The 56049-nt window shown below is 54.0% G+C and carries 57 protein-coding genes (1 of these 57 only partly in view); 36 read left to right on the top strand and 21 right to left on the bottom strand.

Translation table 11 applies throughout. The features are described 5' to 3' along the window. On the bottom strand, nt 1-78 hold the beginning of the coding sequence (rsmI, locus tag AACY98_RS06510; protein ID WP_339803066.1) for a 16S rRNA (cytidine(1402)-2'-O)-methyltransferase. The gene continues 843 nt to the left of window position 1, outside the view; 78 of the gene's 921 nt are visible here — the first part of the coding sequence; its start codon is at nt 76-78; its stop codon lies beyond the left edge, outside the window. Between the two features lie 174 nt (nt 79-252). Between rsmI and AACY98_RS06505 the strand changes: the two genes are divergently transcribed. The 3 genes from AACY98_RS06505 (at nt 253) to AACY98_RS06495 (ending at nt 2017) form a co-directional block, all read left to right on the top strand. Beyond that, nucleotides 253-639: a YraN family protein gene (locus tag AACY98_RS06505; RefSeq protein ID WP_339803063.1), complete on the top strand. Its 387-nt coding sequence runs from the start codon at nt 253-255 to the stop codon at nt 637-639. Between the two features lie 38 nt (nt 640-677). Further along, nucleotides 678-1271 (top strand): phosphoheptose isomerase, encoded by a 594-nt coding sequence (locus AACY98_RS06500; protein WP_126981108.1) that lies wholly within the window; start codon nt 678-680, stop codon nt 1269-1271. 68 nt (nt 1272-1339) lie between these two features. Beyond that, complete coding sequence (locus AACY98_RS06495) at nt 1340-2017, top strand: BON domain-containing protein (protein ID WP_339803060.1); 678 nt, start codon at nt 1340-1342, stop codon at nt 2015-2017. Nucleotides 2018-2099: 82 nt separating this feature from the next. Here the strand turns inward: AACY98_RS06495 and AACY98_RS06490 are convergent, their stop codons facing one another. The 3 genes from AACY98_RS06490 to AACY98_RS06480 form a co-directional block, all read right to left on the bottom strand. Further along, the gene (locus tag AACY98_RS06490; protein WP_339803058.1) at nt 2100-3008 is read right to left on the bottom strand and encodes an NAD(P)-dependent oxidoreductase; all 909 of its coding nucleotides are present in this window, start codon (nt 3006-3008) and stop codon (nt 2100-2102) included. A 78-nt stretch (nt 3009-3086) separates the two neighbouring features. Continuing rightward, nucleotides 3087-4223 (bottom strand): PilT/PilU family type 4a pilus ATPase, encoded by a 1137-nt coding sequence (locus tag AACY98_RS06485; RefSeq protein WP_126981105.1) that lies wholly within the window; start codon nt 4221-4223, stop codon nt 3087-3089. Nucleotides 4224-4247: 24 nt separating this feature from the next. Next, nucleotides 4248-5291 (bottom strand): type IV pilus twitching motility protein PilT, encoded by a 1044-nt coding sequence (locus AACY98_RS06480; protein WP_126981104.1) that lies wholly within the window; start codon nt 5289-5291, stop codon nt 4248-4250. 64 nt (nt 5292-5355) lie between these two features. Between AACY98_RS06480 and AACY98_RS06475 the strand changes: the two genes are divergently transcribed. Then, nucleotides 5356-6066: a YggS family pyridoxal phosphate-dependent enzyme gene (locus AACY98_RS06475; protein WP_339803053.1), complete on the top strand. Its 711-nt coding sequence runs from the start codon at nt 5356-5358 to the stop codon at nt 6064-6066. 131 nt (nt 6067-6197) lie between these two features. Next, entirely contained in the window at nt 6198-8078 is a 1881-nt protein-coding gene (gene dnaG / locus AACY98_RS06470; RefSeq protein WP_339803050.1) for a DNA primase, read from the top strand. Nucleotides 8079-8250: 172 nt separating this feature from the next. Here dnaG and AACY98_RS06465 read toward each other — a convergent pair whose 3' ends face one another. From AACY98_RS06465 to AACY98_RS06445, 5 genes are all read right to left on the bottom strand, one after another. Further along, nucleotides 8251-8679, bottom strand: coding sequence for an acyl-CoA thioesterase (locus tag AACY98_RS06465; RefSeq protein ID WP_339803047.1), 429 nt, complete (start codon nt 8677-8679; stop codon nt 8251-8253). Nucleotides 8680-8798: 119 nt separating this feature from the next. Continuing rightward, nucleotides 8799-9887: a two-component system sensor histidine kinase PmrB gene (gene pmrB, locus AACY98_RS06460; RefSeq protein WP_339803044.1), complete on the bottom strand. Its 1089-nt coding sequence runs from the start codon at nt 9885-9887 to the stop codon at nt 8799-8801. Next, on the bottom strand, nt 9884-10546 hold the full coding sequence (pmrA, locus tag AACY98_RS06455) for a two-component system response regulator PmrA (protein ID WP_339803041.1): 663 nt from the start codon (nt 10544-10546) through the stop codon (nt 9884-9886). The genes pmrB and pmrA overlap by 4 nt, the downstream gene beginning before the upstream one ends. Nucleotides 10547-10602: 56 nt before the next feature. Further along, entirely contained in the window at nt 10603-12255 is a 1653-nt protein-coding gene (eptA, locus tag AACY98_RS06450; protein WP_339803038.1) for a phosphoethanolamine transferase EptA, read from the bottom strand. 236 nt (nt 12256-12491) lie between these two features. Further along, on the bottom strand, nt 12492-13220 hold the full coding sequence (locus tag AACY98_RS06445) for a phosphatase PAP2 family protein (RefSeq protein WP_339803036.1): 729 nt from the start codon (nt 13218-13220) through the stop codon (nt 12492-12494). Nucleotides 13221-13502: 282 nt separating this feature from the next. On the opposite strand from AACY98_RS06445, the gene AACY98_RS06440 reads away from it, so the two are divergent. Further along, on the top strand, nt 13503-13844 hold the full coding sequence (locus AACY98_RS06440; protein WP_339803033.1) for a GNAT family N-acetyltransferase: 342 nt from the start codon (nt 13503-13505) through the stop codon (nt 13842-13844). A 20-nt stretch (nt 13845-13864) separates the two neighbouring features. Continuing rightward, on the top strand, nt 13865-14782 hold the full coding sequence (locus AACY98_RS06435; RefSeq protein WP_339803032.1) for a metallophosphoesterase: 918 nt from the start codon (nt 13865-13867) through the stop codon (nt 14780-14782). A 23-nt stretch (nt 14783-14805) separates the two neighbouring features. Here AACY98_RS06435 and AACY98_RS06430 read toward each other — a convergent pair whose 3' ends face one another. The 3 genes from AACY98_RS06430 to AACY98_RS06420 form a co-directional block, all read right to left on the bottom strand. Further along, entirely contained in the window at nt 14806-14997 is a 192-nt protein-coding gene (locus AACY98_RS06430; RefSeq protein WP_126981095.1) for a hypothetical protein, read from the bottom strand. 104 nt (nt 14998-15101) lie between these two features. Continuing rightward, entirely contained in the window at nt 15102-15572 is a 471-nt protein-coding gene (locus AACY98_RS06425; RefSeq protein ID WP_339803028.1) for an EVE domain-containing protein, read from the bottom strand. 43 nt (nt 15573-15615) lie between these two features. Next, on the bottom strand, nt 15616-16002 hold the full coding sequence (locus AACY98_RS06420; RefSeq protein ID WP_339803025.1) for a VOC family protein: 387 nt from the start codon (nt 16000-16002) through the stop codon (nt 15616-15618). Between the two features lie 222 nt (nt 16003-16224). Here AACY98_RS06420 and AACY98_RS06415 point away from each other — a divergent pair, with 222 nt between their 5' ends. Next, nucleotides 16225-16764: a cysteine hydrolase family protein gene (locus tag AACY98_RS06415; protein WP_339803022.1), complete on the top strand. Its 540-nt coding sequence runs from the start codon at nt 16225-16227 to the stop codon at nt 16762-16764. A 30-nt stretch (nt 16765-16794) separates the two neighbouring features. On the opposite strand, the gene AACY98_RS06410 is transcribed toward AACY98_RS06415, so the two are convergent. Then, nucleotides 16795-17478: a helix-turn-helix transcriptional regulator gene (locus tag AACY98_RS06410; RefSeq protein WP_339803019.1), complete on the bottom strand. Its 684-nt coding sequence runs from the start codon at nt 17476-17478 to the stop codon at nt 16795-16797. Nucleotides 17479-17845: 367 nt separating this feature from the next. Here AACY98_RS06410 and fdnG point away from each other — a divergent pair, with 367 nt between their 5' ends. From fdnG to fdhE, 4 genes are all read left to right on the top strand, one after another. Next, the gene (gene fdnG / locus AACY98_RS06405; RefSeq protein WP_339803017.1) at nt 17846-20899 is read left to right on the top strand and encodes a formate dehydrogenase-N subunit alpha; all 3054 of its coding nucleotides are present in this window, start codon (nt 17846-17848) and stop codon (nt 20897-20899) included. Nucleotides 20900-20909: 10 nt separating this feature from the next. Then, nucleotides 20910-21866, top strand: a complete 957-nt coding sequence (gene fdxH / locus AACY98_RS06400; protein WP_126981090.1) for a formate dehydrogenase subunit beta — start codon at nt 20910-20912, stop codon at nt 21864-21866. After that, nucleotides 21853-22536 carry a formate dehydrogenase subunit gamma gene (locus tag AACY98_RS06395; RefSeq protein WP_339803097.1) on the top strand — a complete coding sequence of 228 codons (684 nt, stop codon included), beginning with the start codon at nt 21853-21855 and terminating at the stop codon, nt 22534-22536. Before fdxH ends, AACY98_RS06395 begins: the two co-directional genes overlap by 14 nt. A gap of 107 nt (nt 22537-22643) precedes the next feature. Next, nucleotides 22644-23543: a formate dehydrogenase accessory protein FdhE gene (gene fdhE, locus AACY98_RS06390; RefSeq protein ID WP_339803014.1), complete on the top strand. Its 900-nt coding sequence runs from the start codon at nt 22644-22646 to the stop codon at nt 23541-23543. Nucleotides 23544-23695: 152 nt separating this feature from the next. Here fdhE and AACY98_RS06385 read toward each other — a convergent pair whose 3' ends face one another. Next, complete coding sequence (locus AACY98_RS06385; RefSeq protein ID WP_339803011.1) at nt 23696-25633, bottom strand: PhoX family protein; 1938 nt, start codon at nt 25631-25633, stop codon at nt 23696-23698. 389 nt (nt 25634-26022) lie between these two features. Here AACY98_RS06385 and AACY98_RS06380 point away from each other — a divergent pair, with 389 nt between their 5' ends. The 3 genes from AACY98_RS06380 to AACY98_RS06370 all read left to right on the top strand — a co-directional run bounded on the left by AACY98_RS06380 (nt 26023) and on the right by AACY98_RS06370 (nt 27338). Beyond that, nucleotides 26023-26448, top strand: a complete 426-nt coding sequence (locus AACY98_RS06380; RefSeq protein ID WP_339803009.1) for a hypothetical protein — start codon at nt 26023-26025, stop codon at nt 26446-26448. Between the two features lie 104 nt (nt 26449-26552). After that, a complete protein-coding gene (locus AACY98_RS06375; protein ID WP_339803006.1) occupies nt 26553-26897 on the top strand; it encodes a hypothetical protein in 345 nt (114 codons plus the stop codon). Between the two features lie 108 nt (nt 26898-27005). Then, a complete protein-coding gene (locus AACY98_RS06370) occupies nt 27006-27338 on the top strand; it encodes a hypothetical protein (RefSeq protein WP_339803003.1) in 333 nt (110 codons plus the stop codon). Nucleotides 27339-27441: 103 nt separating this feature from the next. Here the strand turns inward: AACY98_RS06370 and AACY98_RS06365 are convergent, their stop codons facing one another. Beyond that, nucleotides 27442-28908, bottom strand: a complete 1467-nt coding sequence (locus AACY98_RS06365) for an SLC13 family permease (protein WP_339803001.1) — start codon at nt 28906-28908, stop codon at nt 27442-27444. Between the two features lie 436 nt (nt 28909-29344). Between AACY98_RS06365 and AACY98_RS06360 the strand changes: the two genes are divergently transcribed. After that, nucleotides 29345-29617, top strand: coding sequence for a biotin/lipoyl-containing protein (locus AACY98_RS06360; RefSeq protein WP_204250918.1), 273 nt, complete (start codon nt 29345-29347; stop codon nt 29615-29617). A 71-nt stretch (nt 29618-29688) separates the two neighbouring features. On the opposite strand, the gene AACY98_RS06355 is transcribed toward AACY98_RS06360, so the two are convergent. From AACY98_RS06355 to AACY98_RS06340, 4 genes are all read right to left on the bottom strand, one after another. Then, complete coding sequence (locus AACY98_RS06355; protein ID WP_339802998.1) at nt 29689-30318, bottom strand: LON peptidase substrate-binding domain-containing protein; 630 nt, start codon at nt 30316-30318, stop codon at nt 29689-29691. Between the two features lie 95 nt (nt 30319-30413). Then, nucleotides 30414-31340 carry an RNase adapter RapZ gene (gene rapZ, locus AACY98_RS06350; RefSeq protein WP_339802996.1) on the bottom strand — a complete coding sequence of 309 codons (927 nt, stop codon included), beginning with the start codon at nt 31338-31340 and terminating at the stop codon, nt 30414-30416. A 37-nt stretch (nt 31341-31377) separates the two neighbouring features. Then, nucleotides 31378-33045 carry a DNA repair protein RecN gene (gene recN, locus AACY98_RS06345; RefSeq protein WP_339802994.1) on the bottom strand — a complete coding sequence of 556 codons (1668 nt, stop codon included), beginning with the start codon at nt 33043-33045 and terminating at the stop codon, nt 31378-31380. A gap of 113 nt (nt 33046-33158) precedes the next feature. Next, the gene (locus AACY98_RS06340; RefSeq protein ID WP_126981081.1) at nt 33159-34037 is read right to left on the bottom strand and encodes an NAD kinase; all 879 of its coding nucleotides are present in this window, start codon (nt 34035-34037) and stop codon (nt 33159-33161) included. A 115-nt stretch (nt 34038-34152) separates the two neighbouring features. Here AACY98_RS06340 and AACY98_RS06335 point away from each other — a divergent pair, with 115 nt between their 5' ends. The 3 genes from AACY98_RS06335 to AACY98_RS06325 are packed head-to-tail and all read left to right on the top strand — an operon-like array spanning nt 34153 to nt 37070. Beyond that, entirely contained in the window at nt 34153-35445 is a 1293-nt protein-coding gene (locus tag AACY98_RS06335) for a lipoprotein-releasing ABC transporter permease subunit (RefSeq protein ID WP_126981080.1), read from the top strand. Further along, on the top strand, nt 35438-36148 hold the full coding sequence (locus AACY98_RS06330; RefSeq protein ID WP_239442563.1) for an ABC transporter ATP-binding protein: 711 nt from the start codon (nt 35438-35440) through the stop codon (nt 36146-36148). Before AACY98_RS06335 ends, AACY98_RS06330 begins: the two co-directional genes overlap by 8 nt. Before the next feature lie 55 nt (nt 36149-36203). Further along, nucleotides 36204-37070: a TatD family hydrolase gene (locus tag AACY98_RS06325; protein WP_339802991.1), complete on the top strand. Its 867-nt coding sequence runs from the start codon at nt 36204-36206 to the stop codon at nt 37068-37070. Here the strand turns inward: AACY98_RS06325 and AACY98_RS06320 are convergent. Next, nucleotides 37031-37867, bottom strand: coding sequence for a mechanosensitive ion channel family protein (locus AACY98_RS06320; protein ID WP_339802988.1), 837 nt, complete (start codon nt 37865-37867; stop codon nt 37031-37033). The genes AACY98_RS06325 and AACY98_RS06320 overlap by 40 nt on opposite strands. Before the next feature lie 97 nt (nt 37868-37964). On the opposite strand from AACY98_RS06320, the gene AACY98_RS06315 reads away from it, so the two are divergent. From AACY98_RS06315 to AACY98_RS06295, 5 genes are all read left to right on the top strand, one after another. Then, nucleotides 37965-38495 (top strand): DNA-deoxyinosine glycosylase, encoded by a 531-nt coding sequence (locus tag AACY98_RS06315; protein ID WP_339802985.1) that lies wholly within the window; start codon nt 37965-37967, stop codon nt 38493-38495. A gap of 36 nt (nt 38496-38531) precedes the next feature. After that, nucleotides 38532-39317 (top strand): spermidine synthase, encoded by a 786-nt coding sequence (locus AACY98_RS06310; protein ID WP_339802982.1) that lies wholly within the window; start codon nt 38532-38534, stop codon nt 39315-39317. Between the two features lie 90 nt (nt 39318-39407). Further along, nucleotides 39408-41282, top strand: coding sequence for a GspE/PulE family protein (locus AACY98_RS06305; protein WP_423817537.1), 1875 nt, complete (start codon nt 39408-39410; stop codon nt 41280-41282). 106 nt (nt 41283-41388) lie between these two features. After that, nucleotides 41389-42333, top strand: coding sequence for a DMT family transporter (locus tag AACY98_RS06300; RefSeq protein WP_339802980.1), 945 nt, complete (start codon nt 41389-41391; stop codon nt 42331-42333). Nucleotides 42334-42517: 184 nt separating this feature from the next. Continuing rightward, complete coding sequence (locus AACY98_RS06295) at nt 42518-43300, top strand: SDR family oxidoreductase (RefSeq protein WP_126981074.1); 783 nt, start codon at nt 42518-42520, stop codon at nt 43298-43300. Between the two features lie 64 nt (nt 43301-43364). On the opposite strand, the gene AACY98_RS06290 is transcribed toward AACY98_RS06295, so the two are convergent. Then, the gene (locus AACY98_RS06290; RefSeq protein ID WP_339802976.1) at nt 43365-44282 is read right to left on the bottom strand and encodes a tetratricopeptide repeat protein; all 918 of its coding nucleotides are present in this window, start codon (nt 44280-44282) and stop codon (nt 43365-43367) included. A 472-nt stretch (nt 44283-44754) separates the two neighbouring features. On the opposite strand from AACY98_RS06290, the gene AACY98_RS06285 reads away from it, so the two are divergent. The 12 genes from AACY98_RS06285 to AACY98_RS06230 all read left to right on the top strand — a co-directional run. After that, nucleotides 44755-45204 carry an HIT family protein gene (locus AACY98_RS06285; RefSeq protein WP_339802974.1) on the top strand — a complete coding sequence of 150 codons (450 nt, stop codon included), beginning with the start codon at nt 44755-44757 and terminating at the stop codon, nt 45202-45204. 239 nt (nt 45205-45443) lie between these two features. After that, nucleotides 45444-46175: a bifunctional demethylmenaquinone methyltransferase/2-methoxy-6-polyprenyl-1,4-benzoquinol methylase UbiE gene (ubiE, locus tag AACY98_RS06280; RefSeq protein ID WP_126981072.1), complete on the top strand. Its 732-nt coding sequence runs from the start codon at nt 45444-45446 to the stop codon at nt 46173-46175. A gap of 125 nt (nt 46176-46300) precedes the next feature. Continuing rightward, nucleotides 46301-47233 (top strand): Tim44 domain-containing protein, encoded by a 933-nt coding sequence (locus AACY98_RS06275; protein ID WP_339802971.1) that lies wholly within the window; start codon nt 46301-46303, stop codon nt 47231-47233. A gap of 4 nt (nt 47234-47237) precedes the next feature. Further along, complete coding sequence (locus AACY98_RS06270) at nt 47238-47807, top strand: hypothetical protein (RefSeq protein WP_339802968.1); 570 nt, start codon at nt 47238-47240, stop codon at nt 47805-47807. 3 nt (nt 47808-47810) lie between these two features. Beyond that, the gene (ubiB, locus tag AACY98_RS06265; protein ID WP_126981070.1) at nt 47811-49388 is read left to right on the top strand and encodes a ubiquinone biosynthesis regulatory protein kinase UbiB; all 1578 of its coding nucleotides are present in this window, start codon (nt 47811-47813) and stop codon (nt 49386-49388) included. Between the two features lie 110 nt (nt 49389-49498). Next, entirely contained in the window at nt 49499-49765 is a 267-nt protein-coding gene (locus AACY98_RS06260; RefSeq protein ID WP_126981069.1) for an FmdB family zinc ribbon protein, read from the top strand. Nucleotides 49766-49773: 8 nt separating this feature from the next. Continuing rightward, nucleotides 49774-50439, top strand: coding sequence for a DUF502 domain-containing protein (locus AACY98_RS06255; RefSeq protein WP_126981068.1), 666 nt, complete (start codon nt 49774-49776; stop codon nt 50437-50439). Nucleotides 50440-50481: 42 nt separating this feature from the next. Beyond that, nucleotides 50482-52287 (top strand): aspartate--tRNA ligase, encoded by a 1806-nt coding sequence (gene aspS, locus AACY98_RS06250; protein WP_339802964.1) that lies wholly within the window; start codon nt 50482-50484, stop codon nt 52285-52287. A gap of 306 nt (nt 52288-52593) precedes the next feature. Next, a complete protein-coding gene (gene rpsL / locus AACY98_RS06245) occupies nt 52594-52971 on the top strand; it encodes a 30S ribosomal protein S12 (RefSeq protein WP_126981066.1) in 378 nt (125 codons plus the stop codon). Between the two features lie 175 nt (nt 52972-53146). Further along, on the top strand, nt 53147-53617 hold the full coding sequence (rpsG, locus tag AACY98_RS06240; protein WP_126981065.1) for a 30S ribosomal protein S7: 471 nt from the start codon (nt 53147-53149) through the stop codon (nt 53615-53617). Between the two features lie 96 nt (nt 53618-53713). Next, a complete protein-coding gene (gene fusA / locus AACY98_RS06235; RefSeq protein ID WP_339802959.1) occupies nt 53714-55819 on the top strand; it encodes an elongation factor G in 2106 nt (701 codons plus the stop codon). A gap of 103 nt (nt 55820-55922) precedes the next feature. After that, the coding region (locus tag AACY98_RS06230; protein WP_339802139.1) for a GTP-binding protein at nt 55923-56049 on the top strand (127 nt) is incomplete at its 3' end.

Genomic DNA, 56049 nt, shown 5'->3' with positions numbered 1-56049 from the left:
AGTGGCATCCGGGTAATTCTGTGTGCCGGCAATCTGGCTGGCCGCTTCCAGCAGGATATCATGTGAATAAGCGCTCATGGTCGTTTTTGTGCGAGCTGGCATCAAATAATTGCAATACAGCCATTGTATCGGGATCAGGTGCACGGCATCCGTCGCGGGTCGGTGTTGCCTGCTGAACTTTAAGACCAATCCGGATTCATAGTATCATAGCGTCAGCAGGGCAGTTTTTGCCCGGGGAATGTGTAAAGAACCATGTTTTGGCATAGGGCTGCTAAAGGGTCTGGCGCGTGTGCAGAGGATGCAGCGCTGCGCTACCTGAAAAAACAGAACATGAGTCTGCTGGCCCGTAACTTTCAGCCTGCCGGACGTGGCATGGCTGATCTGGACCTGGTGATGCAGGAGCGTGACGGGACCGTGGTATTTGTAGAGGTGCGGTTGCGTACCCATACCGGTTTTGGCGGGGCCGGCGAAAGTATTTCTGCTCAGAAACAGCGCCGGCTGATTCAGGCGGCACGGTATTTTCTGATGCGCTACTGTACTGTGCCTGCCGCCAGGTTTGATGTGGTGGCGTTTGAAGATGAAGCACTGACTCAGCCCTTATGGTTGAGAAGTGCTTTTGAAGTGAGGGATAATGGCTAGATTGCAGGCGTATGCTTTGATAAGGAATTGGAAATAACATGCTTGAGCAACGTATTCAACAGGCTTTTTTTGAAAGTGCAGATCTGAAGTACCAGACTGCGGAGCAACTGGCGCCGATTATTGCCAGCGGCGTGTCGATCATTGTCGATGCACTGACCAATGGCGGCAAAATTCTGGTGTGCGGTAACGGCGGGTCAGCCGCAGATGCGCAACATTTTGCGGCGGAATTCACTGGCCGCTTTGAACGTGAACGCCCCGGGCTGGCGGCGGTTGCGCTCAATACGGATACTTCTGCGCTGACGGCCATCGGCAACGACTATGGTTTTGATGTGGTATTTTCCCGCCAGGTGCAGGCGCTGGGCAACCCGGGTGATGTGTTGCTGGGTATCAGCACCAGCGGCAATTCGCCCAATGTGATGAAAGCGATTGAAGCTGCACACCAGCGGGAGATGACGGTGATTGCCCTGACGGGTAAAGGCGGCGGCAAGATGCTGGATATGGTGCAGGAGACCGATCTGCATATCACGGTACCGCATAACCGCACGGCCAGAATTCAGGAGCTGCATATTCTGATCTTGCACTGCCTGTGCGAAGGCGTTGATAATGTGCTGCTGGGAGCAGACACTGTCTAAAAATGACGGGTGTTTTATGATTGTAGGGTGTTTGTACACCGGGTGAGAACCAACAGGCGAGGTGAATAATGCAAAATAAGGATAAACAGAATAACTGGTCAAGACGTGCGCTGATGCTGGCAGGACTGGCTGGTGCCACAGTGACGTTGACAGGGTGCCCGGTGCTGTTTGTCGGCGGGATCGGTGCCGGTGTCATGTCGGCGGTAGACCGCCGTTCCTCAGGCGCACAGATTGACGACCAGACCATTGAATTGCGCGCCAAGCAGGATTTGTCTTCCATGCTGGGGGCGGATAAGGCGCATATCAATGTCACCAGTTTCAACCGTCAGGTTCTGCTGACTGGCGAAGTGGGCAGTTCAGATGACAAAATTGTGGCTGAAGAAACTGTGCGGCGTGTGGCTAATGTGCGCAGCGTGGTGAATGCCTTGGCGGTGGGGCCGGTGACATCATTGCGGGTGCGTACCGATGATTCCATGCTCACTGGTAAAGTGAAGACGGCTTTGGCGAATGTGGAGAATCTTTCTTCCGGGCACATCAAAGTGGTGACCGAGCGCTCTGTGGTGTATCTGATGGGGCTTGTGACTATGCGTGAGGCACAGCTTGCCAGCGAAAAAGCGGCAACTGTGGTGGGCGTTCAGAAAGTTGTGCGTGTATTTGAGATTATTTCTGAAGAAGACCTGATGAAAATAGACGCCCAAAGCAGTCCGACAGAGAACATTGGCGAGCCCACTGAAGTCCGCCCTTAAGGGCGTTAGGGCACCTTTGTTCACGCGACGGACTGACTTGGGTCTGTGCGGGATAAAAGATGTCATCAGCCTGGCTGTTTGGTCAGGCTGATTTGTTTTTGTCGTTCAACAAGCGGATCAGTGCCGAGGTGTCCTGCCGGTTGCCGCCCATGGCCTGCACACTGGCATAAAACTGGTCAACCAGCGCAGTGACCGGCAGACGTGCTCCGGTGCGCTTGGCCATCTCCATGGCCAGCCCCAGGTCTTTACGCATCCAGTCTACGGCAAAACCAAAATCAAAGCGGTTTTCCACCATGGACGGGCCACGGTTTTCCATCTGCCAACTGCTGGCGGCACCTTTGCCGATGACATCCAGCACCAGGGGCATGTCCAGCCCGGCTTTTTGGCCGAAGGCAATGGCTTCGGCCAGGGCCTGAACCATTCCGGCCAGACAGATCTGGTTGACCATTTTGGCCAACTGGCCGCTGCCGTGAGGGCCAATCAATGTGAATGCCCGTGCATAAGCCATGACGACCGGTTTGACGCGCTCAAAAACAGCGGACTCGCCCCCAGCCATGATGGTCAGAACACCGTTTTCTGCACCTGATTGCCCGCCTGAAACAGGCGCATCCATAAAATGCAATTGTTTTTGACTGGCCGCCTGAGCCAGTTCGCGGGCCACATCGGCCGATGCGGTGGTATGGTCGACATAGATGCTGCCGGGTTTCATGGCGGCAAAAGCGCCATGCTCGCCCAGTGTGACAGAGCGCAAATCGTCATCGTTGCCAACGCAACTGAAAACAAAGTCTGCACCGAGAGCCGCCTGTGCCGGCGTTGGCGCACTGCGCGCGCCGGGGTTCTGCTCTACCCAGGCCTGTGCTTTGCTGCCGGTCCGGTTATAAACGGTGACATGGTGGCCTGCGCGTTGCAGATGCGAGGCCATGGGGAACCCCATGACTCCCAGACCGATAAAGGCCACCGTGTGCTTTGTCTTGGAAGATGTTTCAGGCATGAAATGGCCCCTTGCGTATGCATTCATTTAACCCAGTGATCTCAGTTATAAATGCATACGCGGTATCGTATCAGGCGATTACGCTTTAATCCCCAGAGACAGTGGTGTTGCTGCAAGTTCTTGGCGCGCACGGTCACTGTTGAGCTTGATCTGCAAGCGCAGGTCGTTGACCGAGTCTGCGTTGCGCAAGGCATCTTCATAAGTGATTTCGTTGCCTTCATACAGGTCATACAGCGAGTGGTCAAATGTCTGCATGCCGGTGTCACGGCTACGCTTCATGACTTCCTTCATTTCGGCGACTTCACCCTTGGTGATCAGGTCGGCAATCAGCGGCGAGTTCAGCATGATTTCAATGGCAGCCACACGGCCCTTGCCAGTTTGCCTTGGAATCAGGCGCTGGGAAATCAGGCCGCGCAGGTTCAGCGAGAGGTCTGTCAGCAACTGGGGATGTGCCTCATCCGGGAAGAATTTGATGATGCGTTCAATGGCCTGGTTGGCGTTATTGGCGTGCAGGGTTGCCAGACACAGGTGGCCGGTTTCAGAGAAATTCAGCGCCAGCTCCATGGCATCGCGATTACGGATTTCACCCATCAGCACCACATCGGGGGCTTGCCGCAAGGCATTCATCAGTGCGGCATCCCATGACTCGGTGTCCAGCCCGATTTCGCGTTGCGTCACAATGCAGTTTTTGTGTTTGTGCACAAACTCGATCGGGTCTTCCACGGTAATGATATGCCCGCTGCTGTTTTCGTTGCGCCAGTCCAGCATGGCGGCCATGGAGGTCGATTTACCGGAACCGGTACCGCCCACCACAATGATCAGGCCGCGCTTGGACATGGACATTTCTTTGAGAATTTGCGGTAACTGAAGCTGGTCAATGGTGGGGACTTCGCTTGGAATCACACGAAAGACCATACCTACAGAGCCGCGCTGCAAAAATGCATTGACGCGAAAACGTCCGATATCCGGCGGAGAGATGGCAAAGTTACATTCCCTGGTGCGCTCAAATTCTGCGACCTGATGGTCGTTCATGATTGAACGCGCCAGCGCTGCGGTGTGCTGTGCAGTCAGTGCCTGCTCAGAAACTTTAAAAATCTTTCCATCCACTTTCAGTGCCGGCGGAAAGCTTTCGGTGATGAACAGATCCGACCCGTTACGTGCAATCAGCAGGTGCAACAAGTCAAAAATAAATTTGGAGGCTTGTGAACGTTCCATAATGCAATAAAACCCTTGTTGCAGTTAAACAGGGAAGTTGTCCGGATGCTGTGCTTTAGAGTGCGCGGTGGCTTTGCTGATGCTGCCCCGGCGAACCATTTCTGCCAGGTTCTGGTCCAGCGTCTGCATGCCAAAACCGGTGCTGGTCTGCATGGTGGAGTAAATCTGAGCCAGTTTGTTTTCACGGATCAGGTTACGTACCGCAGAGGTTCCAAGCAAAATTTCATGGGCGGCAACACGGCCGGCATTGTCTTTGGTTTTACACAATGTCTGCGAAATAATGCCCTGTACAGACTCTGAAAGCATGGTTCGCACCATGTCTTTTTCAGCCGCGGGGAACACGTCCACAATACGGTCGATGGTTTTTGGTGCGCTGGATGTGTGCAGCGTGCCAAACACCAAGTGCCCGGTTTCAGCAGCAGTCAGTGCCAGCCGGATGGTTTCCAAGTCACGCAACTCGCCTACCAGAATGCAGTCCGGATCTTCACGCAGCGCAGAGCGCAGCGCCATGCTGAAAGAATGGGTCTGTGGGCCGACTTCACGCTGGTTGATCAGGCATTTTTTGGATTCATGCACAAACTCGATCGGGTCTTCAATGGTCAGAATGTGGCCATACTCGTTTTCATTGTAGTGGTTGACCATCGCTGCCAGTGTGGTCGATTTGCCCGAACCGGTTGGGCCGGTTACCAGCACCAGGCCACGCGGTTTCAGACTCAGCGATTCAAAGATTTTGGGGCAGTTCAGCTCTTCCAACGTCATGATCTTGTTGGGAATGGTACGGAATGCTGCTGCTGCACCGCGGTTTTGGTTGTACGCATTGACACGAAAACGCGCCAAACCTGCAATCGAGAAGGAAAAGTCAATTTCCAGGTTTTCTTCATAGGTTTTGCGCTGCGAATCATTCATGATGTCATACACCATGTCGTGCACAGCCTGGTGTTCCATTACCGGGACGTTCAGGCGACGGATGTCCCCGTTCACGCGGATCATCGGCGGCAGGCCAGCGGAAAGGTGTAAGTCAGATGCTTTGTTTTTGACGGTAAACGCCAGTAATTGTGTAATATCCATACCAGAATGATTCCCTCATGAAGTACAGTGACTGTATGCTATCACTTATTTGATTTTCACGATTATGAGCGATATTCCCTTACAGTTACATCATATTCAACAACGAATTGCTCGGGCATGCGCTCAGGCCGACCGCTCTGCCGATCAGGTGCAGCTTCTTGCAGTGTCCAAAACATTTGGCACTGATGCGATCGCACAGGCCATTGCGGCAGGACAATTGGCATTTGGCGAGAACTATGTCACAGAAGCTGTGACCAAGATCCAACACTTTATGTCGCATGCGCCTTCTTTGCAGTGGCATATGATCGGACCTCTACAGTCTAACAAAACCCGGGCCGTTGCACAGCATTTTCAGTGGGTACATTCGGTGGACCGGATGAAAATTGCACGCAGATTGAGCGAACAGCGGCCGGATTCACTGGATGACCTGCAGGTATGCCTGGAGGTTAACGTCAGCGCAGAACAGAGCAAAAGCGGTGTGATGCCGGAGGAAGTCGCGGCCATGGCCGCAGAGATTGTGCGCCTGCCCAAGCTGAAACTGCGCGGGCTGATGTGCATTCCTGAGCCTAGCACAGACCCTGTTGCGCAGCGCCAGCCGTTTGCGCTGCTGCGTGAGCTGCTGCACGACCTGCAGCGGGCGGGCCATGCGGTGGATACGCTGTCCATGGGCATGAGCGATGACCTGGAGGCCGCCATTCAGGAAGGTGCAACCATTGTGCGGGTGGGGCGCGCTATTTTCGGGCAGAGGGATTACGGGCAAAAGGTTAAAATATGACAGGTGGGAAGTCCCCAGGCGCATCCCGATCATGGGTTTCAAAATTTCATCTGCTTGAAAACACTGCCACGGCAGGTGGTTTGCCAACAGTGCCGCAATAGTTGCAAATTAAAGACAGGTTCATCGTATTCATGGCAATTCCTCATGGTTTTATTCAGGATATTCTGGCCCGGGCCGACATTGTGGATGTCGTCGGGCGCTATGTCACCCTGAAAAAAACGGGGGCTAACTTTAAAGGGTGTTGCCCGTTTCATAACGAGAAAACCCCCAGCTTCATTGTCAGTCCGGTACGGCAGACCTACCACTGCTTTGGCTGCGGTGTGCATGGTGATGCGCTCCGGTTTCTGATGGAGCATAACGGACTGGGGTTTGTCGAAGCCGTCAAAGATCTGGCACAGCAACTGGGCCTCAAGGTTCCGGAAGAGGATGTGAGCCCCAGAGAAAAAGCATTGGCGGAGCAGCGTAAGGCCAAACAGACACAGCTCACGGATCTGCTCGCCCGGGCGGCACACTATTGGCAGGCCGCGTTAAAGAAAGACCGGCGGGCATCGGATTATGTCCAGCGCAGAGGGCTGAGTCAGGAAGTGGTCAGCCGCTTTGGCCTGGGTTATGCGCCGATGGGCTGGCAGGGGCTATCGGAAGTATTTTCGAATTACGATGACCCGGCACTGGTAGAGGGCGGCCTGGTGATTGTGCACGAAGCGGGCGGTGTGCCGGGGCAGGAAGAGGGGCGCCGTTATGACCGTTTCCGTGACCGGATCATGTTTCCTATTCGCAATGTGAAAGGCGAAGTGATCGGTTTTGGCGGGCGGGTGCTGGATAAAGGGGAGCCGAAATACCTGAACTCTCCTGAAACGCCGGTCTTTCTCAAGGGGCATGAGCTTTATGGCCTGTTTGAGGCGCGCAGCGATATCCGCCAGTATGGTTATCTGCTGGTCACCGAAGGGTATATGGATGTGGTGGCTTTGGCGCAGCATGGGTTTTCCAATGCGGTGGCAACGCTGGGCACGGCCTGTACGCCAGACCATCTGCAGAAAATATTCAAATTTACGGACAGTGTGGTATTCAGTTTTGATGGTGACGCTGCCGGCCGCAAGGCGGCTCGGCGCGCGCTGGAAGCCGCGCTGCTGCATGCCAAAGATACGCGCAGCATCAAATTCCTGTTTTTGCCGCAGGAGCATGACCCGGATTCGTTCATCCGGGAACACGGGCATGATGCATTTGCGCAATATGTGGCGCAGGCAATGCCTTTGTCAGGCTTTTTGCTTGAAACCATGCAGGAAGGATGTGATTTGACCACGCCGGAAGGCCGTGCCCGCATGCTGGCACAGGCGCTCCCGCTTTGGAGCCAGTTGCCCGCAGATGGCGCTTTGAAGTTGCAACTGCTGGCGCAAATTGCCCAGGTGGCCCAGATGAGTGTGGAAAATCTGCAGGGGCTATGGGCCAGGCAGGCGGAGGATGCGCCCAGGCCAGGGCCCGCCAATGGCATGCCGGATGATGCACGCTGGGGTGATTCGGCTCCCTATGCGGGGAACACATCGGCATTCCGTTCTGCAACAGGCCATGCGCCTGCAAAAACAAGGAAGCCATGGCGGCCGTACAAGGCAAACGAGTCAAGGCGAGAACCGGCCATGCCGCGGCTTGCACGCGCACCGCTGACACCGGTGGAGCATGGCATCCGTATTCTGCTGGTGCACAGCCAATGGTGGGAGCATGTTTCGACTGCGGATCAGGAGTCGCTGTGCAGTCAGCCTGGCTGGCACGGGGCTTTTTTCAGCTGGCTGGAGCGCATTGTGATGGACCGCGGCCCGGTGAGTTGGGCGGTGTTATCGGAGGCGGCCCGTACAGAGCCCTGGTATGACATGATGATGAGCCTGATGGATGGCGTTGTGGCAGGCATTGAAATGCAGCCCGAAGAGCTGCAACTGTGCCTGGCCAAAATGCGCAGCGCCAGTCAGCGTGAAGAAAGTGCGCGCATATTGCAGCAGTTCAAAACAGGCCGAAGGCCATAGCGGTTCATGTACAGGGCAAGGGGAGAGTAACCCCCTGGTCATTTTCTGCCAGCAGCTTTCCTGCTAGGTATTTATCGGCTTTTTATATTGACAACCCGGCATATAAAAAATGGATGTGTTTAAAAAGACGGTAGTCTTTGCCGGGCCGTCCTAGAGGGAAAACAGCAGGGGATCAGGCGCGGTGCTGTAAAACAGGCCGGGGCTGTCCGTTTTTGTCCATAGCCACATAAGTGATGGTTGCTTCGGTGACTTTAACCGGGGTGTCCATGAAATTTTCGTCATTCCATGCATAGGCGGTAACTTCAATGGTGATGGACGTATTGCCGATTTTGATGATTTCGGCATAAAAGCTCAACAGATCGCCAACACCAACCGGGTGTTTGAATACCAGTGAATTGACAGCCACGGTGACCATTTTGCGGTCATTGGCGGCGCGGCAGGCCAGCGCGGCACCGGCCAGGTCCATTTGGGCCATCAACCAGCCACCGAAAATGTCGCCGTTGGAATTGCAGTCAGCCGGCATGGGAACCACGCGCAGCACCAGTTCTTTGTAACCGGGAATGGCTTTCAGGGGGGCGGGGAATTGTGTATCAGTGTTCATGAACAGGTTTACCTTATTGATTGTCTCGCTGTCTGCTGATAAATTTTTATAGGCCAGCCGGGTATAAAACGGCGCGGCGCAAGCAGGCATGTGTGTCAAAAAACTTTTTTATTATGCCACTAATGGCTATTGTGTTTGCGCGCGGATGGCAAAGGGAAACTCACTGTGACATGCAGCCCCGAGCGATCGCTGCGGTTCTCAATGGTGAGTGTTCCCTGGTGTACCTGCACAATTCGTGTGACAATGTTGAGCCCCAGTCCATGCCCTTGGGATGTTTTATCAAGCCGGGTAAAGCGCTGGGTTAATACGGAAACTTTATCCTGCGGAACGCCCGGTCCTTCATCAAGGACTTCCAGTGCCACTGTGCTTGGGGTTTGTGTGACTCTGACAATGGCGCATTGCCCGTCCGGGGCATAACGGCGGGCGTTTTCTAGCAGGTTGCGCAGCAGGGTATAAATCAGCCCGGAATCTCCGGTGATATACGCATGCGTCGGAATTTGCCATTCAATGGGGTAGGGCGATGTCGGGTCTTCCTCCCATTCCATCCGGGTGGGTGCGATGACATCGTCCACCAGATCAATGCGCACACCGTTGCCTTCCAGCAGTTTCTGGCCGGCACGGGCCAGGTGCAGTAACTGCTCTATGGAAATCATCATCTGGTCAATGCGGGCAATCAGCAGATCAGCCTGGGAAACATGCTGTTGTGATAAAAGCTCCAGATTCAGCCGCAGCCCTGCAAGAGGTGTTCTCAACTCGTGTGCCACATCGGCGGTAAAACGACGTTCATTTTCGAACCCGCTTTCAAGTCGCTCCAGCAGGTGGTTGATGGCCTGAACAAAGGCATTGATTTCTGAAGAGGCGTGCACAATGGCAAGCGGCTCCAGGTTATAGGGGTTTTTGTCCTCAATCTGCTCGCGGAGTTGTTGCAACGGGCGGGTCAGCCGTGAGACGGCAATGAAAATAAGGACCAGGGCGACTAAGATGGTGACAATGGCAGGCAGAAACAGCGCGGCAATGGTTTCCTTGATTTCGTGCTGAATATCGGCGTCAATTTCCTGGATACTTTCAGCGTCTGTTTCCAGTGCATGCTGTACCAGCAGTTCGATCTGTTCGCGGCTTTCATACCAGACCCAGCTGATGCTGATGGCCTGCGTGGTCAACAGTATCAGGCCGATAGCCAGCAGGAGTTTGCCACGCAATGATTTCAAAGGGTGTCCTCCAGGCGGTATCCGACGCCTCTCACGGTGGTGATGGTGTCCTTCCCGAGCTTTTGGCGTAAATGGTGAATGTAGACTTCCAGCGTGTTGGAGCCCAGGTTATCATGCCATGAGTAGATGTCCTGCTGAAGTATTTCACGTGCAACAGCCTGCCCTTTTTTCAGCATCAGGCGGGACAAAATGGCAAATTCGCGTGCCGTGAGATCCAGCCGGTTGCCGTGTAAGGTCACCTGCCGGTTGGCCAGATCCAGCGCGATGTTGCCAACGGTGATGAGATTGTCGCTTTGGTTTTGGTGCCGTCTGATAATCGCTCGCAGACGGGCGAAAAGTTCCACCAGTTCAAAAGGCTTGATCAGATAGTCGTCTGCGCCGGCATCGAGTCCCTGCACACGGTCTTCCAGTGCATCACGCGCGGTGATGATCATGACCGGGGTTTCTATTTTCTGGTTGCGCCATTGCCTAAGCAGCGACAATCCATCGGTATCAGGCAGGCCCAGGTCCAGCAGAATGGCGCTGTATTGCTGAGACAGAATGTGCCGGTTGGCCTGGCTTGCATTGCTGGTTGCATCGCAGGCATAGTGTTGTTGCGCCAGCGCTTCTGTTAACCCGCTACGCAGCAGGGAGTCATCTTCGACAATGAGTACTTTCATGGTGTCTGAGGCATGGACCGCGGACGTTAAGGGACATACTTGCTGTTCCATGCTGATTATCTCCGACATTCTGAAAAGAGATCAAGTTCGGGTTTGTATTCCACTGTAGAGACATGCATGGCGCCGAGCATGGTATGAAACAGGTTGTCATGCGAGTATTCTTTATCGCGTGCATTTTGCTGCATGCACGCTAAATCAATGCGGCGCTTTTGCATGAATTCGTCAGATGACCAGAAGATCATCGGCACATGGGTCTGCTCACTGGGGGCAATCATGTAGGGTGCAGAATGCAGATACATGCCGCTTTCACCCAGCGATTCGCCATGGTCGGAAACATAGAGCATGCCGGTTTCGTAGCGGTCTTCATAACCTTTGAGCAGTTCAATGGTCTGATTCAGCATGTAATCGGTATACACAATGGTGTTGTCGTATGTATTGACCAGCGATTCTTTAGAGCAGCCCTGAATCTGGTTGGTATCACACGGGGGGGTAAACTGTCCGGGCATGGCTGGTGGATAACGGCGGTAATAGCTGGGGCCGTGGCTGCCGATGGTGTGCAGCACAATGAAAATGTCACCGTTTTTCTGGTCGGCAATGTATTGGCTGACGTTGTCGAGCAGGTGCTCGTCATAACAAAGGCCTTCCGGACAATCTTCGGACGGGGTAAATGCAGCAATCGGAACTGAGAGGGGCAGGCGGTTGCATACGTCCTGGCAGCCGGTGTTGTTTTCGTTCCATAAGACGGAGACGCCTGCTCTGGACAATATGTCGACAAGATTTTCCTGCCGGTCGGCAAGGTCCGACGAGTAATTGACGCGTGCCATGTTGGAAAACATGCAGGGAACCGATGTGGCCGTCGCAGTGCCGCAGGATGAGGTGTGCTGGAAAGCAAGCAGGTTATTCTGCTGTGCCAGCAAGGGGTTGGTATTGCGTTCATAACCAAACAAGGAGAAGTTTGCAGCCCTTGCGGTTTCTCCGACCACCAGGACAAACAGTGTTGGTTTATGTGCGCCTTCATCAGGGAAAACCTGTTTGGCATCCAGTCCAATCTGCAGCAAGGGCTGATTGGCCCGGATTGTTTGTTTGGCGAAGGCGTAAGAGCCATGAATGAAGTTGGTTGGTGCGATCAGTTTGACAATGTCTTTGTTGTTACGGAAAAAAGAGGCATAGTCCTTGTACATGGGCACAGCGGTAATGCCAATAAGAGCAACGGCTGCGGCCATGCCAAATATCCTGATTGCAATGCCACGCAGTGCAGAGCGGGCCGGGGTGATGCGTACTTTCCAGACAAGAATGGCAGGGAGTATGCCCAGCAGGGTGAACCACAGCAGGAATTGCGGGGTGATCAGTGCCAGCGTTTCATGTGCATTGGTCCGTGAAACATTGCGTATCATTTCCCGGTCAATGTAAATGCCGTAGCTGATGGAAAAGTAATTCGCCCCTGCGCTGATCAGCAGCAAAACGATGAGCAGCGGTTTTGTCAGCGGGCGCCATAACAGCACCGAAAAGAAAAGAATAAAAAAGCAGACAAAAAAGGTGAGCAGCGATGCCAGAAAAAGTATGTTTTGCATTGAATCCAATGCAGTGAGCTCCAGTGCCTTTTTCCAGAATGCAATATTTTCAAATGAAGCAAAGAAAAGGGCGGCGATGATGATCAGCGTACTTTCTTTGACAGCAAACTTGTGTGAGGTGTCTTTTGTGTTGCCCATGAGGTTTTCTAATGAGAAATCTAGTAATAAGGCAGCAGTCTAGAGAGCCAACATTAATAAAACCTTAAGCGTGTTTTTATCATGGGGTTACAGGAGAATGGCAAAGACGGAACGGGAGAAAGGGCCCGCTGGTCATGGCTGTGTTGAAGCGGTTTTTATATCCGTGTGCAGGTGACGCGATAAAGAAAAGGGCCTGATTGAAGGCCCTTGATTTTTGGAAAGCGGATCACAGTGGTTTAAATTCTGGCGGTCGGTATGGCCGGATGGGTAACCGGAGGCGGTGCATTTGCGCTGTTGGGTGGCGTAAATATCCAGCGGTCCCAGCAAAGGCTGGCTATCCATACCATCACAACCGCCAGTGCGCATGACATGATCAAATCTGAAGGCCAGTGCATGCCTAAAATCAGGCGGCTGGCTTCCACGCCCATGGCCCACAGCAGCGTCAGTGTAATGGGCAGATAGGCCTTTTTGCGCCATAACAGGAGCAACATGGTCAATGCCCACTGTGCGGCAAACAGGGTATGCCCTGAGGGGAACGAATAGCCGGTATTGCTTGCCCAGTATTCCTGCTGCCATTCGGACACCTGCTCGTCCGGGATGTCCTGCTGTGAGACAAATGCGCTTTTATGGGGCAGGTCATAAAAGTGGTCAGCCTCTTGGATATAACCGTTTTTTTCCAGCCAGACAACATAGGGTCTGGGGGCATCTGTCACTTCTTTGGCAATGGACTTGATGGCCAGGCCGGCCAATGTTGTGACCAGAAGAATGATAAATAAAAGCAGGCTTTTTTTGAGCGGCAGCTTCAGGTACCATAACAGAACGGCGCAAAAAAGAATGGCAATGACGCCATTTGCGCTTTGGCTGAACAAGGCAAACGGGTACAGGTAGGTCGCAGGTATTTTGGCCGGGTCCCATTGCCAGCCAAAGAGCAGCACCGCACAGGGGACACTCAATAAAATGAGCATCCCGATGATCAACAAAGTCAGCGATGCTTTATTGATGCATGATCTGCGGTGACAAGAGACAGCATTTTCCATGTTTGATAAGATCTCAATTGATTGCTATATTCATACATATAGCTTACTGAGACATTATTAAAAAAACATTAACAAGAAAAACAATTGAACTCACAGAATAGAAGATTTTCATTCATAACGCCTGATGCTGGCAGATACGCTGAACTGACAGATATCTGGGAGGCGTCAGTGCGGGCAACCCATCATTTTTTATCTGAAAAAGATATTCAATTGCTCAAACCTCAAATTGCGACCAATTATTTACCGGCAATGTCGCATGTCACAGGTCTTGTCGGCATACGGGAGCGCATCGTAGGGTTTCTTGGTGCCCGTGGCCAGCATGTTGAAATGCTTTTTGTCGAGCCTTGCTGCCATGGCTGCGGAGCCGGGAAGGCGTTGCTGCGTTATGCCATCGAGCACTGGCATGTGAACTCACTGGATGTCAATGAGCAAAACCCGCAGGCCGTGGGGTTTTATCAGCATATGGGGTTTGAGGTGGTTGGCCGCTCGGCATATGATCAGCAGGGCAATCCGTTTCCTTTGCTGCATATGCGTTATGCTAGGGATGGCTGATAATTAAAATCAGGATGAATATGAAATACGACATTATTGGAGACATACACGGACAGGCGGGGCGGTTGTTTGCCTTGCTGTCACACATGGGATACGAGCGGGTCAATGACGTCTGGGGGCATGAGGAGCGCAAAGTCATCTTTTTAGGCGACTTTGTCGACCGTGGCCCCAAACAACTGGCTGTGCTGGAAACGGTGAAAGCCATGGTGGATGCCGGCAGTGCGCTGGCGGTGATGGGAAATCACGAGGTGAATGCCATCGGGTGGCATACGCCCACCTCTGATGCATCAGAAACCTACTTGCGCTCTCATGACGAGAAGAACCGCAGGCAGCATACAGCTTTTCTGGATGCGGTCAAGGAGTTTTCCCCGCTGCATGCCAAGTGGGTGAGTTGGTTCAAAACGCTGCCGATGTGGCTGGATTTGGGCAATATCCGTGTCATACATGCGTGCTGGGACCAGCAGGCGATGGCGACACTCAAGCCTTATCTGACAGAAAGCAACACGGTCAAAGAGGATGCCTGGCCGGTTTTGTTCAAAGAGGGTTCACCCGAATTTCTGGCGACCGAATTGTTGCTCAAAGGCCAGGAAGTTGCGCTGCCTGATGGCGTGTTTTTTTATGATAAAGACTATGTCATGCGGCGTAAAACGCGTGTGAAATGGTGGCTGCAGGGCGGAGCAACCTGGCGTGACCTGGTGATTGGTGATGATATTGCCGCGCAGTTGCCGGCGGTTGACAGCCATTTTGTCGGGCAGGGTTATCAGGATAAGGTGCCGGTGTTCATCGGCCACTACTGGCTCACGGGCAAACCTGAGTGCCTGTCGCCTTATATTGCCTGTGTGGATTATTCTGCAGCTTCACCGGCTGGCAAGCTGGTGGCGTATCGCTGGCAGGGAGAGGCAGAACTGACGGATACGCATTTTGCCTATGTGGATTGAAGGCACTGTATCTGTATCGCCGGTTAAGCAAACGCCCAAAAGAATAAAGGCGGGTTATTCCCGCCTTTATCTGGTGTATCGAGCAGTGCCCGTAACTGTCGCTTAGCCTGCTGCCGTTTGGCTTTAGTGCTTTTTTCATGTGTTCCGGCCTTCTTCTGGGCTGCCGCAGCCGCATAAGGGTTGCGTGGAACAAGTGTCTTGTGCCTGGTTTTCATGGTGTTTCCTTTAGGTTCATGCCGCAGCAGGTATTTTTTGCCGCGGGAAGTAGATTATAAAAGTGGCGGGCGGCTAAGACAATGCCGTATGTTGCAGTAAAGGATCACAGCGGTGTGTTTTCCAGCGTGGAAGATGCTTGCATGTGCAAGAGGATATGGGCAAAGTCCTGTGGGCTGATTCTGACCAACCCAAAGCGCAATGAATAACCCCAGTTGGTTTTTCCGACTGTGAGTTCCAGTTGGGTGCGTAACGGTGCGATCGGCGCAGGAGTTGTCACATACCAGCGCACATCATGCCGCCATGGGAAGAAGTGTTCTCCCATCTGGGCCTGATAAGGTGTTTTCGATGTAACGACCCCGGCGGCTGTGAATGCCCGCAGCGTGTTTTTTTGTCCGAAGGTGGCGGTGGGCGAGTAGTAAACCACACCGTCGCCCGCATGGATGCGACGCAGTGGCGCAGGTTTGCCATGACACACCTGCATAAAGCCCTGCTCGCGCCCCAGCGCGACATGGTTAGCCGAGGCAACTGCCAGCCAGTAATGGCAGGCAGGGCCGGTGTCAGGCGGTTGTGTCATGGCTTCAGGCATATGCCAGTTGATATATATGCAAGGCGTTGGCTCAGTTTTCATCTGCGGCATGGAATATGCGCAGGCGGTGTCCGTCGGGGTCTTGTGCGACAAAGTTATAGCCAAACTCCATACGGGTTGGCGGCTGGAGGAATTGCAGTCCTTCTATGCCTGCATTTTTCCAGTTCTGGTAAGTCGTGTCGACCAGAGTATCGCTTGCCACCGGCAGTGCCAGTTCCATGGCGCCTGCTGTGGCGCTGGTGGCGGGCTGCATGGTATGTTGCGACCACAGGCCCAGCAGCATGTTGTCATTGATTTTGAACATCACAAAAGTGGGAGATGCCTCTAGTGGTTCCCGATCGAATATCTGGTGGTAAAAGCGGGCGCTGGTTTGCGGGTTGTTGACGTATAAAATGGTCAGTGCCGTGGTGGGGGACATGCAAAATGCTCCTGTTTGTTTGAACAGGTTGTATCTTAGGTGGCGGGTGTGTCAGTTTCTGGCAGTAGCGGCTGCAATGTGTGCAAGCAGTTGCAGAAATGCGTTTACCGGCGAGAAGCATGCAAATGGCTTGCAAGTATCGGAAAGCCGTTTGCGCGAGAGGGGATGGCGCGTGGTTAAAATAGGCGTTTTCTGACGGCTGTGACAAACAAGGAGAACGCCATGCAGGCATTGATTTTGGTGGATATTCAGAATGATTATTTTCCAGGCGGACGTTTGCCTTTGGTGGGAAGCGAGGCGGCGGCGCTCAAGGCCAGCAAGCTGCTAAACCATTTTCGGGCACAGAAAAAACCGGTTGTTCATATTCAGCACATTGCGACCAGGCCGGATGCCACATTCTTTTTGCCTGGAACGCCAGGCGTTGAAATACATGAAAGTGTCAGGCCGCAATCTGGAGAGCTGGTGTTGCAGAAAAATTACCCGAACAGTTTTCGGGATACATTGTTACAGAAGGAGCTGGACCGCCTTGCTGTGAAAGAGGTGCTGATTGTGGGCATGATGACCCATATGTGCATTGACAGTACGGTCCGGGCGGCATTTGATCTGGGTTACGCCTGTACGGTCGCGCATGATGCCTGCGCAACACGAGATCTGGCTTTTAATGGGCAGGAGATTCCTGCGGCGCAAGTGCACCATTGCTTTTTGGCAGCGTTGCATGGGCTGTTTGCCCAAGTGAAAGCAGCGGACGATCTGTTGTGTTGAATTCGGGCGGTGGTGTTTTGCGCAGAGGCATCACCCTGGTATGTTCTGGCTTGTTTTCCACGTATTGAGTAAAGTGTGCCGGCGCTCGGGGTAGTGGGTTTGCGTGGGGATGATTTTCTCGATACGGTCGGTACGGAAATGCCGGAACCCTTGGCGCAGTTCGCACCAGGCAATCAGAATGCGCACCTGTTCAAAGTGCCCTAATGCAATGGGCCAGACCAGCCGTTCTGTGAGGCGGCCGTTCAAGTCGCGGTAGTGTATATGCAGTTTGGTCTCGTCATGAATGGCCTGGCGCAGCATGCCCGGATCTATGTTTTCGACAGGTCCGTCGACGGGCCCCACCAGCAATGGCATGGTGTCAAGTTCCACACGCAGGTCTGGGGGGAGCACGGCCGCTATTTTGGTCAGTGCCTCGGTGGCAGCCTGTGCCAGATCAGGGTCTGAGCGCTTGGCTACCCAGCGCGAGCCCAGTACCAACGCGGCGATTTCCTGGCGGGTAAACATCAGCGGCGGCAGGGTAAAACCTGGCCGCAGTGTGTATCCGAGTCCGGGGGCGCCTTGTATGTCGGCCCCTTGCGCGTGCAGCGTGGCAATATCGCGGTACAGCGTGCGAATGCTGATTCCCAGTTCATCAGCCAGTTGCTGCCCCTGGACAGGGTGCCGGTGTCGGCGCAGGATCTGTAGTAAAGAGAGCAGGCGTTGAGTGCGTGACATGGTATTGATGTGATGAGCGGGGCTATTCCAGCGTCATATGGAGTAGGTATCTGTCCTAATAGACATCATGTGCAGCTTTTATACCATTGAAGGCATGTAGTCTGGCTAACAAAATAAATTAATAAATGAGAATCATTTCTTATGATCGAGTTAAGGTATCTAATATCTTATATCAGTTATATTGATTAAATATGCAATTAAAAGTCTTTTGCATGTCTGCTGAAGGTAAAGCGTTAAGGCATGCCAGAAGATATTAAAAAGTTAAAAGAAGTTTTAGTCCCCTGGTTTCAAGAGATCTCAAAATAAAAGAAGGAATTCCCGCATGGTGGGCATTTCTGTCATTTCACGATGAAAAAGGCTAATTAATATGTTGCAACTATCCAGACGGCAATTTTTTCGCGCAACTGGCAGTGCTGTAGCTGGCTCCAGTCTCGTTGCATTGGGCTTTTCACCGACAGCCGCAATGGCTGAAGTCAGGCAATACAAGCTGACGCATGCGGTGGTCACGCGCAATAACTGCCCATACTGCTCTGTGGGCTGCGGGCTGCTGATGTACAGCCTGGGTGATGGCGCAATGAATGCGGAAAAGAGTATTTTCCACATTGAGGGCGACCCGGATCATCCGGTCAGCCGCGGCTCACTGTGCCCCAAGGGGGCCGGGCTGGTGGATTTCATCCACAGCGATCAGCGTTTGAAGTACCCGGAAGTGCGCGAGCCGGGCACCAACGAGTGGAAGCGGATTTCCTGGCATGAAGCGCTTGAGCGTATTGCCAAGCTGATGAAAGAGGACCGCGACGCCAATTTTGAACGCGTCAATGCTGATGGCGTGACGGTGAACCGCTGGCTGTCGCTGGGGTTTCTGGCCGCTTCGGCCACCAGTAACGAGGGCGGCATCATTACCCAGAAAGTGGCGCGTGCGCTGGGTATTCTGGCGCTGGATGCGCAGGCGCGTGTTTGTCATGCGCCGTCGGTGGCAGCACTGGCGGCTTCGTTTGGTCGTGGCGCCATGACCAATACCTGGGTGGATATCAAAAACGCTGATTTTGTATTTGTGATGGGCGGCAATCCGGCCGAAGCGCACCCGGTAGGCTTCAAGTGGGCGATCGAGGCGAAAAAGCGCGGTGCCCGCATGGTGGTGGTGGACCCGCGTTTGAACCGTACTGCGGCGGTGGCGGATAAATATATCCCCATCCGCGTGGGGTCTGATATTGCATTTTTGGGCGGCGTGATCAACTGGCTTCTGAAAAATGACAAAGTGCAGTGGGAGTATGTGAAAGCGTACACCAATGCCAGCTTCATTGTGCGTGAAGATTACGATTTTGATGAAGGCATTTTTTCCGGCTACAACGAACAGACCGGCGTTTATGACCGTACCTCATGGGAATATGAGCGCGATGAGAGCGGATATGCCAAGGTGGATATGACGTTGCAGCATCCACGTTGTGTGTTCCAGATGCTTAAAAAACATTATGAGCGCTATACGCCTGAAATGGTCAGCCGCGTTACCGGCGTGGCGCCGCAGGACATGGAGTCGGTGGCGCAGATGCTGGGCGAAACCTGCGTGCCTGATAAAGCAGCTACCCTGTTGTATGCACTGGGTTGGGCCCAGCATACGGTAGGCACACAGAATATCCGCACCATGGCCGTGATTCAGTTGTTGCTTGGCAATATCGGCATGGTGGGCGGTGGCATCAATGCATTGCGCGGTCACTCCAACATTCAGGGGCTGTCTGACCTGGGGCTGCTTTCGCAAAGCCTGCCGGGTTATATCAACCTGCCGAGCGAGAAACAGGCAGACTATGCAACCTATATTGACCAGATTACACCGAAAGCAGCGCGTCCGGGGCAGTTGAATTACTGGGGCAATACGCCGAAGTTTTTTGTCAGCCTGATGAAATGGTTTTATGGTGACAAGGCCACCGCTGAAAACAACTGGGCGTTTGACTGGCTGCCCAAATGGGACCGCATGTACGACGTGCTGCAAATGGGCGAATTGATGCGTGAAGGCAAGATGAGCGGCTTCATCTGCCAGGGCTTTAACGCATTGGCCGCGTTTCCGGATGTGAACAGAACCAGAGAGGCGCTTGCCAAACTGAAATACATGGTGGTGATTGACCCGCTGCAAACGGAGACATCTGAGTTCTGGAAGAATTTTGGCGACCACAACAAAGTGGATCCGGCAACGATTCAAACGGAAGTGTTCCGTTTGCCCAGCACCTGTTTTGCCGAAGAGGATGGCGCCATTGTCAACAGCTCACGCTGGCTGCAATGGCACTGGGCTGGCGCCAAGCCGCCGGGCGAGGCCAAGTCGGACCAGGAGATCATGGCCGAGTTGTTTATGACTTTGCGTGACCTGTATGCCAAAGAGGGCGGTACATTTGCCGACCCGATTCTGAACCTGGACTGGGCTTATGCCGATCCTTATGCGCCAACCTCTGAAGAACTGGCCAAAGAATACAACGGCCGGGCACTGGCGGATGTGAGCGACCTGAAAGATGCCAGCAAAGTGATTCGCAAAAAAGGCGAACAGTTATCCGGCTTTGCCGAGCTGCGCGATGATGGCTCGACCGCATGCGCCTGCTGGATTTTTTCTGGCAGCTTTACCCAGGCCGGTAACCAGATGGCGCGCCGCGATAATACCGACTCCGGTTTTGGCAATACACCGGGCTGGGCCTGGGCCTGGCCGGCCAACCGGCGTATTCTGTATAACCGCGCCAGCGCGGACCCGATGGGCAACCCCTGGGACCCGATGCGTGCTTTGCTGCATTGGGACGGCGCTAAATGGACAGGTGCCGATGTGCCGGACTATGCCATTGACGCGCCACCGGGCGGCGGTATGAATCCGTTCATCATGAATTATGAAGGCGTGGGGCGTCTGTTCTGTGCCCGCATGTGTACCGATGGCCCGTTCCCCGAGCATTATGAGCCGATGGAGTCACCGCTTAAAGCGAATCCGCTGGGGCCCAAGGCGTTGAACAGTCCGGCTGTGCGCATGTTTAAACATGACCGTGAGCGGCTGGGCGACAGCGAGCAGTTCCCGCATGTGGCGACGACCTATCGCCTGACGGAGCACTTCATGTACTGGACCAAACATGCCAAGCTTAATGCGATTACCCAGCCTGAGCAGTTCATTGAAATGCCTGAAGTGCTGGCCAAGGAGAAAGGCATTCAGCATGGCGATACGGTCAAGGTGAGCAGCAACCGCGGGTATATCGAGGCCAAGGCCGTGGTGACCAAACGCATCAAGCCGCTGACGATTGACGGTAAGGTGGTATATCAGATTGGCATCCCTATACATTGGGGATTTATCGGGGATACCAAAGCAGGATATTTGGCCAACAGCCTGTCACCGTTTGTGGGTGACTGTAATACCCAGACGCCCGAGTACAAGGCGTTCCTGGTGAACGTGGAAAAGGCGTAAGGAGATCACGATGGCATTGCAATCATTAGATATCAAAAGACGTTCTGCAACCACGACGCCTTCCCCGAGTGTGCGCGAGCCGCATGCCGGTGGCGAAGTGGCCAAGCTCATTGATGTGACCACCTGTATCGGCTGTAAAGCCTGTCAGGTGGCCTGTTCTGAATGGAACGATTTACGGGCTGAGGTTGGCACCAACGTGGGCGTGTATGACAACCCGACCGACCTGGATGCTCAAGCCTGGACGGTGATGCGGTTTACCGAATATGAAAATGAGGAAACCGGCAACCTGGAGTGGCTGATCCGTAAAGACGGCTGTATGCATTGTTCTGATCCGGGCTGCCTGAAGTCGTGCCCTGCGCCGGGTGCAATCGTGCAGTATACCAATGGCATTGTGGATTTTCATGAAGAAAACTGCATTGGCTGCGGCTACTGTATGACGGGCTGCCCGTTCAATGTGCCGCGCATTTCCAAGAAGGACCACAAGGCGTATAAATGCTCTTTGTGTTCAGACCGCGTGGCTGTGGGGCAGGAACCGGCCTGTGCCAAAACCTGCCCGACCGGGGCGATTCGCTTTGGCACCAAAACGGACATGAAAAAATATGCTGACGAACGAATTACCGATCTGAAAAGCCGGGGCTACGAAAAGGCCGGCTTGTACGACCCTGAGGGCGTTGGCGGTACGCACGTGATGTATGTGCTGCACCATGCCGATAAGCCTTCGCTGTACCATGGCCTGCCTGACCAGCCCAAGATTGATCCGATGGTCAGTTTGTGGAAGGGCGTGACCAAGCCACTGGCGCTGGGTGTGATGGGCATGGCCGCATTGGTCGGTTTCTTCCATTATGTGGTGTTTGGTCCGAACAAAGCGACAGAGCAAGAGGAAAAGGATGCAGAGAATGAAGCCATAGGCCGCCGGATAGCGGCAGGCGAGTCTCCCAGAAAGGAGTTGCATGATGAGCAAGCATAATGAAAAAGCGCGTTTCAGCGAGTTGGATGGCAAGCCCGCAATTGAGCGCTACAGCGCGGGTGCGCGCCTGAATCACTGGGTTGTGGCCATCTGTTTTGTGCTGCTTGCGCTGTCAGGCCTGGCGTTTTTCCACCCGGGCACATTCTGGCTGAGCAACCTGTTTGGCAGCGGTACCTGGGCGCGTATTTTGCATCCGTTTATCGGGGTGCTGATGTTTATCAGTTTCTGCGGCCTGTTTGTGCGGTTTGTCAGCCATAATTTCCTGAGCAAGGATGATATTCACTGGATCATTAACTTCAAGGATGTGATCAGCAATAATGAAGCGAAAATACCGCCAGCCGGGCGCTATAACGCCGGGCAAAAGTTTTTGTTCTGGGCGCTGTTCTGGCTGATGCTGGGTCTGATGGCAACCGGCATTGTGATCTGGCGTTCTTATTTTTCGCATTATTTTTCCGTGGAGCTGATCCGGGCTGCCGTGCTGTTGCATGCGGTGTGCGGTTTTGGCCTGATCTGTACCATCATCATTCACGTGTATGCGGCGATCTGGGTTCAGGGAACGATCAGCGCCATGATCCGTGGCAAGGTCAGCTATGGCTGGGTGAAGCATAATCACCCGGCATGGTATAAAGAAATTGTCGAAGCGGAAAAGGCTGCCGTCAAAAAAGGGTAACAGGCTTTTTTGACACGGCCTATATTGGCCGCTATGGCGGTATTATTGTTTGTTGATGCCGTTGGCTGTGAAAAGCGGCTGGCGGCTTTTTATTTTTGAGTTGGAAGATGAATCAAGCACCTGCGCCTATTGAGTTTCGTGATGGAACAGATATCCGCCGTATCCGGCTGCCACAAGTTCAAACGTTGTTTGCACAGCGCGCTGAGCGGTTAAGGCAGTTGGCTGCGGACAGTGCAATTGCCGACTATATCAGGTTCATGGCTGTGCTGGTTGATGCACAGCACCAGTGCGTGCAGAAAATGCAGGCCGAACTGTCAACGGGGATGCAGAAGCTGCCGTTGATTGAGCCTTCTGCCAAACTCGATCCGCTGTGGCATCAGGTTTTGTTTTGTATATTGGAGAGGTTGGAGCAGCAGGGCAATTTGCTCCCCAGTGTGGTGCAGGTGATCAAAGATCTCAGGAACGCTTCGGCTGATGAACTGGATACCCAGGCGCAGGCCATTTTGGCGCAGTACCCGCGTGTGATTGCCAATGCGCCGTTTATTGCGGCTGCTTTACAGGTGGTATATGCCAGCAAGGCCGCGCAACTGAGTGAACAGTCAGTGCCTTATGCCGATCCGGCCTCTGCATGCCCTGCATGTGGCGGTGCGCCGGTTGTCAGCGTGGTCCGGCTGGGCGAGCAGGGCCAGAACTACCGTTACCTGCACTGCGGAGTTTGCGAAACCGAGTGGCACATGGTGCGTGTGAAGTGTACACATTGTGGCTCGACCAACGGCATTGCTTATGAGCATATTGAAAACGGGCCGGAATATATTCAGGCTGAAACATGTACCGAGTGCCATACCTACAGCAAGGTCATTGATCAGGAGAAAAATGCGCAAACCGAACCGCTGGCTGATGATCTGGGCTCGTTTGCCTTAGATCTGCTGATGTCGCAAACGGAGTTTGCCCGCACCTCTTTCAACCCATTGCTGCCTTTTGCTGCCATTGAAGGGCATGCAGAATAATCCGTGCAGAAGTAAAGCTGTGGCGCTTATAAAAAAGAAAAGCATAAGAGCCCTTAAATAAAGGTCAAGGGCTTTTATGCTGATGAAGTGCCAGAGTGGATGTTGTTCGTTTGTTGCTTGACTGTGTTGTTTCTGGCGACAGCGCTGTTTCTTTATGCGGCAGGAGATGCAGATACCGCGGCAATGTAGCCAACAGAGGCACCAAAACGGTCTTTGTAGTTGGCGCGTATCAGCGGGTCCAGTGTGTCCATTACCTTGGCATGCAGTTTTTCATCCCAGTCGCCGGGGTGTTGGAAGTTGCTCATGATGTAAGCCCAGCCGTTGATGTTGTCAACTGCCTGCAAGCCGGTGGATTCGGCGCCGGCAGGCGTGCTGAGTATGCGCGAGAGCCGGCCGGTATCAACGTTGTACGCCCAGAGGAAGTTGTTGACATGCATTGCGCTGTCTTCACCAATGAACAGGGTGCGGTATTCTTCTGAGAATTTGATGTTGTCCGGGTTGGCGACTTTGTCGGGGTTGGCCAGGTTGCCCAGCGCATCAGGTGTGTCCAGATCTTCTCCGATCAATGCCGCAGGAGCAGACATTGCCACAGGAACCCAGTCACTGCGAATGGTTTGTCCGGAAGTGTCTTTCTGCCCGCTTTCCATTGGCAGCGCATATACGGCGCCGGACTTGGGGCCCTGCACCTGGATATCTCCCGAGCCGTTGAGCATGCTGCTTTGAATATAGGCCATTGCGCTGTAGGCGATTTTGTCGCGTGCATTGACCGTGGTTCCTTCCATTTTGGTGAACCCCATGCTGCCGCCCTTGTAAGCGGCGTAACGGTGGGTTTCCAGGAAGGCGGCCGCTTTTTCCATGCCGGGGTTGATGCGAATCCAGTTGAATTTGCCGTCAAATGGAATTTTGGTGAAGCTGCTGTCCTGCGGGTCGGTGGTGCGGACCTCCATGATGTCGGCAATGGTTAATTTGTCGGCAAGTGCTTCGATCTCCTGACTGCTGGCATGCCCCAGGTTAACCCAGCTCAGGTCTGCTGCACCGGGGCCAACACCCGAAGTCTGGTGCCATTTGGCAACGTACAAGGTTCCGCTGGAAAGGTCGCGTGGCCGGTCTGCAACAAACATGAACAATCCGCCGTTGGTCGCATCATCGCCCATCAGTGCGGTACGTTCGTCGGGCATGACCTGAATCAGTTCGTGCGAAATGCGGCCCATGTTGTAATGTTTAATGACCGTGCCGGAGCCGTCAGGATTGACGATAACTTCAGGAATATGTCCGTAATGGTACGGGTTGGCCTGTGCCGCGTTGCCATACAGGTTCTGGCCGAATGACTGGAACGCCTTGTCATTGGCAATGTTGGCAGCATCCGGCTCATATTCTTCGCTGGACAGGTGTGTGTTCCAAGGTGACAGGCTGGCACCGCAGGGGGTCCATAAACCATGCACGGCAGAGGTGTCCACATGGCTGTACTTGACCAAGGTGAGTTCGCCGCTGTCTGGGTTTTGGTCCAGTGTCAGTACCGCAATGGGGGCGGGCAGATGTTTGTATACATCATTGCCGTTCTGGTCACGTGTGGCGTATTCAAACTGTACCACGGCAAATACCGTGTTGCCTTTGACACCGGCAACCTGCGCATTTGGCAGTGTCAGCAGAGAAGAACCATCCGGGCTGTCGGAATAGAAATGCCGCTCTTTCCCGGGGACGGATGTATCGATGATAGGGCGGTTGTGAATATCGTAATACCCTCCGGCCAGAAGTTGTCCGCCCTGTCCGTCAGGCAGCATATCGCCGGTGGTAAAGAACGGGTGATAAGCCAGTTGATGAGTCTGCTTTTCTCCTGAATGGGTGAGCAGCTCCAATTTGGAGTTGACTGCTGTGGTGGCCATATCGGCTGCATGCGCCAGATCGGGGGCAGCCATTGGAATGAATGAAGCAGAAACGAATGGCATTGCCCGGGCAGAACCTGAAAGGCCTGCCTGGGCCTGCAGCGAGGTAAATAAAGCGGCACTACCTGTGCCAATCATCGGAACCATGGGGATGGTTCCCATCAGTTGCAGTAAGCGGCGGCGTGTTGGTTGTTTGACGTTTTGCATTGTGGGGAACTCCAGATCATTTCATATAGAGAGATAGAAAGAGAAGGTAACTGGAGTGTAGAAAGCGGCTGTGACAAGATGATGACAAACAGAAACCTTCCTGCATCGAATGGCTGTTTGTGGCAGAAAAGGGAGCGAATTTTTGCCAAAATTAAATAAAAGGGTAAAATCCTTTGATCCTGATGTTTGGGTATGGATGTTTTTATCAGTGCCCAGGCATGATTGAAGTGTTCCAATCTCTTGAAGGGTGACAGTCTGCAGTCAATGAAGCCTGCCTCACCATCGGCATGTAACATGTCCGGCTGATGGGGCAGAAGCTTATTTTTTTGTGTATTGTCAGAGGACAGTTTTGTTCTTAACGTTGTTTTATACTAAGGGAAAATCAAACCATGAAAATTAAATTACTTTTCTTATCTATTCTGGCCGCATTTGCATTAGCCGCCTGTGACAATAAGAGCGATTCTTCCACCACAGCCGCAACTTCCACACCTGCTCCGGCTGCAGCGCCTGCTGAACCCGCAGCCGCTCCTGCTGAGCCTGCTGCTCCGGCCGCCGAACCTGCTGCCCCAGCAGAAGAGCCTGCTGCGACTGCAGATTCAACCGGTGTGGCTGAGTGTGATGAATATCTGGAAAAAGTTCTGGCTTGCTATGAACAGCATATTCCTGCTGGTCAGCGTGAAGCCATGGTCAGCGGCCTGGATCAGGTTAAAGCTGGCTGGGCACAGATTGAAGACAAATCTGCTCTGGCAGAAGCATGCAAACAGGCCATGGATGCTGCTAAACAGCAGTTTGGCGCAATGGGCTGCTCATTCTAATTAAAGCCTGTTGGGTTATCCGATGAATCAGGGCCTGTGGGCATTGCATGCCAATAGGCCCTTTTTCTTGGTGAAATGACTGTCAATCTTGGAGCTTTAGGCAAATGAAATATATCCAATGGAGATGGGCCCCTGTTGCTGTGGTGATGGTCATGGCGCTGAGTGCCTGCGACAAGTCTGACGAACAGGCCACAGGTACGTCACCAGGTACACCTGCTGGCGGTGAGACCGGATTTATTTTTCCGGAATGTGAGCAATATTTCACAAAAATGCAGGCATGTGTGAACAGCCAGGTCTCACAGCAAGAGCAGCAACAATTGAACCAGTCTTTACAGCAACTGCAAAGCATGATGGCGCAGGCAGACAATCAGGATCAGCTTAAGGAACAGTGCCAGCAGAGCTTGAACAGCCTGGATGAGCAGATGAAGGCATTGGGCTGCAGCCTGTAGAGAGGCGACCCAGGCTGTAATTTCTAAACGGTCTGGCGGGAAGCCAAAGATGGATGGAAATTCCACTGACGGTAAATAGTGCCTGTGATTTGAGATAAGGTAGAAAAAATGGTTAAAAATTTGAGCCGCTGGCTGTGCCCATTGGCATTGGGAATGTTTGTGGCATTACCTGCCGCGTATGCGCAGAATGCTGCGACGCTGGGGGAGTCTGCCATACAGCCGTCAGGAATCCCTGAGTGTGATTCGTATTTTGTGCAGATCGAAGCGTGTATCAAAACGCAGATACCAGCCAGCGAATATGCGGAGCTGGTTGCCGGGCTGAATGAAGCCAGCCGTGCATTTGCAGCCGCGCCGGACAAGTCGGTTGTGGCCCAGCAATGCACACAGGCTTTGCAGCAGGCCAAAGATGAATATGCGGCAAAGGGCTGTACTTTTAACTGATACCGCATCAGCCACAGTACAAGCGATTTTTTGGTCGCAAGATGCAGCAAGAGAAAAGGCATGGATTTGACTCCATGCCTTTTTGTATTGATGCGCTCAGAAACTATGAAGTGACGCTCCAGAGCACCCCAATGAGCAGGTAGCAAAGCCCGGTTACCACGACAATGCCAACCATGTTCAGGAAAAAGCCGGCTTTGATCATGGAGGATATTTTCATTCTGCCGGTACCAAACACAATCGCGTTAGGTGGTGTGGCCACCGGCATCATGAACGCACAACTTGCAGCAATGGCTGTTGGAATGGCCAATAATGTCGGGGACATGCCCTGAGCCACAGCTAGCGCGCCCATCAGCGGCAGGAAGGTTGCTGCAGTGGCGGTGTTGGACGTGACTTCTGTGAGGAACATGATCACGGTAACGACCAGAATCATGATCATCAGTGTGGACATGCCACCGGCAATGCCGCCGACGTTGGTGGCAATCCAGGTCGCCAGGCCGCTGGAACCAATGGCTGCAGCCATGGACAGGCCGCCGCCAAACAGCAGCAATACCCCCCAGGGCAGTCGATTGGCTGATTTCCAGTCCATCAAAAACACGCGGTGTTTCAGATTGGCCGGGATCAGGAACAGCGCCAGTGCAGCAGCAATGGCAATGGTGGTGTCGTTTGCACCCGGAACATATTTTTTCAAAATGGGCTGAAAAATCCAGCACAGTGAGGTGACCAGGAAAACGAGTCCAACCAGTTTTTCGCCCAGCGTAATGGGGCCCATTTCCTTGAGTTCCTTGCGCAGAACTTCTTGTGAACCACCACCGGTGATGCGGAAGTTTTTGCGTGTGAGCCACCACCAGGCCACTATCAGCATGATGAGGCTCACAGGAACGCCCAGCGCCATCCAGGTGCCAAATCCAATCTGAATCTGGTAGTTCTCATTCAGAAAACCTGCCAGCAACGCATTGGGAGGAGTGCCGATCAAGGTGGCGATACCACCGATACTGGCTGCATAGGCAATACCCAGGAGCAAGGCGGTAGCAAAACGTTCTTTTTCCCCTTTGTCATCCTTGTCGCTGGTGAGCATGTCGACAATTGACAGGCCAATCGGCAGCATCATGATGGCGGTTGCGGTATTGCTGACCCACATGCTGATAAAAGCCGTAGCGATCATGAACCCGGCAACCTGTGCTTTGGGTCCGCTGCCCACAGCCAACAGCGTGACCAGTGCAATGCGTTTGTGCAGGTTCCAGCGCTCCAGCGCCAGGCCGATGATGAACCCGCCCATGAACAGGAAAATGGTCGAGTTGGCATAAGGCGAGGTGGCCTTGCCTAAAGAGTCAATGCCCAGCAGTGGAATCAGCAGAATGGGCAGCAGTGATGTGGCCGGAATGGGTATGGCTTCCGTTGCCCACCAGACGGCCATTAACAATGTCATGCCCACGGTATACCAGGCGGCTTGCGACATGTCTCCCGGGGGCGGTGTCACAATGCATATCAGTAAAAGAAGTGGCCCCAGAAAAAAGCCGACCCATGCTGCCAAATTCATGTGGCGTGCTGAAGGTTCTTGTGTAGTAGTCATAAGCAGTTACCTAAAATACAAACTAAATAAAATCCCAGTCTGCGACTTTAAGGAAGAAAGAGAATTTTTCATCTAAGGGATTACCCTCGTCAACTTTTTGGAAACGACTGCCAATTAGTTTAAAAATTTATGCTAACTAATTGAAATAAAATAAATTAATTTAAGTGATTGGTTTTGGTAAGTTGATTTCAAAAATTTTTGCATGCGCTTAAATATGCAGCATGCTCACAAGAAAAAATGAATTCGTTCTTATCGAGCGAGATTTGCATTTTGGATGATGAGACCCCAAATAAGACAGCAATGGGTCCGTTGCTGCGTTACCTGCTGGAGGAAAAGGGTTGTCCAATGCGAAGCGTAAAATGCAGAATGATCGCTTTGCATCAAGGTGCCAGAAACGGTGATTGTTAAACTGGTATGCTGACCTGCCGTTGGGTGAATGATGTCTGAAATTGTAGAAGTCAAACTGCCGAAAACACCGCCTTGCTGGGATACCTGCGGCAACTGCGCGACCGATGAGCTGACGGTTGCAGAGGTGCTGGTGAGCCCCGGCCAGGAGGTAAAGCATGGTGATGCGCTGATGGTGCTTGAGACCAATAAGGTGGGGTTGGAAATTCCTTCACCCGAAAGTGGTACGGTGCTTGAAGTATTGGTTCAGGACGGTGATCTGCTGGACCCTGAGCAGGTGATCGTGCGCATAGAGGTGCAATGAGCGCGTGTATGCGCCTGCGCAGTACCTTGAAGGTACTGCGGCTTTCCGTGTTGTTGATTGCAGGTTTGGCTTTAGCCGCTGATGTGCGCTTTTTGAAGATGCGCTGCAATGATGGTCAGTCGTTGGACCGGGTTGGATGTTTGCAGTAATTCGAGCCGTTGTGCTGTATCCAGCGGTAACAGCTCTGCCCAACGGTTGGCGACCCAGCCGGCATCGGCAAACTGGTAAGGTTGGGTGAAATTGTTTTTGCCCTGAACGATCAGCGCCGTTGTGATTTGCTGCAGCGTATCGCTGCAATGCTGTAAGGGTGCGGGGATGGATTCCGGCAAGTCGGGGGCAATGAGCGTGGCATCCTGCGCAATCCACAGCCCGTTAGGCCCGGTTTTTAAGGATGCATAGCTGAAGCGCTGCGTTCCCAGGCATTGAAGATGCAGCACCTGGTTTTTATCTGCCTCGGTTGCGGTAATAACGGCCAGGGTTCCCATGGGGGACAGGCGGGGTGTTTCATTGGCAACGCGCACCTCATGGCCTTCTTCCAAAGTGACCACTCCAAACGGGGCCTGGGTTTTCAGGCAGGCGCTGACCAGGTCCAGGTAGCGGGCCTCAAAAACCTGCAGCGCCAGTTGCCCCTGGGGAAATAATACATATTTCAAAGGGAACAAGGGCAGGGTGATGGTTGCAGCAGATTCTGAAGGGGTCATGTCAGTCCAGTAACGGGTCAATAAGGCAATATATAAGTGGTTATCTTAACGGATTGCCGGGCAATGGCTGTGGAGATACCGTGAAGATACCGGAATCAGGCATCAATTTCACGGTGCCGGATAATGGTCGGATGGTCTTTGCCAAAGTGTTGTGCCAGTTTTTCCACAAAGTAGACGGAGCGGTGTTGTCCGCCGGTGCAGCCGATGGCAACCGTCAGGTAGCTGCGGTGGTCATTGATAAAAGCAGGCAGCCATTCCTGCAGAAAGTGTGTCAGTTGTGCAAGCATCTGGTTAACGGCGTCGGATTGTTCCAGCCATTGCTGGATGGCCTGGTCCTTGCCGTTCAGCGGGCGCAGTTCTGCTACGTAATAAGGGTTGGGGAGAATGCGCACATCAAACACATAATCGGCGTCGACCGGAATCCCCCGTTTGAACGCAAATGATTCAAATACCAGTGTCAGGTTGCTTTTAGGGGTTTCGACCACCGTTTTAACCCAGCTTTGCAGCTGGGAAGGGCGCAGCAGGCTGGTGTCAATGCTGGAGCCAAGCGATTTCAGCTCAGCCAGCAGTTCCCGCTCCTGTGAAATGGCTTCTGCCAGTGCCTGGTGGCGGTCGCCGGATGATGCATCGGCGCTCAGGGTGGACAGCGGATGGCGACGACGCGTTTCGGAAAACCGCCGGACCAGCGATTCGTCACTGGCGTCCAGATACAGCAGTTTCACGTCAATGGCGGCACCTTCCAGCCCGCGCAGAATCTGCGGCAGTAGCGGCAATGAAGCGGCGCTGCGCCCATCCACTGCAATGGCGACATGGCGCCTTCTTTGCTGTTGCTGCATTTGCAGGGTTTGCAGCAGTTGCACAATCAGTTCCGGCGGCAGGTTGTCCACACAGAAATAGCCGGTATCTTCCAGCGCGCGCAAAGCCACTGATTTGCCCGCGCCGGACATGCCGGTAATGAGAACCAGGTTCAGCGGGGGATAGGTATCCGCTGAGGTTGTCGCAGTGGTGGCAGAAGATGGCATGTGTTGCTCCTGGTGTTATGGATGTGCAGCGGCTCAGTCAGCGTGTGCCTGTATGGGCGGCATGCAGCATTTCCTGTGCATGTGCCAGACCTGCCTGAGAGGTGGCATCGCCTCCCAGCATGCGCGCAATTTCAGTGACCCGGTTGCTTTCGTTGACCGGCGTAATCTGGCTGGTGGTGGTTTTGCCTGAAGTCTGTTTGCTGACAACCCAGTGGTGGTGTGCGCTGGCGGCTACTTGCGGCAAGTGCGTTACGGCCAGCACCTGGCGTTCTTTGCCCAGTTGCTGCATCAGCAGTCCGACCGTTTGAGCAACGCTGCCGCCAATGCCGGAATCAATTTCGTCAAAAATCAGGGTGGGGGTATGCCCCAGTTGACTGGTGGTGACGGCAATCGCCAGTGCCAGGCGGGACAGTTCACCGCCGGAAGCGACCTTATTGACAGGCCTGGGTGTGGAGCCGGTATGCCCGGCAACCAGAAATTCAATGTGGTCAATGCCGCTGGCCTGGGGTTGTGGCAGGGGGGTAATGGCGACTTCAAAACGGCCTCCGGCCATGCCCAGGCCCTGCATGGCAGCTGTAATGGCTTTGGAGAGTTTGGGCGCGGCCTGCTGGCGCTGTGCAGAAACATGCTGCGCGGCAACCAGCCAGGTTTTTTTGGCTTGTTCAGCCGCTTTTTCCAGTGCAGCAATGTCCGAGCTGGCTTCCAGTTCTGCAAGCTCGTGCTGCCAGCTTTGCAGCAATGCGGGTAGTTCCTGCGGCTGGCGCCGGTAACGGCGCGCTAAAGAAAGCCAGCTGGCAATGCGCTGGTCCAGTTCTTCCAGGCGTTGCGGGTCCAGATCGGTGTGGCGCAGCCAGGTATTCAGGCTGTGATGGGCATCTTCGACCAGTGCCTGTGCATCTTGAACCACTTTTAATATGTCTGCCAGTTGCGGGTCAAGGGTGGCGGCTTTTTGCAAAGCGATAATGGCCTGCCCCAGTCTGTCGCTGGCACTGTCTCCCTCTTCACTGAGTGCACTGCAGGAGGTTTGCGCGGCATCCAGCAGCATCTGGGCATGGGATAGCCGCTCGTGCTCTGTATTGAGTTCTTCCCATTCATTTTCGCGCGGGGCCAGTTTGCTGACTTCCTCAATCTGCCAGTTCAGGCGTTCGCGTTCGCGATCCGCGTGCAGCGCTTTGTCCTGCGCTGATCGCAGGCGGTTTTCAGCCTGTTGCCATTGCTGCCATAAGGGCAGCAGGGCGCTGCTGTCAATCAGCCCGTAAGCATCGAGCAACTCGCGCACACGCTCTGGTTTGGTCAGGCTTTGCCAGGCGTGCTGGCCGTGAATGTCAACCAGAAACTCCCCCAGTTCGCGCAGTTGACCGATGGTGGCCGGACTGCCGTTGATCCAGGCCCGGCTTTTGCCCTGGCTGTCAATGGTGCGGCGCAGCAGCAGTTGGTCTTCTTCCTGGTCAAAGCCGGCGTCTGCCAGCCAGTGTTTGATGCCAGCTATTTCGGGCATGTTGAAAGCCACGCTGATTTCTGCGCGGGTTTGTCCCTCGCGTACAACACCGGCGTCACTGCGCCCACCCAGTGCGAGCTGTAATGCGTCGATCAGAATGGATTTGCCTGCACCTGTTTCGCCGGTGAGCACGGTAAAACCGGCGTGCAAATCCAGCTCAAGTTCGTCTACCAGGACAAAGTCGCGCAAAATCAGTTGACGCAGCATGAATAATTTCCGTCACAAACAGGGGCAAAAAACACGATAAGTGCCATTGTAATGAAAAGCACAAACTCTGTTGATGCTGTTGTGATGGCCAAAATGGGTTAACGGGTTGGGCTTTAGTTGTTGCCGGCATACCAGCGCAGTTTGTTGCGCAGGGTTTCGTAGTAGCTCCAGTCCAGTGGGTGCAAAAAGCGCACTCTCTGGTCGGCTGCGGTGAGTATGACCTGGTCGCCCAACTGCAGGTTGGCAAGCGATTGCGTGTCAAAAGTGGCGCTGGACTCGCGCCCGGCCACAAGTTCGAGCGTGACAATGCCGTCATCAGGCAGTACGATGGGGCGGTTGGACAGTGTATGTGGTGCAATGGGTGCCAGTATCCAGCCCTGAATGCCGGGGTAGAGAATCGGCCCACCGACAGAAAGGGCATACGCGGTGGAGCCGGTGGGGGTGGAGACGATGACGCCGTCGGCCCACAGGTTGGTGACAAAATGGTCATTGACTTCAACGCTGACATCCACCATGCCGCTGGTGCTGCCACGGTTGATGACCACTTCATTGAGTGCCAGCGCGGAAAAAATGGGTTCTCCCTGACGCCAGACCTGTGCGGAAATCATGGAGCGTTTGTCTTCGGTGTAGTTGCCGGAAAGAATCTGGCGCAGCGCTTCTTCATAGGCGCTGGGTGAAATGTCGGTGATAAAACCGAGCCGACCTTTGTTGATGCCCACCAGCGGCATGTTGTATGCAGCCAGGCTGCGGGCCACGCCCAGCATGGTGCCGTCGCCGCCGACCACAATCACCAGATCGCATTGCGGACCGATCTGTTCCATGGAAAGAGAGGGGAATTTTTTTTCCAATCCCGCATCTATAGCACTTTGCGCTTCGATAACCACATGAGCGCCCAGGCCGGTGACGAGCTGGGCAATAGAGGCCAGCAGTTCACGGCTGCTTTGTGACTGGTATTTACCAACCAGAGCAATGTGTTGAAAGTGTGTTTCCATGGTGTACTTATTACATCATATCTGATCTGGGTTATGCTAGCGGGAGTTTTGAGTTTTGTCGAATACAATGAGAGGTTAGGTCGGGCATATGTCCCAGGACTTCTACAGGTGAGAGATGCAGTTTCCTTATGAGCTTCAGTTAGGCTGGCGTTATACCCGTGCCGGGCGTGCCAGTGGTCGCAATGGCTTTATTTCTTTTATTTCGGGCGTGTCGATGCTGGGCATTGCGCTGGGGGTGGCCACACTGATCATTGTGCTCAGCGTGATGAACGGCTTCCAGAAAGATGTGCGCGACCGCATGCTCAGCGCGTTGCCGGCAGTCAAAGTCATGAGCCTGCAAGGGGAAGGGATCCCGAACTGGGAGCAGTTTGTCACCGCCATCAAGCAGGTGCCTGAAGTGCTGGCGGTATCGCCGCTGGTGCAGGAGCAGGTGCTGTTGACCAACGGCGATGAAATGATTGGCGCCATTGTCAGCGGCATTGACCCGCAGCAGGAAGCGCATATCACCGAAGTAGCGGCACAGCTTCACCAGCGGGGTGATCTGCAAAAACTGGCTCCGGGCAGTTTTGGCATTATTCTGGGCGATGTGCTGGCCAGACAACTGCGGGTACAGGTGGGCGGGCAGGTCACCATTGTGGCCCCTACCGGGCAGATGACGCCGGCTGGTGTGATGCCCAGGCTCAAGCAGATGACGGTGGTGGGCATTTTCAGCTCCGGCCATTACCAGTATGACGCTGGTATGGTGATGATCAATATTGAGGATGCGCAGCGCCTGTTCCGTGTCGATGGGCCGACAGGCATCCGGGTGGAAATCAGCGACATGCAGCGGGCGCAGCAGGTCAATCAGGCAATCCGGCAACGTTTGGGGCAGCCCGATATGGCGCAGGCGGTAAAGGATTCCAGAGGGCTGTATGTGACGGACTGGACGCGCGAAAATCAGGAGTGGTTCAAGGCGGTGCAGGTCGAGCGGCGCATGCTGTTCATTATTTTGACGCTGATTGTGGCGGTGGCGGCGTTTAACCTGGTATCCACGCTGGTGATGACGGTAACCGATAAGCGGGCCGATATCGCCATTTTGCGCACGCTGGGCGCGCGGCCGGCTTCTATCATGAGCATTTTCATGGTGCAGGGGGCAACCGTCGGGGTGCTCGGCACTTTCCTGGGCGTTGGTTTTGGCACGCTGATCGCCTACTATGTCGGCCCGATTGTGGGCTTTATTGAGGCGCTGTTCGGCGTGCGTTTTATTGATGGCGGGGTTTATTTCCTGAACTATCTGCCCAGCGACCCGCGCCTGTCGGATATTTTGACGATTACCGCCATTTCTTTGGCGCTGGCTTTTGTGGCAACCATCTATCCGAGCTGGCGGGCGTCACGCGTGAACCCGGCGGAGGCACTGCGTTATGAATAACGATTTGATGACACCTGTCACCGTATTGCAGGCGCAGAACCTGAGCAAGCGTTTTGTGGAAGGCAGTGGTGCCGGACGCATTGACGTCACTGTGCTTAGCGGTGTAGACCTGACGGTGAACAGGGGCGAAACGCTGGCGATTGTAGGGGCGTCAGGGTCCGGCAAAAGTACGCTGCTGCATTTGCTGGGCGGGCTGGATAAGCCCACCACGGGGCAGATCAGCCTGATGGGGCGCCCGTACACCAGCATGTCGGTGGCCCAGCAGGGCGTATGGCGGAACCGGTATATGGGGTTTGTCTATCAGTTTCACCATTTGTTGCCGGAGTTGACCGCACTGGACAACGTGGCAATGCCGCTGCGAATCCGGCGGATGACGACAGAAGCTGCCCGCGCGCAGGCGCTCGAGGTGCTGGAGCGTGTCGGACTGAAGCAGCGCGCGCAGCACCGCCCGTCTGAACTCTCCGGTGGGGAGCGGCAGCGCGTTGCGATTGCACGCTCTTTGGTGACTGGCCCGGCCTGTGTTCTGGCTGATGAGCCTACCGGCAACCTTGACAGGAACACCGCAGATATTGTGTTTAACCTGATGCTGGAAATGGCGCAGGAAAAGGGCACGGCATTTGTTGTTGTGACGCACGATGAGGCGCTGGCCGAGCGATGCGGGCAGGTGGTTCGTCTGGATCAGGGGCAGTTTAGCGCAACGTAACCATTACGGTACAAATAGGCCTTTTTCATGATACTGATAAAGGGAGGAAAACCGGATGTGGATTGACAGCCATTGCCATTTGGATGCTCCTGAATTTTTAGCAGACCGGGAAGGTGTTTTTGCTCGCGCTCGCCAGGCCGGGGTGACCCAGATGGTGATTCCGGCCGTAGCGCCGCTGCACTTTGATATGGCTGCACAACTGGCGGCAGCACAACGGTGTGCTTATGCTTTGGGCATGCACCCGCTGTGGATGGGGGAGGACTCTCCACACAACCAGCGCGAAGCTGATGAACAGGTGATGCGGCAGGTGCATTCTGCATGGCAGCGTTATGCCGCTGATCCGCGACTGGTGGCCGTGGGAGAGATCGGGCTGGATTATTTTGTAGAAGGCTTGAGCCGGGAACGCCAGTGGTTTTTTTATACCGAGCAACTCAAGCTGGCGCGGCAATACGGTTACCCGGTGATTTTGCATGTGCGCAAGTCAGCCGACATGCTGCTTAAAGGGCTGCGGCAATTTCCGGTTAGCGGCGGTATTGCCCACGCGTTCAACGGCAGTGAGCAGCAGGCACAGGCGTTCATGGATCTGGGGTTCAAACTGGGGTTTGGCGGGGCCTGTACTTTTGAGCGGGCTCGGCAGATACGGCATCTGGCGCAGACACTGCCGTTGCAGGCGCTGGTACTGGAAACAGATGCGCCGGACATGCCGCCACAATGGCTTTACCGCACCGCTGAACAGCGTGCACAAGGAGAGCCGCAGGGGCGCAACGAACCGGCACAACTACCCCGGATTGCTCAAGTGATTGCGCAGTTACGCGGCATGCGGCTGGATGAACTGGCTGAAGCTGCCCGCGAAAACACATGGCAGGCGCTGCCTAAGCTGCGTCAGCTGGATAGCGATGCAGGGCCGTTGCCGCCGGTGTGATCAACAATGTGCAGTTCAGACCTGGGCGTGCCAATGCTGCGGATAACCTGTGCAATGGCCTTGGTGCTGTCAGACTGTACCTGGCTGTAGTTTTCGGGGGCGGCAAACGGGCAGATGCTCAGGCGTGTGCCGTCAACCGTGAACTCGGCAATCGAGATGGATGGCACAGGGTTGGTTCTGACATTGGGAATGGCGCAGATGGCTTCTTTAAAACGGTTCATGGCTTCCTGCGGATCAATGCTGTACGGAATGGTGATGCTGCAGTCTATCCGGCGGTAGGGCAGCGCACTGAAGTTCTGAATGGTATCGGAAAAGATTTTGTTGTTGCCAACAATGGTCTGCACATTACCGGCAGCGATGATGGTGGTGGTGAATACGCCGATATCGGTGACGACACCATTGATGCCGGCCGCCGTGATGGTATCGCCGACTTTGAACGGGCGCATCAGTTGTATGAAAACGCCAGCGGCAAAGTGGGCCAGCAAGCCACCCCATGCAGTGCCTACGGCCAGGCCCAGGCCGGCAAGTAACGCGGCAAATGAGGTCGTCTGAATGCCGAAAATGCCGAAGATGGAAAGAATCAGCAGCAGTGTCAGCAGCCAGGAAATGATTTCACGGATGTAGAGTACCAGCGTGCGGTCAACGCGCTGGCCTTTTTCCAGAATACGGCTGAAAATTTTAGCCACCAGTTTGATGGCCCAGCGTCCGACAAACCAGATCAGCAGGGCACTGATGATTTTTAGGCCGAGGTCAGTCGCGTGTGTCAGTAAAAAATTCCAGGTTTCTTCCGTGTTCATAAGCGTATGGATTCAGTCAGTATGCGAAGCAGGGCAATCCATTAAAATGGGCCATCAATTCTGATGGCCTAACTTTAGCATTAAATATCACAACACAATGCGTTCCATTCAAAAAACGCAAGCCCCGCTGCAAGGCTTGCCTGCAGTCATACAGCACGATGCGGTGCTGGCCATATTGGGGAGTTTTCCCGGCAAGGCTTCTTTGCAGGCACAGCAGTATTATGCTTTTGCCAGAAACCACTTCTGGCCGATCATCGGGACTTTGCTGGGAACACCTGATTTGCAGCAGCGGGCATACGCTGAAAAACTGCATTTTCTGGTGCAGCACAGGATTGCGCTGTGGGATGTGTATGCCGCCTGCCAGCGCGAAGGGAGCCTGGATGCGGATATTCAGGCCGGGGAGCCGAATGACCTGGCTTTGTTGAAGCAGTGGGCACCCGGGCTGAAGGTGATTGCCCATAATGGGGGCACCAGCGCCAAGTTCAAAAAGCAAACATCTTTGTTGGGTGTGCAGGTGGTGCAACTGCCATCGACAAGCCCGGCCAACGCGAGCTGGAGTTTCGAGCGTAAATTGGCGGCATGGCGGCAGGTGTTTGTACAGGCTGGTATATTGGGTGAAAACAAATAACGGGAAGGCACAGTTGGTTGTGGTGAACGATAGCAAATGAAAAAAGATTTACCTGAGGTGTTTTTTTCTGAAGAGTCCGGGGTGCGGCATTTGCACCTGGGTACGCATGACTGGATTCAGGGTTCCATGCGGGTGCGCAAACCGTTTGAGATTGAGCTGGAGTATGTGCAGCGGATGATGGCCTGGCTGCTGTTTTTTGACCCTGAAACGGTTGACCAGCGCCATGCCATGCAACTGGGGCTGGGGGCTGCGGCCATTACCAAGTTCTGTTATAAAAAACTGCGCATGTTCACAACCGCGATCGAGTTGAACCCGCAGGTGGTTGCGTTATGCCATAGCTGGTTTAACCTGCCGCAGCCGGATGAGCGGTTGCAGGTGGTGATTGCCGATGCGTCGGATGTGGTGGCTGATCCGGCCCGACTTGGCTCTGTTGATGCTTTGTGTGTGGATATTTATGATGACCAGGCCCTTTCGCCGGTGCTGGATTCTGTCGAGCATTATGCACACTGCTACGGGTTGCTGAGTGATGATGGCGTGATGACGGTTAATCTTTTTGGCCGCAGCGCCAATTTTCTGAAAAGTGTCATGCGCATTGCCAAGGGCTTTGGCATCGTGCTGCAACCGGATGAAAAACAGAGCAGGCTGTGGCAGTTTGCCCCCACCGCGGAAGGCAATACCGTGGTGCTGGCCCTGCGCAGCGACCAGGTGCCTGAGCGTGCATTGATGCAGCAACGGGCGGAATATATTGAATACCGCTGGGGGCTGCCGGCGCGCAAATGGGTCAGGGGTTTAAAGCCTGTGACGTTAAAAGCAAAATCATAGAAACGGTAGCTGTGTTTTAATAGGGGTTGTATTTATCCAGCAGTTCGCCGGTGACCGTACCGGCGTACGGGTTGACAGGGACATATTTGAATGATGCAAGATCAAGATTCTTCTGACCTTCCGGAACAATCCAGTACGGAGGGTGAATCCAAGGCTACTAAATCGTCCTCCAAGCTGTCGCGTTCGAAAAAGCCCAGTGCGCCGCATGGGCCTTTGCAGTGGCAGCAACTGGTTGAGTGGATGGAGGAAGACCGTATCATCAATGCAGACACGGCTGCACGCGTACGCGAGCGCCTGTCCGGAACGAGTTCGTCGCAGCACCCGCTGGTACGGCTGGCACAGTTGAATATGCGTGATTTTGACGAGAAAGAGGTGCTGGATATTGACAAGCTGACGCAGTGGCTGGCAGCACATGTCAAGATACCTTTTTTCCGTATTGATCCGATGAAGGCCGATGTCGGGCAGATTGGCGATATCATGTCGGTCGAATATGCCAAGCGGCATGAAATTCTGCCGGTGAAGGTCGGGACGGGTGACCTGGTGATTGCCACGGCACAGCCTTTTCAGACGACATGGATCAAGGAGATTGAGCATATTTCGCGCAAGCTGGTGCGCCTGGTAATTGCCAGCCCGGTGGACATTGCGCGCTACAGCATTGAGTTTTTTACGTTGGCGAGGTCGGTGCGCGATGTGCAGAAGCGTGGCGGAGCGACGGCGGCGGTTTCTTTTGAACAATTGGTGGATTTGGGGAAAAGCGGCCGCCAGCTGGATGCCAATGACCAGGGCATTGTGCAACTGGTGGATTGGCTGTGGCAGTATGCTTTTGACCAGCGTGCCAGTGATATCCACCTGGAGCCCAGGCGGGAAACGGGGAATGTGCGTTTTCGCATCGACGGTGTGATGCATACCGTATACCAGTTGCCTATGACGGTGATGAACGCGGTGCTGTCGCGCGTCAAGCTGCTGGGCCGTATGGACGTGGTTGAAAAAAGGCGCCCTCTGGACGGGCGTATCAAAACCCGCACGCCTTTGGGCGCTGAGGTTGAAATGCGGTTATCGACATTGCCAACGGCATTTGGCGAAAAAATGGTGATGCGTATTTTTGACCCGGAAACCACGGTCAAAAATATGGAGGAGCTGGGGTTCCCGAGCAAGGAGGCCAGGGAGTGGGAGGATCTCACGCACCGGCCCAACGGTATTATTCTGGTAACCGGGCCTACGGGTTCAGGTAAAACGACGACGCTGTATTCAACGCTGAAAAAGCTCGCGACCGATGAGGTGAACCTGTGCACGATTGAAGACCCGATTGAAATGGTGGACCCGGCATTCAACCAGATGCAGGTGCAGGCCAATCTGGATATCGGCTTTGCCGACGGGGTGCGCGCTTTGATGCGGCAGGATCCGGACATCATCATGATCGGGGAGATCCGTGATGCGGAAACCGCCAATATGGCTGTGCAGGCGGCTTTGACGGGACACTTGGTGCTTTCAACGCTGCATACCAATGATTCCCCTTCAGCAGTGACCCGGTTGATGGATCTGGGGGTGCCCGGCTACCTGCTGAGCGCAACATTGCTGGGGATTCTGGCCCAGCGCCTGGTGCGGACTTTGTGCCCTGCCTGCAAACAGCCGGATGATGCTTTTGACCGGGAGGCTTTTGCGCAACTGGCCAGTCCCTGGCGCCTGAACGGAGAGTCGCACCCGTACAAACCGGTCGGTTGTCTGGAGTGCCGCAATACCGGATTCAAAGGCCGTGTGGGGCTTTATGAAATGATGGTTCTGGATGAGGTGTTCAGAAAACAATTGAGCAAGTCGCCCGATCTGGACGGTCTGCGGCGCACGGCGATCAAGCAGGGCCTCAAGCCGCTGCGGCTGGCCGGGCTGCTCAAAGTCGGACAGGGGATTACGACGGTGGCCGAAGTTATTGCGGCAACACCGCCCATAGAAACCGGATCTGAGGATTAACACGGCTGGGAAGATGACCATTACAGCCATTACACAGCAGTTTCAGCGCCTGGCTTTCATGAAATAGCGGCAAGGCCAGCACATACTGCGGCAAAGTAACAGATTTATGAGCGCCAGTGCGGCTTCTCCCTCCCAGGCTACCACTTCAAATGGCGGCGATATGCCGCCGGCATCGCTGTGGCCGGGCATTTTGATTGCCTTGTGTGGCGCGATAGGCTTTTCGGGCAAAGCGATCATCATCAAAATTGCCTATCGCGATTATGCGATTGATGCGGTAACGCTGCTGATGCTGCGCATGCTGGTGGCATTGCCTTTTTTCCTGGTGATGGCCTGGTGGGCCGGGCGCGGGCAGGCCAAACTGTCTGGCCGGGAGAAGTGGGTGGTCGCCGGGCTGGGCTTCAGTGGCTATTATCTGGCGAGCATGCTGGATTTTCTGGGGCTGCAATATATCAGTGCCAGTCTGGAGCGGCTGATCATGTATGTGACGCCATCGATCGTGCTGTTGCTGGGCATGTTCCTGCTTGGGAAAAAGGCCGGGCTCAGGCAATGGCTGGGCATTGCCGTGAGTTATGCGGGGGTGTTTCTGGTTTTTGGCCATGAGATCAGTTTTGCCGGAGACCATCTGGTGCTGGGTGTGGCTTTGTGCTTTGCCAGTGTGCTGTCCAATGCGGTGTATCTGCTGTACAGCGGCGAAACGGTGAAAAAGCTGGGAGCGCTGCGGCTGACGGGGCTGGCCAGCATCTGGGCATGTGTTTTTTGTATAGGACAATTTGTGCTGACCCGCTCATGGGCCGATTTTCAGAGCATACCGGCAGGTGTCTGGCAATTGTCATTGCTCAACGGTACGTTGTGCACGGTTGTGCCGGTGCTGTTGATGATGATCGGTATTCAGCGCCTGGGCGCGGCTCTGGCTTCCCAGGTGGGAATGATCGGACCGTTATCGACCATCATGCTGGGTGTTTTTCTGCTGGGCGAGCCGTTTAATGCCTGGATTATTGCGGGAACCGTGCTGGTGATGGGCGGCATGTGGATTGTGGTGCGCAGGGCATAATGGCCGCTCAAGCCTGCCATGCGTATTGTTCAGTGCGGCACTCAGCCATGGTATGTGCGGCATGTGGCATCGCCTTTGAAAGGTGCAGAATGCGGCTGTGAGGCCGTGAATATGCTGTGGTGTCATGGCTGTTAACTGGGTGTGGTGCGTCAAAGTGGCAAACGAATAGAAAGGGCGTTATTTTATGGATTTAGGGATTGCCGGCCGTTGGGCCATTGTGTGTGCGGCAAGTAAGGGGCTGGGGCGGGCCTGTGCGGCTGCATTGGTGGCCGAGGGCGTGAATGTGGTGATTGGTGCGCGTGGTGCTGAGCAGTTGAACCGCACGGCGCAGGAATTGCGCCAGCTTCCGGGTGCAGGTCAGGTGATTGCGGTGGCTGGTGATGTGACCACCGATGAGGGGCGGCAGGATCTGCTGGCTGCTGCGCCGGTGGTGGATATTCTGGTGAATAACGCAGGCGGGCCTCCTCCGGGGGATTTTCACGACTGGAGCAAAGAAGACTGGATGAAAGCGCTCAACGCCAATATGCTCACACCGATTGAGTTGATCAAGGCGACCGTGGATGGCATGATGCAGCGCCGTTTTGGCCGTATTGTGAATATCACTTCCAGCGCGGTCAAAGCGCCGATTGATATTCTGGGGCTGTCCAACGGCGCACGCTCGGGGCTGACCGGATTTGTTGCCGGTATTGCGCGCAAGACGGTGCGCTGTAATGTCACAATCAACAACCTGCTGCCGGGGTCGTTTGATACCGACCGGATTGCCAGCAATTTTGCCGCTACAGCCAGGCTTTCCGGCAAGTCGGTTGCAGAGGTCCGCGCTGAGAAGGAAGGTGTGATTCCGGCGGGGCGTTTTGGACAGCCGCCGGAGTTTGGTGCGGCCTGTGCTTACCTGTGCAGCGCGCAGGCAGGGTATGTAACGGGGCAGAACCTGCTGATTGATGGCGGGGCGTATCCGGGCACATTCTGATATTTTTGAAAGTATTCAAATAAAAAGGCTCTTGAGATAAGAGCCTTTTTGCATGCTTGAAGCATCAATAACATGCATCGGTCAGTTGTTTCAGGCATTGCTCAGCCAGTTGTTGTGCATGTTCAAATGTGGCTTCATCTATGGATAAGAGGTCAGCGATGTTCTGCTGTAATTCCTGCAAAATATCAAAGCGTTCAACCAACAGAGTGGATGTTGTGTAGGCTTTTACTAAATCATTGAATTGGTCCAAGCCGCTAAGTTCGTTTTCATTTGGCTCAAAATAATACAAGGATAAAAGCAAAGGAGCTGTTATGCGCAACGGTTGCGGGCCAGAGTATGACGCAGCCAGTTCGTTGCGAAATCCCTGCATGGCCTTTTGTCTCCAGTCATGCGCTTGCTGCAGGTCTTGCTCAAGCCCGTCGGTTCCGTTTTCATAGAATGAGGCGAGTCTGTTTTGCATACGGGCATTGCCTTGCTGCGCCTGCTGAATGATGCCGGGCAAAGCCTGCTGTTGCCAGTAGCGGGCGCGTTCTTCATCAGGTTCAACACCATACCGGTTGCTGCTTTGGTACGCGCGGGCAAGTTGCAGTTGTGCTTGCAGATGCCCTTGTGTTGCAGCTTGCTCGTAATAGGCCATGCCGCGCTCTATGTTGGAGGTGATGCCATCCATCCCTCTGACATAAATTTCACCCAGCAGGAACTGCGCTTCCGCTTGCCCCTGAGCGGCAAGAGGTTCTAGCCCCGCGATGGATTTCTCACGCCACGATCTGGCTATCTCTTTGTTATGCACGGGGCCGTTACCGCCCATGCTGTGCAGCGAGGCCAGTATATATTGCGCCAATGGGTCGCCGCTATTGGCTTTTTGAATAATTTCATTGACTGGCAGGTGCCAGTAGTCATCGGCGCTGGTGAGGGGCTGTTGTGTGGAGGTGCATGCACACAGGAAACAGGCGCAAAGGAATGAGACAAGAAGTCTGGTCATGGTTGAGTTTCTTTCTGCAGTGGTTATATGGATGGCAGGAGAAAATGCGACCTGGCCGCATGTATTTGCTAGCCCTTCATCGCAGGGTTTTGATGCATTGTATATAGATTGGCTGAATTGACCGTGATTACGCAAAGAGGTGGGTTGGGGATTTATGTATGCATTCCGGTCATGATTCTGTAGCGTGAGGGGGTACGTTTTGAGATAATCAAGGGTCAGAACGCATTAAATAGGGTGTTGCGCAAGGCGTTGGAGTGCGCCGCGTAATCAACTACGCAAGCACGAGACAACTCAGTGATGCGCTTCATGGCACATTTGCCCTTCGGGTTTGCTGGAATGAAGCTATTGACTGCGTTGCTCAGCTTGGCAAGGGCCTCGCCATTGCCTTCGCTTCGCGCCTTGTCCTACCCCCATTCCAGTAAACGCAATCTTTCTATTTAATGCGTTCTGACCCTAGGTTCAGGAGAAACGGATGATGCCATATTTGCAGGAATGTGTATTGTGTAACGCCGATGGTGGCATTCTGATTGCCTCAACGGATCGCTGGCGGGTCATCCGTGCGCTGGATCAGGAGGGCTTTCCGCTGACTTACCGGGTGGTCTGGAATGCGCATGTGGCCGAGTTTTCTGATTTGGCACAGGATGAGCGCCATGAATGCATGGCGGCTGTGGCCTGGGTCGAGCAGGCCATGCGCCGGTTTTTGCAGCCGCAAAAGATCAATCTGGCGGCATTCGGGAATATGGTGCCGCATCTGCACTGGCATCTTGTGGCACGCTACCCGTGGGACAGCCGGTTTCCTGCCTCTCCATGGGCGGCGCCTGTGCGGGAGAACGCCGTGGGGCGCTGGGAGGCATTGTTGCCGCAACAACAGCAGCTTGAGCAGTATTTATGTGACCATGTTGCTTTGGCACATGGGTATTGACGCTGCTAGAAGCGGGGTGGGCCGTGTCTGATATGGCGTGTGCATGGCATGGGGCGTGCGCTGGTTTTCAAAATGAATCCGCTGCTGTAGGGTAGATTCTGACTTCCCGAATGAAGATCGGGGCGTTTGCGGTTATGATTACGCCATACTGATGCACGTTGAACAGATTGCTGTGTCCTGAATGCAAGGTGAGGGGCCATGGTCTGCTGCATATTTCAATCGTCAAAGCATATTCAATCATGTCTACAACACATTTCGGTTTTGAAACAGTCGATGAAGAGGAAAAGGCTGCCCGTGTCCGGGGCGTTTTTGATTCGGTCGCGCGTCGTTATGACGTTATGAATGATCTGATGTCCGGTGGGCTGCACCGGATATGGAAGGCATATACCATCATGGCTTCCGGTGTGCGTGCTGGTCAGCAGGTGCTGGATATTGCAGCAGGTACCGGTGATCTGAGCAAGGCTTTTGCCAAAAAGGTGGGGCCAACAGGCAAAGTGGTCATGACCGATATCAACGAAGCGATGCTGAGCATTGGCCGGGACCGGATGCTGGATGCCGGCATGGCGGTGGAAGCGGTGGTGTGTGATGCGGAGAAACTGCCTTTTCCGGATGCGGCATTTGATATTGTGTCGGTGGCATTTGGCCTGCGCAACATGACCCACAAAGACAAGGCATTGCGTGAGATGTGCCGTGTGTTACGGCCCGGCGGGCGTTTGCTGGTGCTGGAGTTTTCCAAAGTCGCCAAGCCGCTGGAAAAGGCATACGACTGGTATTCGTTCAATGTGTTGCCGCGTATCGGTAAATATGTAGCCAAGGATGAGGACAGTTATCGCTATCTGGCCGAATCGATCCGGATGCACCCCGGGCAGGAAGAGCTCAAGGCCATGATGAAGGATGCCGGGTTTGGCCATGTGGACGTACATAATATGACGGCTGGCGTGGTGGCGCTGCACATGGGCATCAAGTGCTGAACAGTTGAGTATTGGGTTATAAGCGGGCAGTTCTTTGAAGGGGCTGCGCAGATGAAATATAAGCATGAGGAGATAGGTTAATGCAAGGTGTGATTTCAGGACGGACGTTTCCGGTTAGGCGTGCTGTGAATAAATGGGGACGTTTGCTGATGGTGCTGCTGACGGTGTTTCTGTTGCTGTGGGCAGCAACGGCGGATGCCCGGCGGCTGGGCGGTGGCGGTTCTTTTGGCCGTCAGTCGCCAAGCGTGACAAACCGTTCTGCAACACAACCTACGCAGCGCAACAATGCGCAAAACCAGCGCCAGATACCGCCACAGCAGGCCGGGCAACAGCCGCGCAAACCCTGGGGTGGTATGTTGGGTGGTCTTGCTGCGGGCCTGGGGCTGGCAGCGCTGTTTCATTGGATGGGGTTTGGCCCGGTGTTGGGTGACATGCTTGGCACACTTCTGCTGGTATTGCTGGCGTTTGCCGCCATTACATTTTTCATGCGCATGATGCGCCGGCCAGCACAAGCACAGCAGGCGGCAGGCGCTGGTGGAGCTGCGGCGGGCTGGAATCAGCCGCAGGCAACGCCGTTCCAGTCGAATCCGGCAACGGCGCCCGGTGCGTGGGATGGCTCAGCCGCAACGGCTGGAAGCTCATGGGGGCGTATGGAGATTCCTGCCGGGTTTGATGTGCAGGGTTTTGAAGAGGTTGCAAAGGCTAATTTTGTGCGTTTGCAAAAGGCCTGGGATGCCGGTGATGTCAGTTCCCTGAAGGCTTTTCTGACCGATGAAATGTATACCCTGATGAAAGGGCAGTTGGCGCAGCGCCATAACGATTTCAGCGGCACGACCAACCAGACGGATGTGGTAACACTCAATGCACAGTTGCTCGGGATTGAAGAGGTCGGCAATGAATACATGGCCAGTGTTGAATTCAGCGGCATGATTCGCGAGAACCCGACGGCTGGTGCCGAGCCTTTTACAGAGGTGTGGAATCTGACCAAAGATAAAGCCGCGGCAAACGGCGGCTGGCTGCTGGCCGGGATTCAAAATATTCCTTCAACTCCACGGTAAGTGAATGATGAACTCATCAGATTTTTTTGCCAGTGTTTCTGCCCAGATGGAGCCTATTTTTTCGCGGCTTGCGGAACTGGGTGAAACGTTTTCGCAACCCATACGTGCCAAGGTGCTGCTGGTGTTTAACCACCTGATTTCCCAGGAGCCGGAAGCGGTTGAGCGTTTGCGCGTGTACGCCGGCAGGCGCGTGATGCTGGAGAGCCCGATGGGGCAGTGGCCGTTAACGATCACGCCAGCGGGGCTGTTTGAGGAAACGCCCAAGGATGACGTGCAAGCGGATTCCGGCAAAGCGGATCTGCATTTGAAAATGCAAACCCCCAGCCCGATGGATTTTGGCAATATGCTGTTCAAGGGGCAGCGTCCGCCGGTGGCCATAGATGGTGATGCGGATCTGGCCGCAACGTTTGCCTGGCTGGTTGATCATTTGCGCTGGGATTATGCCGAGGATTTGTCGCGCATTGTGGGCGATGTGCCCACACAGATTGCCATGGACCAGTTCAAGCAGGTGGTTTCCATGTTCAGGGGGTTTCTGGAGGCGTTCAGCAAACGTACCGGTGGTAAGAGCGAGTAGTTAATGCGACGTTTTTTGCGTTCTCTGTCTATTTTGCGTGTTGTTTTGCGATACCAGCTTGATGAGCTGGTGCTTTCCAATGTGCGTAACCCGTGGCTGACGCGTTTCAAACGGCTGGTGTTATTCGGGCGCAGAAAACCCACGTTGCCGCGTGGCGTGCGCCTGCGGTTGGCACTGGAGGAGCTGGGGCCGATTTTTGTCAAGTTTGGTCAGGTGCTTTCTACACGGCGCGACTTGCTGCCCGAAGATATTGCCGACGAGCTGACGCTGTTGCAGGACCGGGTGCCTCCGTTTGATTCTGACCTGGCCGCGCAGATGGTGGAAAAGGCGTTGCGGCGCCCCATTGCAGAGATTTTTGAGTCGTTTGAGCACGATCCTGTGGCCAGTGCTTCGATTGCGCAGGTGCATTTTGCAACCTTGCGCATGAACGATGGCACGCTGAAAGATGTAGCTGTCAAAGTGTTGCGCCCGGGGATGAGGCCGGTGATTGATCAGGACCTGGACCTGATGCGCTGGATGGCGGTCTGGGTACAGCGCCTGTCGTCAGAAGCCAAGCGGCTGCGACCGACTGAAGTGGTTGCGGAGTTTGACAAGTATCTGCACGATGAGCTGGATTTGATCCGGGAGGCGTCGAATGCCTCTGAAATCCGGCGTAACATGCAGAACCTGAATATGGTGCTGGTGCCGGAAATGTACTGGGATTATTGCACCAGCGATGTGATTGTGATGGAGCGCATGAAGGGCGTGCCGATCAATCAGGTTAGCGTGCTGCGCGATGCCGGGGTGGATATTCCCAAGCTGGCGCGTGATGGGGTGACGATTTTCTTTACCCAGGTGTTTCGGGATGGCGTTTTCCATGCCGATATGCACCCCGGAAATATTCAGGTGAGTCTGGACCCGCAGACTTTTGGCTATTATGTATCGTTGGACTTTGGCATTGTCGGCACGCTGACCGAGGTTGATAAAGATTACCTGGCGCAGAATTTTGTGGCATTTTTCCGTCGCGATTACAAACGCGTGGCGGAGTTGCATGTGGAAAGCGGCTGGGTGCCTGCTGATACGCGCATTGACGAGCTGGAAGCCGCAGTCAGGGCAACCTGTGAACCCTACTTTAACCGGCCGCTGAAAGAGATTTCGCTGGGGCTGGTTCTGATGCGCCTGTTCCAGCTTTCCAGAAGGTTTAACCTGGAGATTCAGCCCCAGTTGGTATTGCTGCAAAAGACGATGCTGAATGTGGAAGGGCTGGGGCGCCAGCTTGACCCGGATCTGGATTTATGGAGTACGGCGCGGCCTTTCCTGGAAACCTGGATGAACGAGCAGGTTGGTTATAAGGCAGCCTGGCGCAGGTTCAAGGATGAGTTGCCGCGGTATGCGCAATACCTGCCGGAACTGCCCCGCCTGTTGCATCAGGCGTTGCAGCAGCAGACTTTGCCGCCACAAAAACGTGAGGATGATCTGGCGCTGTTGCTGGCTGAGCAGAAACGAACCAACCGGTTGTTGCAGGCGGTGATCAGTGGCGGTATCGGCTTTATGCTGGGGCTGCTGGCGATGCAGTTGATTGTGCATATCCGGATTTTTTAAAAAATAGTCTAAAAGTATGTATTTGGCTGGCACTTCGTGCGCGGGGTGTGTGCTGAAATGGCAATTCGCCGTAAAATAAACAGTTTCAGTGATTTTTGAAAGAGCCAGAGATGCCGATTTATGCTTATCGCTGCAGCCATTGCGGTCATGAAAAGGATGTGCTGCAAAAGATTTCAGATGCTCCCCCGGCTTGCCCCGAGTGTGGACAGAGTATGAGCAAGCAGGTGACTGCTGCTGCTTTTGATCTCAAAGGCAGTGGCTGGTATAAGACGGATTTTGCCTCACAGGGATGTCCTGCCGCAGCATCTGCGAGCAGCGCGGACGAGTTGCCTTGTGGCGCTGCCGCATGTGGCTGCAAGGCGGCCATGGCCGATTAGGCTGATTTATGAGTACATTGCGCCGCTGGTTTCTGTCGGGTCTGCTGGTGTTGTTGCCCTTGGGGGTGACACTGTGGGTCCTGAGCCTGGCGCTTTCGTTGCTGGATGGTTCCATCGGTTGGTTGCCTAAGCACTGGCAGCCTGAGGCCTGGCTGGGTTTTCGCGTGCCGGGCATGGGCGTGGTGCTGATGCTGGTTGTGGTACTGGCGGTTGGCGCGATTGCCAGTAATTATGTCGGGTTCCGGCTGGTTCGCTGGTGGGATGGTGTGCTGGGGCGTATTCCTGTGGTTCGCTCGATTTATTCGGGCGTCAAGCAGGTGTCGGATACCTTGTTTTCCGATAAAGGCCATGCTTTCCGGGAGGTGGTTTTGCTGCAGTTTCCGCGCCAGGGTATCTGGACCATTGCTTTTGTGACGGGCCACCCCGGCGGGGCCGTGGAAAAGTATCTGGATTCACAGCTTTATCTGAATGTGTTTGTGCCAACGGCACCTAACCCGACCTCCGGGTATTTTATTATTGTGCCACGCTCCGATGTGATTGAACTGGATATGAGCGTGGATGATGCGCTGAAAGTGGTGGTTTCCATGGGTGTGATTGTGCCGCCGGTCGTGCCGGCTGCACCCGATGGTGTGTTGGAAACAGGTGTTGAACAGAACGACGAAAAGTCGTCATAATTGTGTGTGTTACAGGCTGCGGATGCAGCAGAAAGTTTTCTCATGTCGATGCGTAGTCATTATTGCGGTCAGGTGACCGAAGCTTTGTCAGAGCAAAAAGTATTGTTGTGCGGCTGGATCAACCGGCGGCGTGAGCACAGCAACGTGGTGTTTATCGATTTGCGCGACCGTGAAGGTATTGTGCAGGTGATTTGTGATAAGCAGGATGATCCGGCGTTGTATGCTTTTGCGAATAATGAATTGCGCAATGAATACTGTATCCAGGTATCGGGCAAAGTGCGTGCGCGTACAGCAGAAACCATCAACCCGAACCTGCCCACCGGCAAGATCGAGGTGGTTTGTGAAAAGCTGGAGGTGCTTAACCCCTCTGTGTCTTTGCCATTCCAACTGGATGATGAAAACCTCTCAGAGATGATCCGGCTGACCAACCGGGTGGTTGATTTGCGCCGTCCGCAGATGCAAAACAATTTGATGCTGCGCTACCGTACCACGATGGAAGTGCGCAAGTTTTTGGATGTACATGGCTTTATTGATATCGAGACGCCGGTGCTGACCAAGAGCACGCCTGAAGGTGCGCGTGACTATCTGGTTCCCAGCCGTGTGTATGACGGCGAGTTTTACGCCTTGCCGCAAAGCCCCCAGTTGTTCAAGCAGATGCTGATGGTGGCTGGTTTTGACCGTTATTACCAGATTGTGAAGTGTTTCCGTGACGAGGATTTGCGTGCTGACCGCCAGCCGGAATTTACGCAGATTGATATTGAGACCTCGTTCCTGGAAGAGGGCGAAATCCGTGCGCTGTTCCAGGAAATGATCACGACGGTATTTAAGAATGTTTTAGAGGTGGACCTGGGTGAGTTCCCGGTCATGCAGTTCAGTGAGGCGATGCGCCGCTATGGCTCGGACAAACCGGATTTGCGCGTGAAGCTGGAGTTCACCGACCTGACCGATGTGGTCAAGGATGTGGAGTTCAAGGTATTTTCTGGCCCGGCAACAACCCCTGGCGGACGTGTGGTAGGGCTGCGGATTCCTGCGGGCGGGCAGATGCCGCGCTCGGAAATTGACGGTTACACCGATTTTGTCAAAATTTATGGCGCCAAGGGGCTGGCCTGGATCAAGGTGAATGAAAAAGCCAAAGGCCGCGATGGTTTGCAAAGCCCGATTGTGAAAAACCTGCACGACCAGGCAATTGCCCAGATTCTGGAGCTGACCGGGGCGCAGGATGGAGATCTGATTTTCTTTGGTGCCGATAAGGCCAAGATTGTCAATGATGCGATTGGCGCGTTACGCGTCAAGATCGGTCTGAGTGAGTTTGGCCGCAAGCATGGTCTGTTTGAAGACCGCTGGGCACCGCTGTGGGTGATCGATTTCCCGATGTTTGAGTACGATGAGGAAGATCAGCGCTGGATGGCGATGCATCATCCGTTTACTTCGCCTAAGGATGGGCATGAGGAATGGCTAGAGACAGCGCCTGAAAAATGTCTGGCCAAGGCCTATGACATGGTGCTTAACGGCTGGGAAATTGGTGGCGGGTCTATCCGTATCCATAAAGCAGCGGTTCAAAGCAAGGTGTTTTCTGCGCTGAAGATCGGGCCGCAGGAAGCGCAGGAGAAGTTTGGTTTCCTGCTGGATGCGTTGCAATACGGCGCACCTCCGCACGGCGGGTTGGCGTTCGGGCTGGACCGCATTGTCACGATGATGACCAAGGCCGAGAGCATCCGCGATGTGATTGCTTTCCCGAAAACCCAGCGTGCGCAGTGCCTGCTGACCCATGCACCGAGCCCGGTGGATGAAAAGCAGTTGCGGGAGTTGCACATTAAATTGCGTAATCCGCACCCGAATGCTTCGTAAAGATCAGGGAAGGCGTTGTATATTTATGGTGCCTTCTGATTGGCCGCTTGCGAAAAAGGGGTAAACACGCTATACTGAAAAACTTTTCTATGCACAATAAGTCTCAAAATACTTGTTGTGCTCTTATGGCGTGCAGTGCTAAAGGTTGATTTTAAAGAAATTAACTTGGTGTTGCGGGGCTATTGAGGGCGGGGCTTTGGGGTGAAATATGCCAGAAAGTCTTGTGCATAAGAACACAATTCGTTTTATTTCATTGATTGCGTTGCTGTGAGCAGCTCAGCAACGTTTTTGTTTTAGGGACGCTTTATGCCAACCATCATGCAACTTGTTCGCCAAGGGCGTTCAACTGAAGTTGTGAAGTCCAAAAGCCCGGCTATGGAAAGTAGTCCGCAGCGCCGTGGTGTTTGTACTCGTGTTTATACAACGACCCCCAAAAAGCCTAACTCTGCTTTGCGTAAGGTTGCCAAGGTGCGCCTGACCAACGGATATGAGGTCATCTCCTATATTGGCGGTGAAGGCCATAACCTGCAAGAGCACAGTGTGGTGCTGGTGCGCGGTGGTCGTGTGAAAGATTTGCCGGGTGTGCGTTACCACATCGTGCGTGGCTCTCTGGACTTGCAGGGCGTGAAAGACCGCAAGCAGTCTCGCTCCAAATACGGCGCGAAGAAGCCCAAACAGGCTTAATTGGTTTCAGGTGGCCGGTGCCGTCTTTTTTAATGGCGCTGGTTTTGGATTGGCCCTTTTTGTAGGGCTAAAGTAAGCGGTGCCGCTCAAAAGAATTTTTTTGGAATGTGCACCATCAGTCAGCAGGCTTTGGTTATTGGCTGCTGTGAGCTGAAGTTAAGTAAAGAGGTGAAAAATGCCACGTCGTCGTGAAGTTCCCAAACGGGAAATTTTGCCGGATCCGAAGTATGGTAATGTTGAAATTGCCAAGTTCATGAACGTGATCATGCAAAGCGGTAAAAAAGCCGTTGCAGAGCGTATTGTGTATGGCGCTTTTGATCAGATCGAGCAAAAAGCTGGAAAAGATCCGCTGGAAGTTTTTATTGCCGCTATTGGCAATGTGAAGCCGGTGGTTGAAGTGCGCTCACGCCGTGTGGGTGGTGCCAACTATCAGGTGCCGGTTGAAGTGCGTCCGGTTCGCCGCTTGGCTTTGGCGATGCGCTGGCTGAAAGAAGCCGCGCAAAAGCGCAGCGAAAAATCCATGGCGCAGCGTTTGGCTGGCGAGTTGCTGGATGCAACTGAAGGCCGTGGCGGCGCAATGAAAAAGCGTGATGAAGTGCACCGTATGGCTGAAGCCAACCGCGCGTTCTCACACTTCCGCTTCTGACGCGGCGCGCATTTGATTCGATTGTAACTGTATGAATTTGACGCGCTGCGAGTGAATTTGACCTCGCAGCGCTTTCCATTACCGGAGTAACACACTATGAGCCGTAAAACCCCGATTGAGCGCTACCGTAACATCGGTATTTCCGCCCACATCGATGCAGGTAAAACTACCACGACAGAACGTATTTTGTTTTATACCGGTGTCAATCACAAAATTGGTGAAGTGCATGATGGTGCTGCTACCATGGACTGGATGGAGCAGGAGCAGGAGCGTGGTATCACCATTACCTCTGCTGCAACCACAACGTTCTGGCGTGGTATGGATCACAACCACCAGGAACACCGCATTAACATCATTGATACCCCCGGGCACGTGGACTTCACAATTGAAGTGGAGCGTTCCATGCGTGTGTTGGATGGTGCCTGCATGGTGTACTGTGCTGTGGGTGGCGTGCAGCCTCAGTCTGAAACGGTTTGGCGTCAGGCTAACAAGTACAAAGTGCCTCGCTTGGCCTTTGTGAACAAGATGGACCGTACCGGTGCCAACTTCTTTAAAGTGGTTGACCAGATTAAAACCCGCCTCAAAGGTAACCCAGTGCCTATCGTATTGCCGATTGGTGCCGAAGAAAACTTCAAAGGCGTTATCGATCTGGCCAAAATGAAAGCCATCATCTGGGACGAGGCTTCTCAGGGGATGAAGTTTACATTTGAAGACATTCCGGCTGATATGCTGGAGCAGGCCAAAGAGTGGCGCGAAAAAATGGTTGAAGCCGCAGCCGAGTCTTCTGAAGAACTGATGAACAAGTATCTGGAAGAAGGTGATTTGACCGAAGAGGAAATCATTGAAGGTTTGCGTGTCCGTACACTGGCTAACGAAATTCAGCCAATGCTGTGCGGTACAGCGTTTAAGAACAAGGGCGTTCAGCGCATGCTGGATGCGGTGATTGAGTTGCTGCCTTCTCCGTTGGATGTGCCGCCTGTGGAAGGTCTGGACGAAGACGGTAAAGAAGCACACCGCAAGGCGTCTGACGATGAAAAATTCTCTGCGTTGGCATTCAAGTTGATGACAGACCCGTTTGTCGGACAGCTGACTTTCGTGCGCGTGTACTCCGGTGTGCTGAGCAAGGGTGATACCGTGTACAACCCGGTGAAGGGTAAGAAAGAACGTATTGGTCGTATTGTGCAGATGCATGCCAATGACCGTAAGGAAATTGATGAGCTGCGCGCTGGCGACATTGCCGCTTGTGTTGGTTTGAAAGAAGTGACCACCGGTGAAACGCTGTGCGACACCAGTGCCATTATTACGCTGGAGCGTATGGAGTTTCCTGAGCCTGTGATTTCTCAGGCGGTTGAGCCTAAGACCAAGGCCGACCAGGAAAAAATGGGTATTGCACTGAACCGTCTGGCTTCTGAAGATCCTTCTTTCCGTGTTCACACCGATGAAGAATCGGGCCAGACCATTATTTCCGGGATGGGTGAGTTGCATCTGGAAATTCTGGTGGACCGTATGCGCCGTGAATTCAGCGTGGAAGCGAACGTGGGCAAACCCCAGGTGGCTTACCGTGAAACCATTCGCAAGACCGTTGAAAATGCAGAAGGCAAATTCGTTAAACAGTCTGGCGGTAAGGGCCAGTACGGTCACGTTGTGCTCAAGCTTGAGCCAATGACCCCTGGAAGCGGTTTCGAGTTTGTGGATGCCATTAAAGGTGGTGTGGTGCCGCGTGAATACATTCCGGCTGTTCAGAAGGGTGTTGAAGACACGCTGAAGGCTGGTGTGGTTGCAGGTTACCCGGTGGTGGATGTGAAAGTCACACTGCATTTCGGTTCATACCACGATGTGGACTCGAACGAAAATGCGTTTAAGATGGCTGCTTCCATGGGTTTCAAGGACGGTATGCGCAAAGCGGATCCGGTTCTGCTGGAGCCTATCATGGCTGTTGAGGTGGAAACACCAGAAGAAAACATGGGTGATGTGATGGGTAACCTCTCATCCAAGCGCGGCGTGATTCAGGGGATGGATGACATTCCTGGCGGCGGTAAAACGGTTCGTGCCGAAGTGCCCCTGTCGGAAATGTTTGGTTATTCCACCTCTTTGCGTTCTATGACGCAAGGTCGTGCGACCTACACGATGGAGTTCAAGCATTATGCGGAAGCTCCGAAGAATGTGGCAGATGCAGTGATTAACGAACGTTCTGCCAAGTAATTTTGAGGAGATGGTGCTGTTCATAAGACAGTGCCATCGCCGAAATTTTGTAACATTTGTAGTAAATACATTTACTTTTGCTCTTTGAAAGGAATAGAGAATCATGGCGAAAGGCAAGTTTGAGCGTACGAAGCCCCACGTGAACGTGGGCACGATTGGGCACGTAGACCACGGCAAGACCACGCTGACAGCAGCGATTGCCTCCGTGCTGTCGCAGAAATTTGGCGGCG

This window comes from Saezia sanguinis (assembly GCF_963921665.1).
GTDB classification, from domain to species: domain Bacteria; phylum Pseudomonadota; class Gammaproteobacteria; order Burkholderiales; family Burkholderiaceae_C; genus Saezia; species Saezia sanguinis.
Note: the sequence above shows the minus strand (reverse complement) of the source record. Positions and strands in the feature narration are given on the sequence as shown.

Bases quoted from the DNA above. Each gene is read 5' to 3' on its own strand.
- recN (WP_339802994.1), bottom strand. From the start codon at position 33,045: ATGCTGCGTCAACTGATTTTGCGCGACTTTGTCCTGGTAGACGAACTT.
- AACY98_RS06445 (WP_339803036.1), bottom strand. From the start codon at position 13,220: ATGCTCATTTTATTGAGTGTCCCCTGTGCGGTGCTGCTCTTTGGCTGG.
- AACY98_RS06330 (WP_239442563.1), top strand. From the start codon at position 35,438: ATGAATAACGATTTGATGACACCTGTCACCGTATTGCAGGCGCAGAAC.
- AACY98_RS06380 (WP_339803009.1), top strand. From the start codon at position 26,023: ATGAAAATTAAATTACTTTTCTTATCTATTCTGGCCGCATTTGCATTA.
- AACY98_RS06340 (WP_126981081.1), bottom strand. From the start codon at position 34,037: ATGGAAACACACTTTCAACACATTGCTCTGGTTGGTAAATACCAGTCA.
- AACY98_RS06415 (WP_339803022.1), top strand. From the start codon at position 16,225: ATGCAGGCATTGATTTTGGTGGATATTCAGAATGATTATTTTCCAGGC.
- AACY98_RS06315 (WP_339802985.1), top strand. From the start codon at position 37,965: ATGCGTTCCATTCAAAAAACGCAAGCCCCGCTGCAAGGCTTGCCTGCA.
- dnaG (WP_339803050.1), top strand. From the start codon at position 6,198: ATGGCAATTCCTCATGGTTTTATTCAGGATATTCTGGCCCGGGCCGAC.
- AACY98_RS06495 (WP_339803060.1), top strand. From the start codon at position 1,340: ATGCAAAATAAGGATAAACAGAATAACTGGTCAAGACGTGCGCTGATG.
- AACY98_RS06385 (WP_339803011.1), bottom strand. From the start codon at position 25,633: ATGCAAAACGTCAAACAACCAACACGCCGCCGCTTACTGCAACTGATG.
- AACY98_RS06300 (WP_339802980.1), top strand. From the start codon at position 41,389: ATGAGCGCCAGTGCGGCTTCTCCCTCCCAGGCTACCACTTCAAATGGC.
- AACY98_RS06475 (WP_339803053.1), top strand. From the start codon at position 5,356: ATGAGCGATATTCCCTTACAGTTACATCATATTCAACAACGAATTGCT.
- AACY98_RS06465 (WP_339803047.1), bottom strand. From the start codon at position 8,679: ATGAACACTGATACACAATTCCCCGCCCCCCTGAAAGCCATTCCCGGT.
- AACY98_RS06435 (WP_339803032.1), top strand. From the start codon at position 13,865: ATGAAATACGACATTATTGGAGACATACACGGACAGGCGGGGCGGTTG.
- ubiB (WP_126981070.1), top strand. From the start codon at position 47,811: ATGCGACGTTTTTTGCGTTCTCTGTCTATTTTGCGTGTTGTTTTGCGA.
- AACY98_RS06395 (WP_339803097.1), top strand. From the start codon at position 21,853: ATGAGCAAGCATAATGAAAAAGCGCGTTTCAGCGAGTTGGATGGCAAG.
- AACY98_RS06360 (WP_204250918.1), top strand. From the start codon at position 29,345: ATGATGTCTGAAATTGTAGAAGTCAAACTGCCGAAAACACCGCCTTGC.
- rpsG (WP_126981065.1), top strand. From the start codon at position 53,147: ATGCCACGTCGTCGTGAAGTTCCCAAACGGGAAATTTTGCCGGATCCG.
- fdnG (WP_339803017.1), top strand. From the start codon at position 17,846: ATGTTGCAACTATCCAGACGGCAATTTTTTCGCGCAACTGGCAGTGCT.
- AACY98_RS06375 (WP_339803006.1), top strand. From the start codon at position 26,553: ATGAAATATATCCAATGGAGATGGGCCCCTGTTGCTGTGGTGATGGTC.
- AACY98_RS06255 (WP_126981068.1), top strand. From the start codon at position 49,774: ATGAGTACATTGCGCCGCTGGTTTCTGTCGGGTCTGCTGGTGTTGTTG.
- AACY98_RS06485 (WP_126981105.1), bottom strand. From the start codon at position 4,223: ATGGAACGTTCACAAGCCTCCAAATTTATTTTTGACTTGTTGCACCTG.
- AACY98_RS06365 (WP_339803001.1), bottom strand. From the start codon at position 28,908: ATGACTACTACACAAGAACCTTCAGCACGCCACATGAATTTGGCAGCA.
- AACY98_RS06320 (WP_339802988.1), bottom strand. From the start codon at position 37,867: ATGAACACGGAAGAAACCTGGAATTTTTTACTGACACACGCGACTGAC.
- eptA (WP_339803038.1), bottom strand. From the start codon at position 12,255: ATGGGCAACACAAAAGACACCTCACACAAGTTTGCTGTCAAAGAAAGT.
- fdhE (WP_339803014.1), top strand. From the start codon at position 22,644: ATGAATCAAGCACCTGCGCCTATTGAGTTTCGTGATGGAACAGATATC.
- AACY98_RS06335 (WP_126981080.1), top strand. From the start codon at position 34,153: ATGCAGTTTCCTTATGAGCTTCAGTTAGGCTGGCGTTATACCCGTGCC.
- pmrA (WP_339803041.1), bottom strand. From the start codon at position 10,546: ATGAAAGTACTCATTGTCGAAGATGACTCCCTGCTGCGTAGCGGGTTA.
- AACY98_RS06430 (WP_126981095.1), bottom strand. From the start codon at position 14,997: ATGAAAACCAGGCACAAGACACTTGTTCCACGCAACCCTTATGCGGCT.
- AACY98_RS06370 (WP_339803003.1), top strand. From the start codon at position 27,006: ATGGTTAAAAATTTGAGCCGCTGGCTGTGCCCATTGGCATTGGGAATG.
- AACY98_RS06505 (WP_339803063.1), top strand. From the start codon at position 253: ATGTTTTGGCATAGGGCTGCTAAAGGGTCTGGCGCGTGTGCAGAGGAT.
- AACY98_RS06425 (WP_339803028.1), bottom strand. From the start codon at position 15,572: ATGACACAACCGCCTGACACCGGCCCTGCCTGCCATTACTGGCTGGCA.
- AACY98_RS06325 (WP_339802991.1), top strand. From the start codon at position 36,204: ATGTGGATTGACAGCCATTGCCATTTGGATGCTCCTGAATTTTTAGCA.
- AACY98_RS06290 (WP_339802976.1), bottom strand. From the start codon at position 44,282: ATGACCAGACTTCTTGTCTCATTCCTTTGCGCCTGTTTCCTGTGTGCA.
- AACY98_RS06355 (WP_339802998.1), bottom strand. From the start codon at position 30,318: ATGACCCCTTCAGAATCTGCTGCAACCATCACCCTGCCCTTGTTCCCT.
- aspS (WP_339802964.1), top strand. From the start codon at position 50,482: ATGTCGATGCGTAGTCATTATTGCGGTCAGGTGACCGAAGCTTTGTCA.
- AACY98_RS06285 (WP_339802974.1), top strand. From the start codon at position 44,755: ATGATGCCATATTTGCAGGAATGTGTATTGTGTAACGCCGATGGTGGC.
- fdxH (WP_126981090.1), top strand. From the start codon at position 20,910: ATGGCATTGCAATCATTAGATATCAAAAGACGTTCTGCAACCACGACG.
- AACY98_RS06480 (WP_126981104.1), bottom strand. From the start codon at position 5,291: ATGGATATTACACAATTACTGGCGTTTACCGTCAAAAACAAAGCATCT.
- rapZ (WP_339802996.1), bottom strand. From the start codon at position 31,340: ATGCCATCTTCTGCCACCACTGCGACAACCTCAGCGGATACCTATCCC.
- ubiE (WP_126981072.1), top strand. From the start codon at position 45,444: ATGTCTACAACACATTTCGGTTTTGAAACAGTCGATGAAGAGGAAAAG.
- fusA (WP_339802959.1), top strand. From the start codon at position 53,714: ATGAGCCGTAAAACCCCGATTGAGCGCTACCGTAACATCGGTATTTCC.
- AACY98_RS06260 (WP_126981069.1), top strand. From the start codon at position 49,499: ATGCCGATTTATGCTTATCGCTGCAGCCATTGCGGTCATGAAAAGGAT.
- AACY98_RS06410 (WP_339803019.1), bottom strand. From the start codon at position 17,478: ATGTCACGCACTCAACGCCTGCTCTCTTTACTACAGATCCTGCGCCGA.
- AACY98_RS06500 (WP_126981108.1), top strand. From the start codon at position 678: ATGCTTGAGCAACGTATTCAACAGGCTTTTTTTGAAAGTGCAGATCTG.
- AACY98_RS06490 (WP_339803058.1), bottom strand. From the start codon at position 3,008: ATGCCTGAAACATCTTCCAAGACAAAGCACACGGTGGCCTTTATCGGT.
- AACY98_RS06310 (WP_339802982.1), top strand. From the start codon at position 38,532: ATGAAAAAAGATTTACCTGAGGTGTTTTTTTCTGAAGAGTCCGGGGTG.
- AACY98_RS06270 (WP_339802968.1), top strand. From the start codon at position 47,238: ATGATGAACTCATCAGATTTTTTTGCCAGTGTTTCTGCCCAGATGGAG.
- AACY98_RS06305 (WP_423817537.1), top strand. From the start codon at position 39,408: ATGATGCAAGATCAAGATTCTTCTGACCTTCCGGAACAATCCAGTACG.
- AACY98_RS06295 (WP_126981074.1), top strand. From the start codon at position 42,518: ATGGATTTAGGGATTGCCGGCCGTTGGGCCATTGTGTGTGCGGCAAGT.
- AACY98_RS06420 (WP_339803025.1), bottom strand. From the start codon at position 16,002: ATGTCCCCCACCACGGCACTGACCATTTTATACGTCAACAACCCGCAA.
- rpsL (WP_126981066.1), top strand. From the start codon at position 52,594: ATGCCAACCATCATGCAACTTGTTCGCCAAGGGCGTTCAACTGAAGTT.